This window comes from Kribbella pratensis, from assembly GCF_004366075.1.
Classification (GTDB): domain Bacteria; phylum Actinomycetota; class Actinomycetes; order Propionibacteriales; family Kribbellaceae; genus Kribbella; species Kribbella pratensis.
On record NZ_SODU01000002.1, the window covers coordinates 1693599 to 1750814 of the forward strand.

A 57216-nucleotide genomic window follows, 5' to 3' on the forward strand; every position below is an offset into this window, starting at 1 on the left:
TGCGGTCGACGACGTCTTCACCGGCCACGAAGCTCTTGGTCGCCACGATCCGCGGTGCCAGGTCCGGGTGTCCCAGGTCCACACCGGAGTCCAGCACCGCGACCCGCACGCCCGTGCCGGTCACGCCCGCCGCCCACGCCGCGGGCGCGCCGATCTGTGCGGTGGTGTCGGCGAGCATCGTCCGCGCCTTGCTGTCGAGCCAGACCTTGGCGATCCCCGTCGCGAACGAGGGCGCCGCGGCGGTGCTCGCTTTCGCCCGCGCGCCGCTCTGCCCGGTCAGCGCCGACCAGAGCGCGGCCGCTTGCGTCTTCTCGGCCTTGACGGCCGCGCCGTCGACCGACGGGAGGTCGACCGTGGTGGTTGTGCCCGGCAGCGCCGAGCGGCGCGCGGACTTGGCGGCCACGCCCGGCGAGCCCGTGACGATCAGCGGGAGGTCCTTGCTCCGGGCGTTGTCGTATCCCTCGGCCACCAGCTCGCTGACGTTGAACAGCTGCTTGTCGAGCTGCCCGGTCGCCAGGTACGGCATCGCGGCGCCGGGGTAGACGAACGTGTCGCCGTTCTCGACGCTGATCCGTACCGGTCCGGTCGACCGGGGAGCACGTACGACGGCCTGCACCGACACGGCGCGGCCGGGCCCGGGTGCGATCGTGACCTTATCTCCGGTGATGAGCGTGAGGTCGAGGGGTGTTCCCCCTGGCGCGGCCGCGCCGCCGGCGGTGGGGAGCGGTGGGGGTGGTTCGGCGCCGGCCGTCGTCGGAGTGGCAAGACCGACGACCAGGAGAAGCGCAGCGGCCGGCACGAGTAGCCGACGGGCAGAAGAACGCATGGTGTCCTCTCGGTGGTCAGGAGTGACCGAATCTGATCAGCACCGAGGACAGGTGTAAACGAATTGCCCGTTTTCGCCAGCAACACCGGGATTTGGCAAGAATGGGCACCCAGTCAGCGTGGAGGTCTTGCTGGTCAGCCGCCGTTCAACGGGTCGTAGGCCGGGGCGAAGCGGAAGTGGTCGAAGTCGCCCCAGTTGATGGTGAGCTCACCGAGGTTTCTGATCGCGGTCTTGGCGCCGTTCGCGTGGCCGACGACATACAGGTACTTCTTGCCGGTGTCGTAGTCCATCGCGAGGACGATGGAGCCGGTGCCGCACGGCGCCGCGATCATCTTCTCGAAAACTTGCCAGCTCGACGTGCGGACCGGGGTCGCCACCGGCTTGAGCGGGCTGGTGGTCGGGATCTTCAGCGTGTACAGCCCGCCGGCCCGGTTGTTGACCAGGAACAGGTCGTACGTCGCGGTCGTGGCGATCAGCGCGAACGCCTTCATCGTGCTGAGTCCGGCGACATAGCCGGTGTTGCGGAAACCCGTGCCGAGATCGGTCCAGCGCCCGAACCTGCCGGAGGTGTCCTGGGCGTACAGCGTCGTACGGGACGGCTTGCTCGCCGCTGACGCCTTGTACCGCGCCTGGACGAGGAAGCGCTTCCCGCCCCAGCCACCGCCGTACCTCTTCAGCACGTTCGATCCCCGCACCAGCGAGCCGTCGGAGCGGACGATGGCCGAGCTGTCGTACAGGTACCCACCCATGACGATCTTCCCGACCCGGGCCGTGCGGCCGCCGGTCATCGGAGTCTCGGTGAACGTGGTGGGCGTGACACCGACGCCGAACGGCGACTGGTAGATGTTCGAGGTGTTCAGCACCGGCCCGACCGTCGGTGGTGCGGTGGCAGTGACGATCTGCTTGTTCTGACCCCACTGCGCGTTGAACGACCCGAGCGCCAGGACACAGGCCGCCGTCTGACTCGTCTGGACCGCCTGGGCCGGTTGGATTGCCGTGCCGAGGGTCAGTGCCAGACCGGCGGCGCCGGTGAGGCCGATGGCCTTGCGGAACATCTCGTGGTCCTTTCGATCAGTCGCCGTTGGCGATGTCGTAGACGGGAATCGGAACCCAGCGGAAGTACACCGGGTCGTCGAACGTCCCGGCGACCTTGCCCAGGGACCGGATCAGGGTGGACAGGCCGTTCGCGTGACCGACGGCGTACAGGTAGCCGGACTTCGTGTCCTTGTCGATGCCGAGCAGGAGCGTACTGTTCCGGCCGCACGCCATCGCCGACAGCACCTCGAAGCCCTGCCAGGTGCGGCTCCGGACCGGCTTGACGATCGGCTGCATCGGCACCGACGACGGGATCCGGATCGTGTAGAGCGCTCCACCACGGGTGTTCGCGAGGAACGTGTCGTACGTCGGGGACTTGCTGATCAGGGTCATCGACTTGACCGCGGCGAACCCGGCGTACGAACCGTTGCTCTGCCACGTCCCGTTGACGATCTTCCACCGGTACAGCACGCCGTTCTCGCGCATCCCGTAGGCGACCGAGCGACTGAAGTCGCCGTCGATGGTCTCGTACGTCGAGGTCTCCAGCATCGTGAACGGAGTCCAACCACCGCCGACCCGCCGCAGCAGGTGCTGCTCGTCGGGGTCGATCTGGCCGGTTGCCGCGTTGATCGCGTAGTTGCTCCAGTAGAGGGCGTCACCGATGACGACGTAGCCGTACCGGTCCGGGCCGGCGACGTTCGGTTCGCTGGTGGTCCGGGCGCTGAGCCGGATCTGCCCGGGCTGGAACGCCCCTTCCGTGATCCGCTGGTCCAGAACCGACGGCGGGGTGGTCGCGGCCACCTCCGACGACGTGTGCTGCCCGGACGCAGTGACCGACCCCTGCCAGATCTCACAGACCGCGGCGGCACGCTGCCCGGTCGTCCCCGCCCTCCCTGATGTCTCAGCGCCCTGGGCCGCGGCCGGCGTGAGCGCGGCGGCCGCGAGCGCGGCGCCCCCAGCCCAAACCACCATGCGTCGCTTCATGTCCGCCAGTCCTCCCCGCGCCCCGGGGACGCTCTACCCGCTAGATGCCGGGCAGGCACGGAAAGTTGCTACCCCGTCGGACAGCACCGCAGGGACAGCCGCCCAGAACCCGATCCGGCGCATGTCCCGCGTTACGTTCTCAGCGTGGGGCGAGAAGCTGGTGTTGGCAGGCGTCGGCGAACCAGGTTTCCCATTCCTCGGGCGTCCAGCCCCGACCATCTACCAGCAGAAGCCAGACGTCTGGATGATTGAGCGTCCACAGCAGGTCGGTGGCATGGTCGATGTCGAGGCCCGGCCGTAGGGCCCCCTTGGTGTCCAGGCTTTCGATGATCGCGTGTTGATTGGCCCAGAAGTCCGTCTGGATCAGCTCCCACAGCGCCGCCAGGTCCTCGTCGACCGGGGCGGCGTCTCGGATCACCTTGAGCATCGGCCCGATGCGCGTCTTGACGACTCGTGACGCCGCAGCCGTCATCGCCACCTGCCGCTGTGGGTCAGGCTCGGACATGAGCGAGGTGTACCAGGGCCGCTCAGCGACCGGGGCTTCGTCGAGGTCGCCCTTGAGCGACATGTCCCACACCGCCCTGAGCAGACCGGACTTGCTCGCGTAGGCGTTGTAGACGGTCTTGAGCGAGACGTTTGCGCGCGACGCGACCGCGTCCATGGTCGTGGCCGGATAGCCCAGCTCGACAAAGAGATCCTTCGCGGCCGAGGCGAGCGCCAGGCGCCGATCCGCGGCCTGCCGCGCGCGGAGGGAGGAGTCATACGTACGCGGGGTCTTGACTTCGTCCGGCACAGGCCTCATGTTAGCAATATTCGTTACACGCCGCGTGTAACGAATCGCCGAGGAGGCGAGCAGCATGTCAACAGAGACTGCCCAGGTGCCGACGCCCCAGCAGATCCGCAAGCACGTCCATCGGATGTGGGGTGCGGTCGCCGAGTCATGGGGCGTACACGCCGATCATGTCGAGCAACGCTCCGAGCTCGTCACCCGCCTGATGATCAAGGCTGTCGGGCCGGCTCCGGGCGACGAAGTGCTCGAGCTTGCCTGCGGTGCCGGTGGGCTGGGCCTGGCCATCGCCGACAGCGTCGCTCCCGGAGGCCGCGTCGTACTCTCCGACGCGGCGCCGCAGATGGTGGAGATCGCGGCCGCTCGCGCCTCGCGACGAGCAGGCAAGGGTGGAACCACCGCAGCGGTCAGCGCGCGTGTCATCGACCTGGAGCAGATTGATCTGCCAGACGCCTCCTTCGACATCGTCGTCTGTCGCGAGGGACTCATGTTCGCGCTGGACCCCGTCAAGGCGGCGAGCGAGATCGCCCGCGTACTGCGCCCCGGCGGGCGAGTCGCCGTCACCGTGTGGGGTCCGCGCGACCGCAATCCGTGGCTCGGAGTGCTCGCAGACGCCGTGCAGGAGCACACCGGCTCGCCGGTTCCGCCTGCCGGCTTCCCAGGTCCCTTCGCGCTGGGCGCGGACGGCGCTCTCGCCCAAGTGTTGGCCTCGGCCGCACTCGAGAACGTACGCGTCAAGGAGGTGCCCGTGCCCACGCATGACGCGTCCTTCGAGGACTACTGGGACCTGCGCACAGATCTAGCCGGCCCGCTGAAGCGGATCCTCGGAACTCTGCCTCCGGAAGACCTCGCCGCCATCAGGGAGAAGGTCCGCAGCAGGCTGGCGAGATACCAGACAACCGACGGCCTCAGGATCCCAGGCGTTGCCTACGTCAGCTCCGCCCGCCGCCCGGATGACGCACACCCGAGCCGGACCCCCGCCGACTGACTGACCTCCAGGCGCTGGGTCCGGCCAAGGAGAGCACCACTCAGGGAGGGTGCGCGTCGGGCAGCATGCGTCGGTGGAGTGGGTGCCCCAACTCACGGCGTACTCACTCCGTTGCCATCGCGCCGTCTCGAGTAGTTCGTCCGACGGAGGCGGGTGGCTCGAGAGGGGTGCGCAGGTTGCTCACCTTGGTGGTGGTTCGGTGTCGGTGGTGGCGCGGATCAGGCGGTTGCCGTCGGGGGTGCGGTAGTAGAGGACGGAGCGTCCGGCGCGGCGCCGGCTGGATGGGCGGTACGTCGGTGGTCAGAGGGTGCTGACCATGCCGCCGTCGATCAGGACGTCGCTTCCGGTCAGGTTGCTGACCGTGCTGGAGGCGAGGAGCAGCACGAGTTGGGCGACCTCGTCGGGCCGGGTGAACCGTCGAGTGGGTGTGCCGGCAACCGCGGCGTCGCGGACGGTGGCAGGGTCGACGCCTTGGGCTCGGCTGAGCGTGTCGGCCACCCCACCGGGGCCGAGCCAGAGTGCTGTCTCGACTGGTCCGGGACTGACGGTGTTGACGCTGACGCCCAACGGTCCGACCTCCTTGGAGAGGGACTTGCTGAAGCTGCGGAGGGCCGATTTTGCTGCGCTGTAGTCGATCACGCCCGGGTCGGGCAGGGTGGCGTTGACTGAGCAGATCGTCACGATGGCCGATGGCGCTGATTCGATCAGGTGCGGCAGCGCTGCGCGGGTCGCGCGGACGGCGGAGAACAGATTCAACTCCAGCGCCCATTGCCAGTCGGCGTCGGTGACTTCGAGGAAACCGCCTGTGCGCGGTCGCACCCCGCCGACGTTGTTGATGAGCAGGTCGACGCCGCCGAAGCGGTCGACGGCCAGGTCCACGAGTGCCTGGCAGCCCGGCATGGTGGTGAGGTCGCCGAGCACCGTGGCGACACCGGCCTCGGCCAGGGCTGTCAGTTCCTCCGAACCGTTGAGAGCCCCTGCAGCTACCTGCGCGCCTTCGGCGACCAGAGCGCGAGTCACAGCTAAGCCGATGCCCTTGCTGGCGCCCGTTACGACTGCGGTCCGGCCTGCGAGGTCGAGCTTCACAGGGACTGCTTCCGCAGCCAGGTCAGGCAGGTCTCGGCGACCTCGGGCCACCCGGAGTCGATCGTCAACGAGTGACCGCGGTCCGGAAAGGTCGTCAGGTCCGTGATGGCGTCGGAATGCCGGTACTGCTTGAGTGTCGCGAGCGTCACCGACTCGGGGACGGTGTTGTCCTTCCCGCTGGCGATCAGCAGGAGCGGTCCACGGGTCTGGTTGTCGGTGTCGACCTTGGCGGGGGAGTGCGGGTTGAAGTTGGCCGACGCCGCCTCGAACAGTGGCTTACCGGGTGCCGGGATGGTCCAGCGCTCGAACAGTTGGTCGGACTCCTCCTGGGAGACGGCGTTGCCGAAGGCGAAGCGGAACTGGTCAGCGGTCAGCGAGACAGCTCGGTGCTTGTTCGCGGGGTTCTTGAACACCGGCAGGGTGGCGCGCAGCGCCGACAGCGGGACAGGGAGGACGCCCTTGATCTGGGCGGCGTCGATCGCGACGGCGGCCTTCGCGCGGTTCTGGCCGAGGAGCTTCTGGGCGATCATCCCGCCGAACGAGTGCCCGACCAGGATCGGCAGTTCGGGAAGCTCGTCGATGATCGCGGCGAAGTGGGCCACGACGTCGTCGATGCCGTGGTCGCCGATCGCCTCCGGGGCTCGTCGCGAGGACTCCACCGTCTCGCCGTCACCGGGCCAGTTCGGCGCCTGCGGCTCATAACCCTCGTCCCGGAACCGTGCCAGCCACGGCTCCCACGAACTTGCATGCAGCCACAGCCCGTGAACGAACAGCACTGGTGTTCTCACAGTCGCCTCCTTGGTCGATCTCGGGTGCTGGAGCGCACCAGAGCGTCTTCGGAGACTAGGACGACCGGGCTCTCGCCAGCTTCAGTCGGATGACTGAGTCTGCTTCAGCACAGTTGAGCCGACGGCCAGCACGCCTGCGAGTTGCTGGCGGCTGGTCACGCCGAGCTTCGGGAAGATCCGGTAGAGGTGGGAGCCGATTGTCCGGTGTGAGAGGAAGAGCCGTTGGCCGATCTCTCGGTTGGACAGGCCCTGAGCGACCAGCTCGGCGATCTGGGCCTCCTGGGGCGACAGCTGCTCACGGGCGTTGTCGGTCGGTCGCCAGCCGCGCTCACCGGTCGCCCGCAGCTCCTGGTCGGCCCGGAGTGCCCACGGCTTGGCACCGAGTGCGCCGAATGCCGTCCGAGCAGCCCGGAGCGGATCACGGGACTCGGTCACCCGTCGCTGGCGACGCAGCCACGACCCGTACGCATGCTGAATCCGTGCCTGGTGCCACGGATACCGGCGGGCGGGCCCGGCGAGCGCACGCTGGAACAGGTCCTCGGCTGTCGCGTCGTCGGCCAGCACGGCCCGCGAGTACTCGAGTGCGATCGTCGTACCGACCGCGGAGGAGCCGTTCGCCCGCTCCTCGACCGACCCGACCAGGTCTCTGGCGGCATCTCGATGACCCGTCCGGATGGCGGCTTCGGCGAGGTAGCTGATTGTCCAGATCTGCTGGACCCGCTGACACGCGGGGTCGGTGGGTTCGAACACGCGAAGGAGCTCGCCGTACGCCTGCTCGGGTCTGTCCGCACCAAGCTCACCGAGGCCGCGGACAAGCTGTGCCCCGGCCAGCAGCGACGAGCTCGCATTCGGAAGCTGGAGCGCGGTCTGCTCGGCCTGAGCGACCAGCCGATGATGCGGGTCCCAGTTCCCGCCGACCGCGTCGATCAGGGCCAACGCGATGCGTGCGGTCCCGGCCCAAACACGCTGACCGGTCTCGTCGGACAGACGCATGCCCTCGTCCGCCGACCGGGCCGGGTCGAAGACGCCGAGGTTGATCTCCGCCCACGCACGGATGGCGAGCGCCTCGGCGAGCAGGCTCAGCCGGCCTTCGGCGCGCAGGTCGCGGATGGCCGTCGAGAGCGACGACTCCGCGCGCACGAAATCGCCCGCGCAGAAGGCCGCGATACCCAGCAACGCCGCCGTGTCGGCGTGTCCGCCACCATTTGCCGCGGACCGGTTCAGCTGCTCGATGACCGGCGCGCTCAACTCGAGTGACTCCGCCAGGCCGAGCACGGCCAGCACCCTGGCGTCCTCGGCAGGCAGCGGAACCTCGCGGGCGGCACGGACGATCTCTCGCCGAACCGCCTCACCGGGGTCTCGCCACCAGACCCTGCGGGCCGCGCCGAACAGCAACTGCATCGCCAGGTCGATGTCCGCCTCGCCGGTGGCGTGCCGCGCAAGGTCTACCAGATGGCTGACAGCCGCAGGCTCGCTGGTGGCACCATCGTGGAACGCTCCCGTCAACCACGTGAGCCGTGAGCGGTCCCTAGGTCGCAGCGTCATCCGGGTGACCTGGTGCTTGATCTTCTCCACCTGGGCGAACTTGCCGAGTTCGTATCCCACCTCAGCGGCGCTGAGCAGACGAGCAGCCTGGTCGCGCGGATCCGGGCTCAGCGCCGCCGCCCGTTCGAGCCAGGACAGTGCGGTGGCATGCGCGCCGCGCCGGCGAGCCTCGGAAGCTGCCAGTTCGAGTTCGGCCGCGACAGGCTCGTCGTGTCCAGGCACCGAGCCGGCCCGGTGCCAGACCGCGCGTTCCGGTTCGACGGAGAGGACGGTTGCCAGAGAACCATGTCCCTGCTCACGCCGTTCGCGCGACATCGCCTGTCGCAGCGCCGAACCGATCAGGGGATGGGTGATGGTGTACGTCGCGCCCGCGATCGTGAGCAGCCCTAGTTCGGCCGCGGGCTGCGCGTCCTGCCGATCCACGACGGCGCCGTACAAGATGGCCGCGGCGGCGAGGACCTGGTCGAAGTCGTCGCCGTCGTCGAGGGCCGCTACATCGACGATCGCGCGGGCCGCCGGATCGAGTTCGTCGGCCCGCGCCGCGAATGCCCGCTCCAGGCGTGCGGTCATCGGAAGCGCATCGTCCAGCTCGCTCCAGCCGTACGTCGTGGTGCTCAACGCTTTGGCGAACTCGACAAGTGCGAGCGGGTTGCCGCCCGCCTGTGCGATCACGCGATCGTGCAAGCCAGGGCTGAGGTCGGGGGCACGAGACCGCAGCAGTGCGTGCGCAGCCTCGTCCGGAAGCCCCTGCAGCTCGATCCAGGTGACCGCCTGGTCGTCGCCGAGGAGCTGCGGGTCAGGTCGCCGCGACGTGGACAACAGCACCACCCGCTCGGTCGCGATGCGGCGGGCAACGAACGCCATCGCGTCGACGGAGGGCCGGTCCATCCATTGCAGGTCGTCGAGGCACACGAGAAGTGGCGCCTCACTGGCCGACTCGGCCAGGAGTTCCAGGACCGCAAGTGAGGTGAAGAAACGGTTGGCGTCGGTGTTCTCGACCATGCCGAAGCAGGCGAGCAGCGATTGACGTTGCTGAACTGGCAGCAGGTTGACGTGCGCAAGGACCGGTCGCAGCAGTTGATGCAGGCCGGCGTACGGCAGATGCGACTCGGACTCGCTGCCGCTCGCACTCAGGACCGCGAACCCTGCGGTCGCCGCATGCTCCATGACGCGGGCCAGCAGCGCACTCTTACCCACTCCGGGCTCACCGTTGAGCCCGACCGCGAATCCTCCATTCTCAACGTCGTCCAGACTGTCAAGCAGTCGGCGAAGCACGTCGTCACGGCCGAACAGCGGTACCTCATCGGCCGCAGTCATGGTCCGAGCATGAGCCACCACCTGGGGTTCCGTCCACCTCGACTGAGCCGCCGGTCAGTCGCGCGTTCGCCGTTCTGCACCAGTCGAACAAGCAGCCCATGGTGTTGTCCTGCCTGGCGAACCGAGGACCGGTCCGGGGGAGTTCCTGGGGCGAGACCGGCGAATCGCAGCCGCCGGCTGATACATGCCGTCCGTTGGTGGCGGGTACTGAATTTTGGTGGCGCGTGTAGAGGATCGACTGGTGGCGGGGCGATACAGGCTGCATGACGTCCTCGGTCGGGGCGGGATGGGGGAGGTGTATCGGGCGACAGACGAAGTACTCGGTCGGTCGGTGGCGGTGAAGGTGATGCGGCCGGCTACCGAGACGCTCGCGTGCCCTGAACGGTTCCTCCGGGAAGCGCGCGCATCGGCGCAGATCGTGAGCCCCCATGTCGTCGCGACGTACGACTTCGGCAGTGACGGGGACCTGTACTTCCTCGCGATGGAACTCGTGGAGGGCGGGTCCGTCGCCGACGAACTCAGAACCAGCGGTCCGTTCTCGTCCGAGAGGGCGCTGGATGTCGTCCGGCAGGCCGCGGCCGGCCTGGCCGCTGCCCACGCCCTGGGGATGGTGCATCGCGACGTCAAGGCGAGCAACCTTGCCCTGTCCGACGACGGGACGGTGAAGCTTGCCGACTTCGGCATCGTCAGATTTCTGAACGACGCCCCGACAACGATGACGTCCAACGGCCACATCGTCGGGACGAGTCTCTACCTCTCGCCTGAGTGCGCGATGGGCCAGCCCGCTGAACCTGCCGGGGATGTCTATGCATTGGGGTGCTTGCTGTACCAGCTCGTAGCAGGGCATCCACCGTTCATGGGTGACTCACCGTCATCGATCATGTACCAGCATGTGCATGCCGAGCCGGTGCCCCCGAGCGGGCTCAGGCCCCAACTCACGAGTGAAGTCGAAGCTCTGATCTTCTGGATGCTCGAGAAGGATCCGAGCAGGCGTCCTACGGCAGCTCAAGTCGCCGAGGGTGCGCAGCCTCCATGTCTTGCGGGTGACCCCGACACAACCGTCGAGCTCTCTCCTGTACGTCGACGTATGTCGACGTACAGGAGAGAGCTGGCGGGTGCGGTGGCCGCCGTCGTATTGGTGGTTGTGGTGGCTGTGGGAATTGCGTTGGATACGCGAGGTGTAGAGCTGCCCGCGACGACCGAGCTAGGGCCGACGCAGGGCCGGTCCGTTGCGCCTCAGGTCAAGCCTCGTGTCACACCGACTCCGACACGGACCAGCACTCCGACGGTCACGTCTCGGCCGCAGCACAGGTCGACCCCAGACGTCGGAGCGACGAAGCGGGCGCCGAAGTCCAAGGTCTCTCCTGGGCATGGCCAAGGTGCGCCGAAGTCGAAGCACGACAAGTCAGAGTCCGGGAAACCGAAGAAGCCCAAGGTGTAGCCGGGCTCGTCGAACCAGGCAATTGAAATAGTCGTTTATTTGAACCGACGCGTAATGCATTCGTTTCGGCGCGCAAAGTAGGCGGTGCCGTAGCAGTTTTGTTGCAATTTGTGTTGGGTACCGCAGGCCTAATCCGAAATTCGGAACGGGGCGTGCCGTTAGGAGGATCCATGGGAATCGGTATGTCCGTATTCCTGCTGGCTGTAGGCGGAATTCTGTCGTTCGGTGTGTCGGACCGGATCAGCGGCGTCGATCTGACCGCCGTCGGATACGTGCTGATGGCCGCCGGGGCGATCGGTCTCGCCGTGGCCCTGATGTTCGCCAACCAGCGGAGCCGGACCACGCACACGTCCGTCCATGAACGCCGCGACATCCACGACGACTGATACGCCGGGAGTGAGGATGCCTGAAGCGCACACGCGGCCCGGGCCGCGGGAGTTGATGCTGAACCTGTTGCTCGACAAGGTGGCGGAGCAGCGCTTTCCGTCGCTGGCGATGCTGGACCTGGTCGAATCCCTGCTCCAGCCGGACGAGGTGGAGATCTACGTACGGCTTCTGGTGCGCAGGATGCGTGAGGAGAACTATCCGAGCCTTCCGATCATGCGCCGGATCGCCGAACTCACGCAGTAATCCATCCAACCGTTGCCTTAGGCCACATCGAGATATCGCCGAGGGCGTATCACTGTAGGGAGAACCCATGAATACCACCGCCAAGGTGGCCGCTGCCGTCGCGAGCGGCTACCTGCTCGGCCGTACCAAGAAACTCAAGCTGGCGATCACGGTCGGCGGACTGCTGGCCGGCAAGCGGATCGCAACCGATCCGCGTGCCATCGTGCAACAGTTGGCGGAGGTGGTCGAGCAGAACCCCGAGTTGTCGAAGCTGTCCGATCAGGTGCGCGGCAAGCTCGTCACCGCGGGCCGGGAGGCAGCCGTGGCGGCGGCGAGCAATCGCCTGAACCGGGTCAGCGACTCCATCCGGGATCGTACGGATCGCATGCTGTCGACGGGCAGTCGGCAGGCCGAGGACAAGGCCGATGACGAGGCCGAGGACGAGGAACGGCCGAGGCGGCGCATGAGGCCGGGCCGACGTGCTGAGGGCGCGCGCGGGCATCGCCGGAGCCGCGAGGAGGACGGTGCCGAGGCCGGTGACGACCGCGGATCCGACCGCCCTGCGAGGCGCCCCCGCTCCGCGGACGGCAGAGCACGTCGGAGCGCGGCGGACGAGCGGTCGAGCGGCTCCACGTCCAGCGAGCGGTCGAGCCGGCGCTCGTCCGACGATCGATCGAGCGGGCGCTCGGACGACGACGGATCGAGCCGTAGCTCGTCCGACGAGCGGTCGAGTCGCAGTTCGGCCGGCGAAGGGTCACGCCGTACCGGCAAACGGACGGCCGCGCGGGCCGAGAGCAACAATGACTCGGGACCGAGCGCACGGAAGTCGGCCCCGGCGAAGCAGACGGCCGGCAAGAGCACGTCTCCGGCGAAGAAGACCGCCAGCAAGAGCACGTCTCCGGCGAAGAAGACCGCCAGCAAGAGTACCTCTCCGGCGAAGAAGACGGCCGCGAAGAAGGCGACGGCGAAGAAGAGTACGGCTCCGGCGAAGAAGACCGCGGCGAAGAAGACCGCCGCCAAGAAATCCGCGGCCAAGAAGAGCGCGAGCAGGTCGACGGCCGGCTCGTCGGCTCGGAAGCGGGGGTGATCGGCGATGGCCGAACGATCGCGCGGCGAGGAACAGAACGGCCTCCGGTCGATCCTCGACGAGCTCCCGGTCGACCGGTTGAAGGGCGAGCTCCAAGATGCGCTCTCGGTTGCCGCGGAGCGCACCGCCGAGGCCGCGACCGGCAAGATCTCCAGCCTCACCGATCGGCTGATCGACATGGCGGCCGGCGGAGGTGTCACTGGTAAGGCGATGGCCGAGGGAGGAAAGGCGGCGGCCAGGGGAGGTTCACCGCTGCTCGGCGCGTTGAAGGGCGGACTCATGGGAGCCAAGGACAAGGCGTCAGGCCTGCTGAGCGGTGGATCCGGTGGCTCCGGTGGCTCCGGTGGCAAGGAGAACCCGCTCAAGGCGACGACGATCATCGAGTCGATCGACGTCGGTCTACCGATCGATGTCGTGTACAACCAGTGGACGCAGTTCCAGGACTTCTCCGGCTTCATGAAGAAGGTCGAGCGGGTCGAGCAGAAGACCGACGAGCAACTCGACTTCAAGGCGAAGATCCTGTGGTCGCACCGGACCTGGGAAGCGACCATCATGGAGCAGGTTCCGGACGAGAAGATCGTCTGGCATTCGAAGGGTGAGAAGGGCCATGTCAACGGGACCGTCACCTTCCACGAGTTGGCATCGAACCTGACGCGTGTGCTCGTCGTGCTCGAGTACTACCCGCAGGGCTTGTTCGAGCGGGTCGGAAACATCTGGCGTGCCCAGGGACGTCGGGCACGCGTCGAGCTGAAGCACTTCCAGCGTCACGTGATGACGAACGTCATTCTGCACCCCGACGAGGTCGACGGATGGCGCGGCGAGATCCACGAGTCGCGGGTCGAGAGTGACGCGGACGAGGACGCCGAGGAAGAGGACGTCGACGAGGAAGCCGACGAAGACGAGTACGACGAGGACGAAGAGCCGTCCGCTGAGGACGAGTACGACGAGGACGAAGAAGAGGAAGAGCCCGTCGACGAGTACGACGAAGAGGACGACGAGTACGACGAAGAGGACGAGGACGAGGGCGAGCCCGTCGACGAGGCTGAGGACGAGGACGAGGACGAAGAGGACCTGGCTGAGGACGAGTACGAAGAGCCCGAGGACGAGGACGAGGAAGAGCCCGTCGACGAGGCTGAGGACGAGAACGAAGCCGAAGAGGACCTGGCTGAGGACGAGTACGAAGAGCCCGAGGACGAGGACGAGGAAGAGCCCGTCGACGAGGACGAGGACGAGGACGAAGCCGAAGAGGACCTGGCTGAGGACGAGTACGAAGAGCCCGAGGACGAGGACGAGGAAGAGCCCGTCGACGAGGACGAGGACGAGAACGAAGCCGAAGAGGACCTGGCTGAGGACGAGTACGAAGAGCCCGAGGACGAAGAGCCCGAGGACGAAGACGAGGAAGAGTACGAAGACGAGGACGAATACGACGAGGGCGACGAGTACGACGAGGAAGACCAGCCCGAGGACGAGTACGAAGAAGAGCCCGAGCAGCGGCCTCGCCGCCGGGCGAGCTGATCGAGTCGACTGGAAGGAAGAGCCATGACCGTCGCGGCCACCGGCCAACGCCGATCCGGAGGGTATCTGGACAGGCCGGCCCCGAGCAGTCTCGCGGACGTCATCGACAGCATCCTGGACAAGGGGCTCGTCATCGATGCCTACATCCGGGTGTCGCTGGTGGGTATCGAACTGCTGACCATCGACGCACGCATCGTCGTCGCCAGCGTGGACACCTACCTGCACTTCGCGGAAGCCACGAACCGGCTGGATCTGGCCGAGAAGAGCAAAGATCTCCCCGAGGTGATCCAGGACATGACCGAAAGCGGCGCGCAGGGCAAGACGCGTGGTCTGCTCTCGGGGGCGAAGGAGGCTCTGTTCGGCTCCGACGAGGACCAGCAGCGCGACCGGGAGCTGGAGCAGCGCGACCGGGGGCGCGACCAGCGCGACCGGGAGATGGAGCAGATTGGCGAGCGCGAAGAGCCGGAGTACGAGGAGGAAGCACCTCCGCGTCGCCGGCGGCCGGCCAAGAAGGCTGCAGCCCGTCGCAGGAGGACTGAGGAGTGACCGTGACAACGCCGAGCGACATCGGCCTGGGGTGCTACGTGTACGGCATCGTGGCCGCGGACCTCGTCGTACCGCCGGACCTCAGAGGTGTCGGTGATCAGCTCGTCTGCTTGGCCCCGAGCGGCGACGTCGCCGCTGTCATGAGCCTCGTGGACAGCAACGTCGCGCTCGCCGGGCGCGCGGACCTCCTGGCGCACGGCCAGGTGCTCGACAAGATCGCCGAACTGGGGCCGGTGATCCCGGTCCGGTTCGGATCCGTGCTGGAGAACCGGGAAGCCGTTGCCGGCGATCTGCTGGAACCCGGCCGCGAACGCTTCCGGGCGATGCTTCGAGATCTCGCCGGTCACGCGCAGTTCGTTGTCCGGGCGCGATACGACGAGAAGCAGGTGCTGACCGAGGTCGTGGCGGAGAATCCCGAGATCGCCCAGCTTCGCAAGCTCACCCGTGAACAGCCCGAGGATTCGTCGTACGGCGAACGCGTCAGGCTGGGCGAGTTGGTCGCGAAGGCGCTGGAGACGAAGAGCGCCGCGGACGGGCGCGCCATGCTGCTCGAGATCGAGCGGCACGTGACCGCGCTGAACGTCCGGGAGACCGCCGGAATCAACGGCCTGCTCGATGTCGCCGTACTGGTCGAGGACAGCCGCCGTGCGGAGTTCGAGCAGGCGGTCGAGGGCCTGGCGGAGAGGTTCGCCGGTCGAGCCCGGCTGAAGCTGATCGGGCCGACCGCGCCGTACGACTTCGTGGATACGGAGGAGTGATGGGCCTGATGACGAACCTGCTGACCCTGCCGCTCGCGCCGGTGCGGGCCACGATCGCACTGGCCGAGCAGATCCGGCAGCAGGCCGAGGCCGAGTACTACGACCCGGCCCGGATCCGTCTGCAGCTCGAGCAGATCGACACGCTCAGGGAGAACGGTGAGATCGATCCGGACGTGGCCGCGGCCTGGGAGGACGAACTGGTCAGCCGGCTCTACCAACCGCGCGAGGAGACCTGAGCACTGATGGCAACCCCGAGGAAGTCCACCCAGAGCCGTACGACGAGGCAGCCGGAAAAGGGACGTACGACGGCCAAGCGGGCGACCTCGCCCGGTGCGTCGCAGAACGGGCAGCGCCCGTCACCGCCGCAGTCGTTGCGGAACGTCGCGCTCATGGCCGCCAGAGAACTGGCGCAGCTGATCGGACATGATCCGGAAGGAATCGTGGCTGTCGAGAAGCGCGACGAGGGCTGGCTCGTCCAGGTCGAGGTGGTCGAGGCGCACCGGATCCCGGCAACGACCGACATCCTCGCCGTGTACGAGGTCGAGGTCGACGCCGACGGCGGCGTGACCGGGTACCGGCGCAAGGACCGTTATGTCCGCGGGCGAGTCCAGGAGTAGCGCGATGAGCGAACCTACGATCTCTTCTCGCCGTGGCGCGTTCGACCGCTACGGATCCACGTCGCCGGCATCGCGTCCGGATGGCCTCGCCGACATCCTCGAGCGGGTCCTCGACAAGGGCATCATCATCGCCGGTGACATCAGGGTGAACCTGCTCGACATCGAACTCCTGACCATCAAGATCCGCCTGTTGATCGTCTCTGTCGACAAAGCGATGGAGATGGGCATCGACTGGTGGCGGCACGATCCGATGCTGTCCACCGACGCTCAGGCGCTGGCCGACGAGAACCGGAAACTGCGCGAACGTGTCGAGGAGCTGGAGCGCGATGGTGAGTGAATCCGGCACCTATGTGTACGCCGTGGGGCGGAACCTCGACGAGGAGGTGCTGTCCGGGCTGGAGGGCGTCGGCGGCTCCTCGGTCCGGATGATCAGTCACCGCGAGCTGACCGCCGTCGTGAGCACCGTCGACCTCGAGGAGTTCGGCGAGGCCGCCTTGCGCCGCAACCTCGAGGTTCTGGCCTGGGTGGAGGAGACCGCCCGCAGACACGACGAGGTCGTTCGGCGGGCGGCGGCGATCACCACCGCGCTCGCGCCGTTCCGGTTGGTCACGATCTATCGTTCGGACGACGCGGCGTGCGACCGCATCGAGGAGTTGTACGACGACCTCGTCCTGGTGCTGGACCGGGTCGACCGGCGCAGCGAGTGGAGTGTCAAGGTGTTCTGCCGCGCCCGGTCGGTGCCGTCGGCAACTGTCGAGGCAGCGAGTTCGGGTGTTGCCTACCTGGAGCGGCGCAGGGCCGAGATCCGTGATCGGCAACAAGCGGCCGGCGAGCAGCAGATGCTGGCCGACCAGCTCTTCTGGGACCTGGTGCCCGGTGCGGCCGCGACCAGGCGGCTTCCTCCTCAGGACCAGAAGCTGACCGGTCGCCGGGAGCCGATGGCGCTGAACGCTTCGTTCCTCGTCGACGACGAGCACAGCACCGACTTCTTCGAGCTGGTGAACGAGACGCGAGCCAGGTACCCGTCGCTCGACATCGAGGTGAACGGACCTTGGCCGCCGTACTCCTTCGCAGTACTGGACAAGCCATGACCGTTCAGACCCATACGGCGGTGACGACGGAGCCCAGCCTGGTCGACCTGCTCGACCGGTTGCTCGGCAAAGGCGTCGTGGTCACCGGTGATGTCGTCGTCTCGCTGGCCGGGGTCGACCTGGTCCGCATCCAGCTGTCAGCCGTCATCGGCTCGGTGCGCAAGGAGATGGGGAACCTATGACTGAACCTCTGCTGCCGCTGACCGATCGGATCGAGGCCAACGCCGACACCGTCGAACGCGAGCTGCTCAAGCTCGTGCTGACGATCGTCGAGCTGGTCCGCCAGTTGATGGAACGGCAGGCGATCCGCCGGATGGACGAAGGTGACCTCAGTACGGCGCAGGTCGAGGAGCTCGGGCTCGGCCTGATGCGACTCGAAGATGCGATGACCGCTCTGCGTGAGCAGTTCGGTCTGAGCGCGTCCGATCTCAACATCGATCTCGGTCCGCTCGGTTCTCTCCTGCCTGAATAGGTCTGGACGTGGTGATGATGAAAGTACTTCGAGGACTCGGCGCGGCGCTGGTGTGGCTGCTCGCGACGGTCGTGATGATCCTGGCGGCGGTGCTCTGCGTCACCGTGGTTCTGCTACCGCTCGGACTACCCCTGATGGCGCTCGGGCTCCGCCTCTACGGGTACGGCGTACAGATCCTGGTTCCGGGGGCGCCGGAGGTGAAACGCGGGATGCGCAAGCGGCTCGGCCTGCGTGCGCACGGGGACGTCCGCGGTGACGTCAAGCGTGCGGGCAAGCGGGGCAAGAAGTCCGGCCGGAAATTGCGGAAGAAGGCCGGCGATGCGGTTGACGACGCCGGCAAGGCCGGCCATCGCGGCCGCAAGCGTCTCGCCGGTGTGTTCGGAGGCTGATGATGAAGCTCTTGATGAGACTGGTCGTGAACGCCGTCGCGCTGGCTGTCGCGGCGTGGCTACTGAAGGGCATCGCGTTCAGCGGTTCGAGCACCACGAGCAAGGTGATCACGCTGGTCGTGGTCGCGGCGATCTTCGGGCTGGTCAACGCGCTCATCAAACCGCTGGCCACGATCCTGTCGCTGCCGTTCATCGTGCTGACGCTCGGCTTGCTGATCTTCGTGATCAACGCGCTGATGCTGCTGCTCACGTCCTGGATCAGTGACGGCCTCGACATCCCGTTCACGGTGGACGGCTTCGGAACGGCGCTGATCGGCGCGCTGATCGTCACCGTCGTCAGTTGGCTGATGAACGTCGTACTGCCGGACAAGCTCGAGACGGACTGATCGGAAGGAACCGGAAGAATGAACCTGACCCAATCATGGAACGACGCGGTAGGTGCGATCATCACGTTCCTGCCGAAGTTCGTACTGTTCCTCGTCATCCTCTTCATCGGATGGCTCATCGCCACGGCGCTGCGCAAGGTCGTCAACGTAGTGCTCGGTCGAGTGGGCTTCGACCGCGCTGTCGAGCGCGGCGGTGTCGGACGGGCGCTCGCGCAGTCGAAGTACGACGCCAGCGGCCTGATCGCAGCACTCGTCTACTACGCCGTACTGCTGATCGCGCTGCAGTTCGCCTTCGGCGTCTTCGGTCCGAACCCGGTCAGCGACCTGCTGGCGGCGATCGTCGCGTGGCTGCCGAGAGCGGTGGTGGCCATCGTCATCGTGGTCGTGGCGGCCGCGATCGCGAACGCGCTGCGCGACCTCGTCGGGAGCGCGTTGTCGGGACTCAGCTACGGCCAGTTGATCGCCAAGGTGGTGCAGATCTTTGTCATCGCCCTCGGCGTCATCGCGGCGCTGAACCAGATCGGGGTCGCGACGGCGGTGACCACTCCGGTGCTGATCGCGGTCCTCGCGACGGTCGGCGGCGTCATCGTCGTCGGTATGGGCGGCGGGATGATCCGGCCGATGCAACGCCGCTGGGAGCGCTGGCTGGATCGCGCCGAGCAGGACTTCCCGAACGCGCGAGCCCGCGAGGAGGCCTACCAGCGAGGCCGGGAGGATGCTGAGCGCAGCCAGTGGCAGACGGAGCCCGGAGAGTCGTCGACCATGGGGCTGACGGGCGACCCCCTTGGCGGTACTCGCCGGTCCACGCCGCCGCCGCGAAGCGACGGCACCACCTGATCGAGGGGCCAGGTGCATCTGTGGGAAGCGTCCCTGAGCGCCATGCTCGACTGTGCGCCCAGGGACGCTTCGTGCTCAGAGCCGGGGGAGATCCTGGAGTCCGGAGCGAAGGTCGGACGCCGCCAGACTCGCGGTGGCCAGCAACCGGACCGTCACCCAGTCGTCGCTCCCCGCGATGCGTTCGAATCGCCAACCACGTTCAGCTGCCGAGTCCTGCACACCCCGTGCGTACGCCGCCAGCTCGACCGGGCCCGCTGATCCGACCGTCAGACCGAGGATGTCGCGAACAGCGGCGGCATGCTGATCGATCGCTGCCTGCAGGCCCGGACGGCGGACGTTCAGCCTCTCGAGAAGACGACCGCGTAACGTCGTCAGCTCTCGTTTGGCAGATGCCTCTCGAATGATCCTCAGCCACGCCATGACTCAATAGATTAAGGCATGGTGGCCGATGTCCGCGGGTACCGGCTAAACACCGCTGCTGCGGAAGGAGTCATCATGCCTGACGATTCACTGGGCGACAAGCTCGGACGACAGGTCAAGAACATCAAAGGTGGACTGAAGGACGTCGCGCACGCGTTCACGGACGCGGATCCGGAACGCCGCACCGACGCGATGGCCGGGCGGGTCACCGGCATGAGGTCACGCACTTCCTCCAACGCCCGGGAAGGCATGTCGAAGGACGAGCTGTACGCCGAAGCCAAGCGCCTGGGCATCAAGGGACGCTCGAAAATGACGAAGGAAGAGCTTCTGCGCGCCGTTCGACGCGCCTGACCCGTCCTGTGTCTCGCCGGCCACGTCGAGTGAAGAAGTACCGAGTTGTGTGGCAGAGCAGTTGCGGCATCTGCCTTGGTGCCGGAGTCGCGGCTGCGGTTGTAGTGCTGCCCCTCGCGTTGTGGATTCTGGTGGGCGTCGTGTGGGCTGCGATGGCGTCGACGGTCGCGTACGCCGCCAGAACCAGCGAGCCGGCCACAGTAGGCCCACCTGGACGGTGGGTGTGGATCATCACGCTTGGGTGCGCTGCGTACCTGGCGACATCGGCATTTGCGACGTCTGTAGGTGCCGCTGCATTCCTCCCGGTGTTGGCGGCGGGAGCATCGGCGCCGTCTGCGGTGCGCTGGTACCTACGTCTGCTGAGTCAGGCAGGCTTTTCACAGCCGCTCAGGGCGATGGGTATGGACGAGCTGTGTCGGCGGTGGCTGGACAGTGACGGCGCGCTGACCCATGCAGGATCGGACCGAGCCCGACTTCGAATCATCAACTCCAGACAGCAGTGCCTCGACGAACTGGAGCGGCGTGATCCCGAAGCCTTCCAGGCCTGGCTCGATTCCCCGCCCGGTACTGGCATAGATCCGCGCCGGTTCTTCACGGACCACGGCAGTCGGGGATGACTCAGGAGGTCTGGAACCGCGGACTGTGATCGTGCTTGCAGCAGATCAGTTCCTCGACGAGGTCGCCGGCACCAGAGACCCCCAGCGGACGCGAGTGCGTGGCGCTACGGACGCATCCAGGATGCACGCAGTACGCCGTACTGTCGGGGACACAGGCCGCATGCCTGGACCAAGGGAGCCTCAACCTTGTCATCGGTGCCACATCCTTCATCACTCAGGCCCGCTCCTCCTGTCGGTACCCGTTGGCGATAGAGCGAATCCCTGCTCTGGAACGCGTTACGGCGTTTGCGTGCGGGTACCTGAGGGCGTGGTCCACAACACGGAAGCACTGGGGAGCGGCTTACTTCCGGACGGTCAAGAAGCGGCCTGGAATTGTGACCTTGCAGCAGGAGGTTGTCGATGTACCAGGAGCGGACAGTCAAGTCCTCACAGGAAGAGCCCGTCATCGATGTGGAGTGGTTCCGTCGGGAGCTGCATCAGGAGCGCCAGTTTCGGCTCGAGCAACTGACCCAACTGTCCTACGAGACGGCAGCGCCGTGCCCACATGCGGTGGCGGAGGTGCAAGCCGCGCTGAAGGCCGGTGCGAGGCGGGCCCTGGCGGAAATCGAGGCGGCGCTCATCCGCCTCTCCCGAGGCACCTTCGGCGCCTGCGAGGTCTGCGGAGAAGTGATGGCCATGCACCGGCTAGAGGCAATACCCACCACCAGGCTCTGCCTACGCTGCGAACACCGCCGGCGTTCCAGGTGAACTGATCGTTTGATCGTCGATCCGCGGAATACAACGGTTCGGATCGTGGTCGGTGGTGCGGAATCGGGCCCGAGGTGGGTACCGAAGCTGCACCGTTCTGTCTGGAGGCTTGTCATGAGTGAGGATGCAGAGCTGGTTCCGCTGTCGGACGAGGAACTGAATGCTCAGGTCGGCAGTGTGTTGCCCGACAAGGAGGTCGTTTCGATCCTCGACCTCAACGTCGACCTCGCGCTCGCCATCGACGCCGCGGCACCGATCGAGTTGGCTGTGGCCGCGAACGCGAACGTCGCCGCGCCGATCGACGCCGCGGTCGGCACGAACATCCTGTCCAGTGGCTCCGAGGCCCAGGCACTGGCCGATCAAGGTGTGCTGATCACGCAGGGCATCGATGCGGACGCGACCGCGCACGCGGTCCAGGTCAGCGGGATCGATCAGTCCGACGACGTGGTCGATGCCGGGTCCTCGACCCCGGTGGAGAGCGGCGCGCCAGATGACGTGTCCAGTGGAGGTTCTGAGCCTGCGGGTGGCCCGACCGCCGCTGGAACCGAAACGCCGACGGAGTCGAGCACCGGATCAGCTGATGAGCCGAGTACCACCGCCGAAACAGCCGGCGAGGAGCAGGCCGCAGTTGTGCCGGGAACCGGGTTGGAGACGCCTGACACCAGCCAACTGCTGAACGGCAGCCTCCTCGATGTCAACGTGAACGTCGATGCCGATGTCGACCTGGCCGCTCCGATCGCCGGCGCAGTCGCGGCGAACGCGAACGTGGCGGCGCCGATCGACGCTGCAGTGGCGGCGAACGTGGGCTCTGTCGACAGCCAGGCGGTGGCAGTCGCGCAGCAGGACGCCATCATCAATCAGGACATCACCGGCTCGGCGACCGCCGACGCCGAGCAGACCTCCGACATCGAGCAGTAGCCCGGACCAGTGTCCGCCGTACAGGATTCGCCGGTGCGGACCGGGCTGGCTCCGGGTGTGCCCGTCCGGGCGGCCGGCGTTGTGCTGTTGGGTGAGATGGCCGGATCGGGCTATCGCACACCGCCGGCGCTGGTGCGTCGCGCGGACGGGCAGATGATCCAGCTGACCAGGCTGTTGTATCTGGTGCTGAAGGCGATCGACGGGCGACGTGACCACACGCAGATCGCGGAGCTGGTCAGCGCGAGTTACGGCCGGTCCGTCTCGGTGGCCAATGTAGAGGCCTTGGTCGAAAAGCTCCGGCCTCTCGGTCTGGTGCGCGGTGTGGACGGGTCCGAGCCGCAGGTGCGGAGGTCGAATCCGCTGCTTGCGCTGCGATTCAGGTACGTCGTCACGGACAGGCGCCGCACCGAGCGGATCACGCGGCCGTTTGCGGGGCTGTTCGGCCGGCTGCCCGTCGTGGGCTTCGTCGCGGCGTTCGTGTACGTGTGCTGGTGGCTGCTGTTCGACAAGGGGCTGGCGTCGGCTGCCTATGAGGCGTTCCACAAGCCCGGCTTCTTGTTGCTGGTCTTCGCGGTGACCGTGCTGTCCGCGGGGTTCCACGAGTTCGGTCACGCGGCGGCCGCACGGTACGGCGGATCGACGCCAAGCGCCATGGGGATGGGCTTCTACCTGTTCTGGCCGGCCTTCTACACCGATGTCACAGACTCCTACCGGCTCGGGCGCGGCGGTCGCATCCGCACCGACCTCGGCGGCCTGTACTTCAACGCCATCGTTGCAGTCGCAACGGTCGTGATTGCCGAGCTGACCGGGTACGACGCACTTCTGCTGGTCGTTGCGACGCAGATCCTGCAGATGGTCCGGCAACTGCTGCCCACGATCCGCTTCGACGGCTACCACGTATTGGCGGATCTGACCGGTGTCCCCGACCTGTACCACCACATCAAGCCGACCCTGATAGGTCTCCTGCCCTGGCACTGGAAGGATCGCAAACGGGCGCTCAAGCCGTGGGCCCAGGCCGTCATCACCGTATGGTGCCTCACGGTTGTGCCGCTGATGCTGGTCATGCTGACCATGACAGTGGTGACGCTGCCGCGGGTGCTGGCCACTGCCAGGGCCAGCGCCGACGAGCAGTGGCGCATGCTTGTCGGTGGCTGGCACGACGCGGACCTGGTCGAGGTGCTGGCCCGCGGGCTGGCCATGATCGCGCTCGCGCTGCCGCTGCTCGGTCTGGGACTGCTGCTGTGGCGCCTGGTCGGCAGGATCGTGAGGTCGGTGTGGCGGCGTACGGCGGGTAAGCCCGCGCAGCGTTCAGTCGCTGCAGTCGTCGCGTTGCTGATCATCGCCGCTCTCGGTTGGGCTTGGTGGCCCGACGATGAGCGGTACCGGCCGATCACCCCGAACGAGCGGGGGACGATCACCGAATTCGTCCAGCGGGCAAAGCACACGACAAGACAGCCGCCCACCGGAAGCCGACAGTTGCATGAGGGTCAGATGCATCAGACCCGAGTTCTGTGGCCGGCCGGCGTGAACCGACCTACCCGTCAACGCCCGACGCTGGCTCTCGTCATGGTGCCTCGTCCGCCGACCACTACTCGCACGGTCGCACCGGCGACCCCGTCACCGAGCGCCGTCGTACCCACACCCGCTCCGACCGCCGTATCCCCGACCTACCGGACCGATGCTCCGGTGTGGGTGTTTCCCTTCGACAGGCCGCTTCCCGCGGAGCCGGGCGGCAACCAAGCGCTCGCCGTCAACACCACAAACAACACCGTCACTTATGACATCGCCTTCGCCTTGGTGTGGGCCGAAGATCGCGTCACGAACACCAACGAGGCCTATGCCTTCGCAAGCTGCTCGAACTGCGCGGCAGTGGCGATCGCCTTCCAGGTAGTGCTGGTAATCGGCGACGCGGACGTCATCGTCCCCCAGAACCTCGCCGGCGCGCTGAGCTACGACTGCGTGCAGTGCCTGACCTACGCCCTCGCAACCCAACTCGTCGTCACGCTGGACCGCCCCTTGTCGGCCACTGGCATAACAGCGCTCAACCAGGTCTGGGCGCAGCTCGCGGACCTGGCCCGCTCGATCAAGCAATACCCGCTCTCCGAACTACGCGCCCGGCTCACCTCCTTCGAGCAGCAAATCCTCAACGTCATCGCCGCCGACGGCGCCCTGACCACCCCCGCCGTACCCCAAACGGCAACCCCGGCAACCCAACCCGCACAATCCCCGACCGCCTCCACCACCGAGGCTCCCACCTCCTCGTTGACTCCAAGCGATCCCTCGCAGATCGCTCCCACCACTGACCCTCCGACAACGCCCAACCCGTCGCCGACACCAACCCCCTCCGAGCCCGCCTCGCCAGATCAGACCACCCCAACTCAAACTCCACCGGCTCCATCCCCCTCGCCAACCCCAACCGAAACCCCCGCCGCCACCCCGACGCCCACAGAACCCCAAACCACGACCCCAACGTCGCCTTAACCGCCCGTTCGCAGCACTGGCAAGAGGCTGTCCAGCGGAGGCCGCCGGGAAAGGAGCGGTCGTCAATTCCTGGTGAAGCCGAGCATCCAGCTGTAGATGTCCTGGCCCTGGCTTCCGCTGTAGGCGTGGTCCCATGAGTTGTGGTCGACCTGTGGGTAGATCGTCAGGCGTAGGTCCTTGGCGGGCGGAGCTGGGCAGGTGCGCAGGCTGTTGATTGTGTCGATGCTGCCGGCAGGATTGACCACGTCGTCCGCGTCACCGTGGAAGGCCCAGATCGGTGTAGACGCCAGGGCGCACCCCGACGATCCGAGCGCTGGACGCCCCTCGCCGGCGATCGGGACCGCGGCCGCGACCGTGGCCGCACCGGACTGGCCCAGCGACTCCCAGACGCCGTAGCCGCCGCAGCTGAGACCGGTCAGGTAGACCCGCGCCGGGTCGACGTCGTAGTGCGTCAGCGCGTAGCCCAGAAAGGCCTGAACCTCGGAGGGAGCCCAGCACGGCGAGCCTGCCGGCAAGGGGTTGCCGTAGCCGTGCTGCAGCTGCATCACACACGACCCGCCAAAGGGGACGTCGCACGGGTAGGGGTATGCCGGGCTCGGGACGTCGTTGTGCTGGGGCGCGAGTACGACGAACGGACGATCAGTGGCCCAGCCGTTGTTGGCGATGTACAACGGGATGCCTGCATCGTTGATCACGTTGGGCAATTGCGCCGGACTGCCGTCCCCGGTGCCGCCGTAGCCGTGCAGGAAGACCAGCAGCGGCTTCTTGGTGCCTTGCCCGTAAGTCGGTGGGAGGTACTCGTAGTACCCGAGCGGCGATGAGGTCGATCCGAGCGGGTGCCCGGTCAGCCGGCTCGCCGAGCCGGTCCCGATCAGCGATCCGGCCGCCGAACACAGGGACACCTGCGGATCGTGACCCGAGACGGTCGCGCCGAGGAATTCGACGTCCTGGCCGCCGGGGACGTTGTCGCCGCCTGTGTCGAACAAATACCGGAAGGTCACCACGCCGGCGAACCGGAACGCGACCTTGCCCGTCGAATCCTCGACGACGAAGGACTGCCCGACGTTCATGGCCTTGACCTCGAAGACGTTGCCGCCGACCGGCTTCGCCTGGACATCCTTGAACAGGCCGTTACCACGGACGACGAACCATCGCCCGGTGGCCGGGTCGGTGTGAACCTCCCGGAAGGAGTAGTTGTCGGTAAAGAAGAAGAACGAGGTCGCCGGCCCGGTTCCCGTTCGAACGCTCGTCCTCCCACTGAACGTCGCCGCGACATCGGTCCGATAGCCGCAGCTGTCGTCCATCCAGGTGTCAGTTCCCGAGTACGGCGTTCCTTCGACTACGGCTGCATCCGCCTGCGTGGACAACCCGATCGCGCCGAGCGTGACCACAGTGAGCAGGCAGATCCACTGACGGGAGCGGTTTCGTGCGAAGACAGACATGGCGCGGGTCCTTCCAGGGCGCGCAGAACACGGATCGACTGAGGATTCCGCGATCGACGGAATCGTGCGGCGGCAACTGCCGCCGGCCGTGACGTCGGCCCGCATCCCCATCTGACGCGCCAACACAAGACAGATTGGTTCCCCGTGATGTCCCCCTCCCCAACCCCTGCATACCGGTATAGAACCCGGTCGGACCCTGGTCAACCGCCAAGGCCGGTATGAAGCGGCGAGCTTGCGGGCGATCAGTCCCAGAGGGTCAAGCGCTCGCAGGTGTGTTTGGCAATGAAGTGGCGGCGGTTCTCGGCCCACTGGGACAGCGCTTCCACGACATCGCCGAGATCGACGCCCTGGACCTGGTAGTGCTGCTGCGGTGAGCCGTCGCGGTACTCGAGAGTGAGTGTTCCGTTGTCGTTGCGTGCTGTCCTCCGTCGACTGATGCGCGACACTCGTCCGCCAGGTGATCTGCGACAGTCGAGCGCGCGGATCGGGGCAGTTCCGGACGTTCGAGGATGCCGCGAGTACCGGGGTCGTTCTTAGCAAGCCCTTAGGATCATGCCGGACGGCGGGCTCTGTCAGAGGAACGTCGAGCAGTCCACATCTCCAACAGAGAGTGCGCGATCAACCGTCACAGTGCCACTCGGATCGACGACGAAGGTGGCCGTGGTCAGCAAGCCCTTGAACGGCCCCTCGAAGGACGTATGCCGTTCCAGGACGACTTGTCGGTCACCAGAGATGTCAGCGTTGAAGACGGATACCTCCACGTTCCTGTCTTGCCATGTGACTCCACGGAGGGACGCGGGGACCTCAGTGCTATCACTGAAGGTCAGGCTGCCGTGAAGGATGTCCCGGTAGTTCACATGCAAGGTCCCAGCCGTGGTCTCCTGCACGATCAGTTGATACTGACCGCTGTCGCTGAAGGTCGCGGGCCACCCGCAGATGTTTGGATGCTGGTCGGTGTCTGTCAGCGGACCGCGCTCTCGGTAGTCGATCGTGGCTGAGGCGACTCCAGCGGACGCGAATAAGGCGGCGGCGGAAACAACTCCGACGACGAGGCATCTCAGGATCGAACGGTTCGTCATGGCGCACGCTCCTGCCCTAGACATGGCCAGCGGGAGTCGCGTGCCTATCATCGACAGTCCTCCGCGCCTCGAGGATTGGCAAGAGCTATCGCGTCGGTCGAACTTCAGTCGGGCGAGCTGTCTGGATTAGCCGAGATGTCGACCGATGACCAGGCTGGCGATGAACTCGCGACCACCTGGGCGACCTTCGAGCACAATCCGCTCATCGGCATGACAGCGCGGATCGCGGCAGATCCGGACATCATGCGGCGGGCTCAGCTTGGAGCCGCAGGCTCGAGAGTGGCTCCCACAGCACTGGCATCTTTCGCATGATCAGGGCGTCGTCGAGTTCGGCGGTTCCGGCCGGGAAGATCCCGGCGTCGTCGAAGAACGACGAGCGCGCATGAGTTACCGACGTGGGTTCAACCTTCCACGCGGAGGTCTTCAATCCCAGCCCGTCGAACCGGTCGGGCCGGCGTGTGGCCGAGTATCCGACTGAGCCGGTCTCGAAGAAGGCTGAGGCCTCCTCAATGCCCCCGAAGAGGCGACTGTCGCCAAACTCGTCGCTGATGTTCACCGAGACGTCGACCCAGGCGGCGCCGTCCAGAGAGGTGTAGGCCACCCGGATAGCTTCGTCGGTCTCGTCCACGCGGAACCGCGCCCGGTGGTGCTCGCCGGGATAGACGCGGCCACCGAGCACGACGTTGGCCCACGAGTCGCTGTCGCGCCTAGGGATGTAGACGCCTGTCTGCGGGCCGTTCGCCGTGTCCCACTCGACCGCCACGCGGTGCGCGGCGTTCTCGCTACGCAGCCCGACCCATCGCGGCGCGTGTCTCGGGCGCATCTGGCCCAGGCGGATGAGGCAGATGCCGGCAACCGCGGCGCCACCGACCAACTGCGGCCGGAACGGGTGGGGAAGCACGCGGGCTATCACCTCAGGGTCCACCCGGTAGTTCACCAGTAGCCGGCGCTCGATCTGACCGTGGATCCCAGGAAGCAGCACGTTCTCCTCCGATCGGTGGTCTCCATTGTCCCCTCGGAATACCGACCGCCTGAGGAGAACCGGGCTGACAGCAGACTCTCGCACACGCGCGGACAGCAGCATGACCGGACCTGCGCTGACAGCCCACGCGGAACCGATGTTACGTTCAGCGGTGCTTGTCCGGCGGCACGATCTGAGTCTTGCTCTTGTCCTCTGCCTTCGCGTGCTTCTCGGCGCGTTTCTCCTTGAGAGACTTGCCCGCCTTCTTGGACATGTGTTGCCGAGGCGATTTGTCGGCCATGACTGCTCCTTGAGCGGAAGCCTGGCTGGCTTCCTGAATCCACCGTACGCCGGGATTGGCGCGTCCGCTCATCGGCATAACAGCGCGGAATGCGGCATGTCCGGATGGCCGCAGCACTCGCTATCTGCGTCAGGCGAGTGCGCTCGAATCAGTCGGTAGCACGCTCGGCTCGGCTGCCGATGAGGACGTCTGCCGCAGTGACGCCGACCACAGATATGGCCCGCAAGTCACGGTCTGTAAAGGACGTGAGGGGAAACTGCGCGACGGTCGAACGCACAGTCCGGCCGCCTGAAACGGGCACAAGCAACGTATCGCCGACAGCGAGTGAGTCCCCGTCGTAATCGACGCGAACCCCAGCCAGCGTGACGTCACCTTCATACCCGTCCAGCGGGTCGAACGCGTCCCGGATCTCGAATATGAACTTCCCCATGCTGGTCATCGTAGGGCTCGACCGTCGACCGCTCATCGGCACGACAGGAAGACCTGCTTTCAAGTGGCGGAGGCCATGTACGCGGCGAGGATGTAGTTGGGATGGCGGTCGAGGTTCTTGCGGGCGCGGTCATAGCGCATGGTGGTGCGTGGGTCGGCGTGGCGGGCGGCGATTTGTACATCGCGCAGGTCAACGCCGGCGTCGAGCATCGTGGTGACGAAGGTATGCCTGAGCATGTGCGGGTGCATCCGCGGCAGCTTGATACCTGCTTGTTCGGCGAGCCGGCGCAGTCGGCGGGTTGCGCAGTGCCGGTCCATCCGCGTGCCCCGAGAGGTCAGCAGGATCGGTCCGGCGGTCCGGTCGTCGATGGCCCGCTCAATGGCGCGGCCTACGGCTGGGGGAAGCGGTACAAGCACGATCTTGTCGCCCTTGCCATGTACGCGGAGAACCCGATGGCCGTGCTCCTCGCCGAGGTCCTCGATGTCGCTGCCGGTAGCCTCGAAGATCCGCAGCCCGAGCAGCCCCAACATCGAGACGAGGGCGAAGTCGCAGCGGTTGGGCGACTGCCTCCCGGCGGTCAACACGGCCTCGAACTGCAGATGTGTCAGCCCGAGCGTTGGGGATTCGGCCGGCACATGCGGGCGGCGCACATACTCGGCCGGGGAGTGCTCAAGGACACCGTCTATCACGCACGTCCGGTAGAAGCCCGCGACGACCGACATACGTCGGGACACCGTCGATGGCCGGTACCGGCGCACTTCTTGTAGCCAGCGGATGTAGAGCTCAACGTGTGGCCGGCTCACTGCGAGAGGATCCAGGCCGCGCTGATCGCACCACACGAGATACCCCCGCAAATTCGACTCGGTGTGGATCCGGGACTGACCTTTGAACCGAGCCAGGTAGGCGGCGACGGCTATCCGCGGGATGCGAGACGTCGTGACGACGACACCGGAGACGGCCGGGCCCGGTTGTGAGATGTCCATTCCCTCAGTGCTCAGGGCCGCGGCAGGTCGCGTCAACCGCCTCACAAGTTCACCATTGCGGCATGTCCGCGCATCAGGCGAATGGCCCTGTTCCTCGCTCGGCAGAGCGGCTACACCTCACCGTTGTCGCGGTACGCATCGCCCGTCGGGGTGAAGGTGAACGTATCTGCGAAGGCGCCCCCGCCGTACCGGACCGCCACGAGCGCGGGCTGGGTTTCCGGCTGCGAATCGGGGGCGGTCCAGTCGTAGGTGCCCGCGAAGTGCAGGCAGACCAAGCCGCTGTCTCGGCTCGTAGGGGCATAGGCCAGAGTCTTGCCGTAACGCGGGTTGTGGCCACCAAACAACACCGAAGGCGGCCCGAGTTCGGCTTGGATCTCATCAAGCTGGAAGTCCCGCGCACCCCACCGACCGCTGTCGGCGCTCAGCTGCCGGTGTTCCTGGTCTGGCAGGGTTCGATCAACGGTCAGCCAACCGTGTCGCCAAGCGATCTCCGCGTAAACCGAGGCCACCGCTGCATCCGTGTCCGCGTACCTGGGCAGGATCGCCGCAAATGCACCGCGAACACCAACGGAGGTGAACGCAGCTCGGGCCCGAAGGTCGTCATGTTCCCGCCCCCACTCTTCGTGCCTTCCCTCGACGAACGCGACAGCATCCAGGAACAAGCGGATGGCGACCTCTCCACCCCACATTCCGGGACGCCGCAACGCTTGGTTGAGCCGGTCCAGGTTGTACCGCCGAATCTCCTCCCGGCCCGGCAAAGGAGGGGTGTCAGCTTCCACGCCTAAGATCATCCCAGGTCGTCATCAGAGGCACTGACCCGCGTCGAATCGGTCCTTCTGGGCGACTTCGACCGCGACGTCTGGGACGAGGGCGGACTGCGTCCCGACTTCCCTCGAAGAGTCGAGGGCGTCTTGACCGACCTGCTGCCTCCAGCTGACATGGCCAGTTTCGTGAGAGCCCTGACCTGAACGGTAGGACGGAGGCTCTCCGCGCGACTGTCGATCTGCGACGTCCCCACATCGGCAGATCCGTGCGTTGGCCGGCTCCCAAGGTTGGTCGCCAGACGTCTAGCCTGTCGCGCATCAACTGGCGGACATGTGTCGCGGATCTATTGGCGGATCACACGTTGTCGTTGCGTGCCTGGGCGAAGCTATGGTCACGGCCGCTGTCGACGACCACGTAGCCGTCGAAGTTGCGCAGTTCTTGCGACAGGAAGAAGGCCCAGCGGTCGGGTAGAGCTACTCTTCCCCGCGAGGTGGTGACGGCCACCTCACCGCCGTTGACCGGTGCCCTTGGTGCCTTCTGCGGGTCGAAGAAGACGAGGTCGTGTTCTTGAGCGAGTCGCTCCGCGACTACTCCGACCTGGTCGGCCTGGCTGTAGCTGACCGCGACGTACAGGATCGGCCCCGAACAACTGCTGCTCGGGCCGCCAGCTGCCCAGGGAGTGTCCTCGCTCTCGCCGTTCGGGAACCTCGCGGCCAGGGCTTCGGCGTACGCCTGGATCCTCGCGGTCGGTGCCACCAGGTCGGCATCGAGGTACCGGGTGAACAGCTCTTCGAAGGTGGCCGCCGTACTGCGCTCGCCAGTGGAAGCGTCGCCCTCCCAGATCGCGAAGTCATAGCTCACTCGGCGGAGTATGCCATTCCGACGTGGCCTAGCGCCCCTGGTCATTGGTGGCTTCAGTTCCCGCCGCAACGGGAACCTGTAGGTCATGCGGTACGTCGAGCTGCGACGGCACACCGACAACGATGGCGATCGCCTCACGTTGCGGGGCATGGCGGATGCGCACGTCATCAGCGGCCGGCTGCATCCGCCGTACGACGTGTTCGTCTCGACAGGCGCTGCCAGATGCACGCAGATGCTGGAGATCCTGCGGAGCGCGGCGGGCCAGGACGATGTGCCGGTTACTGACGCCCCCGGGCTGCGGTCCTCGGTCGAGGACCGTTGGCGAGAGGCCTCCAGGGCTGCTGGGAAGGGCGCGGATGTCGAGGCGATGCGGGTGGTCGATCCGGATCTGGTCGAGAGGGAGTCGTGGCTACTGGGCGAGACGCTGCGCCAGGTGGTGAACCAACTGCCCGACGGCGGACGGGCTCTGGTTGTTGGGCACAGCCCGACGAACGAGGCCGCCGTACTCGGTCTGACGGGACGGCCCGTTCCGCCGCTCGGCAAGGGCGAAGGCGTCCTGCTGGTCGAGGACCACGGGGCCTACCGCGTCGAGCGACTGGACTGACAATCGTTTGAGCGGTGTCGTGTCGGGCACGCGCACGACAGCGTCGGGTCGAGGAGGTGGACCGATGTGGCATGTGCTGAGTCAGATTCGGCACTGAGCACGGCAGCGTGCTTGCCGCTGGCGGGTGGGGCCGAGGATCCGCAGGTCAGGCCCGAGCTGCCGCGCGGCTATGAGCAGCTGTTCCATCAGGTCGAGCCGGCTGCCTTTCTGTTGGCTCGACGAGACCAGCGCGATCACCCAGGTGTCCTCGACCACCGGCAAACCCGCGGATCCGCGGCATCCGTTCGCAACCCTCGACACCTGACGGTCCCGGGCTGATTCTCTCGTACTACTTCAACGCCGCAGCGATCCGTACGACGCGCTCGGCCTGGACTGCCGCGGCGATGCGGGCTGTGTTGTCCACGGCACCGTGTGCGGACACATGTGAGGTCCCGTAGGGATTGCCGTCCTCGAACTTCGACGGGTCGGTGTACCCGGGCGGGACGACGATGCCGCCCCAGTGGTAGATCGTGTTGTACAGCGCGAGCAGGGTCGACTCCTGGCCGCCGTGCTCGGTTTGCGACGAGGTGAATCCGCTGTAGACCTTGTCGGCCAGCTGACCCTGTTCCCATTGCGGGCCGAGCGTGTCGATGTATTGCTTGAGTTGTGCTGCCACGTTTCCGAAGCGCGTGGGGGAGCCGAAGATGACGGCGTCCGCCCAGACGATGTCGTCCGGGACGGCTTCCTCGATGGCGGCTGTGTCTTCGAGATTGGCTCGCCAGTCGGGGTTCGAATCGATGGCCGCGTCCGGTGCCAGTTCGTGCACCTTGCGCAGCCGGACGGTGGCGCCTGCCTTCTCGGCGTACTCCGCGATCGTTCGAGCGAGGTCCGCGATCGTCCCGGTGGACGAGTAGTAGATGACGCTGACGTTGACATTCGGCTGATCGGCCATCACGTGCTGTCCTCCTTCTCGTGGATCCCTGTTGAGTTGCCCGTGCCCAACTGCCCGGAGTCCATTCGGGATCGCATGAGATCCGGCACTTGGGGTACGCGATGCAGAAGAGCCATCGGGTTCGCTCAGGACAAGCGCGGGCCGCCAAGATCTGTGCCCTCTTGGCGGCCGGGCGCGACAACCCGTGGCCGATTGCCCTCCCGCCGGGGCGGAGGCGGTTGGGCACCGCCGCGGGGAATCCCGGCGGCCGGCGACACCCCGTCGCCGGCCGCCGGCCGCCGGTTGAGTGGTTTTGCTCAGGCGGAACTCCTGCATCGAGCCGAAGATGCTGGCATGACGAAAAGTGTTCAGCCTTCGCAGACCGGAGCGTTCTACGCGCAGGCAGTGGCGTCGTTCGGCATCTCGGTGACAGCGATGGTGGTGGCGCTGATCTACATGCCGGCCGCGAGCTGGGTACGAGCGTTCCTCGCATTGGGCTTGCTGTACGTCGTAACCTCAACAGTCGTCCTGTGCAAAGTAGTACGCGACCGCCAAGAAATTTCAGAAGTCACAAACCGAGTAGACCAAGCCAGACTCGACAAACTCCTAACACAACACGACCCCTTCAACCTCAACCCCTAGCCCCGGACACGGCTCGACGGACTCGCGTGCTACCGCCACTTCAACGCCGCTGATCTCCCGCCGGGCCGGCCCTGACTCGGACCTTCTCGGCGAGGACGCGACTCACGGCAATGCACGCGCGTGAGATGGTGATTCGGTGAGCCTCCCTGACATCATTCGATCCGCGCGACTGAAGGCGGAGCATGCGGGCTCCAGGCGTGTCACCCTCGAACATCTGACTCCCGAACAGGTCGAGGAGCTTGCGGCTGCGACACTCGAGTGGCTGCGTGGCCGGCCCGGCAAGCCGTCGGCTGATCACCAGGGCTGGATCCAGGTGTCGGCTAGTCAGGCCGCGGTTCTGTCCATGTGGGTCGCAGACCAGAACCTCTCCGACGGAGAACAGAAGACCCTGCGCCCACTACGCCAACAGGTATACGACCTGTTGCATGCACGCGGATTAATCGAGAAGCCGCCCGGTCAGGGCTCGTCGGTGCAGGTGACGCCAGGAGGTCTGTGGCAGGCGAACGCGCGCACGGTGACCCGGGAGAACCTCGGCGCCTGGATGATCAAGTGCAACCCGAAAGTCTGGGACCTGCAGGGCTTCCTGGACGACGACGGCGATCTGATCGAGGATTGGGCAGTCCAGGGAAACTATCGCTCCGGCCTGATGGCGCCAGGTGACCTGATCTTCTTCTGGGTAACCGGTACCGATCGTCAGTCTGTTCCACCGGGAGTGTGGGGTGTCGGCCACGTCGTTGCACCGTGCGATTGGGACGTGTATCAAGGCGATGAGGGTAAGTCGGCAGCCGATGGCTACTGGCTCGATCGAAAACGCCGAACTGCGAGCGAACTGTTTTGCGTACGTCGACATTCCGCTGTTCGACGAGCCAGTGCCGAGGGCGGTCATCGCCGCGGACCCGCGCTTCGCAAACCTGGAAGTGCTGAGAAGCCCGCAGATGGGTAATCCGCAGTACGTATCGCAGGCCGAGGCTCACGCGCTCGTGGAACTCGTCGGCGATGTTCCCGCGGTGCCCCAATAGTTGCCGGACAAGATTGTCGTCGACAGCTCCGGTGCCGGCTTCGGGGATCCGGTCAAGAATCTTGTTGTGGAGAGACGTGCCATGGACGCCGCAAGCGGTTATTTGCAGGCCGACGGCTGGCGATGCGAGGTCGTCAGCGCCTAGAAGTGTGGCTGGGACATCACTGCCAGCCGTGGTGGGGGCGAGCGCCATGTCGAAGTGAAAGGCGTGAGTGGTGCGAGCCCCGCCGTCCTTCTGACTCGCAACGAGATAGCGACCGCTAAGGACGATCCCGACTGGTGCCTGATCGTGGTGACCCAGGCGCTGTCCAGGCCGCATGTACAGGAATACTCCGCCGCGGAGGCGGTTGCCGCCTCGAAGCCCTACCTCTATCGAGCAGATCTGCCGTCAATCGGTCGCGTTATGCGATGAACTCGCTGGGTGCGCCGTGCCAGGAGACGTAGAGGTGCTCGCGCGCTCTCGTACATGCCACGAACAGTAGACAGCGCTCGCGCTGAACATCCTGCAGGTGTGTGGCCCGATCGTCTTCGACCGGCGTGATCGCGGTTGCTGGCGGCACTTGCTGAGCTGTCGCGCCCGCGACCGCGACGCACCGGAACTCCAGGCCCTTCATCTTGTGCATCGTTCCGATAGCGACAGCGTCCGCAGGCGGGTTCGACCGGTCGAGCGCGTGGGCAGGGATGCCGGCTCTCGCCAGTTCGTTCACGATGGCATCGACGACGCCGTTGGACCGGGCCGCAACGCCGATTTCGCCGAGCTGCACACCGGCCGAGGTCCAGGACTGGATCTGCTCACACAAGCCTCGCAACTCATCAGCTCGGGTCCGAAACGACCTAAGTTCCGGCGGCAGCCCGTGGGTCTCGCACCGATAGCCCGCCACTGTGTCGAGATCGCCGTCCATGTCGTCGATCGCTTCCCCGCGTAGGAGCTGGAAGCTCCAGGCCAGGATCTCCGCGGTGGTCCGATAGTTCACGGTCAGCCGCGTGGATCGCCCGGACACTCGGACGCCGACCTCGCGGAGACTGATGCGGTGTTGATAGATCCGTTGGTGCGCGTCTCCAGCGATGAAGATGTCGTCGGGACCTTCAGAGGTTGCGGCGCGGAGGAGTCGCCACTGTTCGGGGCTGAGATCCTGCGCTTCGTCGACGACGATGTGCCGGAATGGCTTGTCCTTCTGCCTGCTCAGTATGTCTGTCGCTTCCGCACGGACAGTCTCGTGAGTCCACAGTCGCTCGTCGTGCAGCCGCTGCTGGAACGCCTCGATGGCCTGCCAAACCTGTCCTCGCTGCCGTGCGTTGAGTGGCCGACCGCGGCCACTCCGCTTGGCTCTCAGATATGACTCAGCGTCCTGAACCCGGTGGGCCAGGACAACCTGTCGCCATTCCTCGAAGAGGAAAGTCTCGGTGAAGGGCAGGTCGAGCCGGTGCCGGATGTCGTGCCACACAGACGTTTCGTCTGAGAGCATTCTCGGCTTGCCGTGCTGTTGCCGGAAGACCTGGTGGGCGAACTGGTCGATGTGCTGAACGGCGATCCGGCGGCGCACCTCCAGATCATCCACCAACAGGTCGAGGCCAGCTTGCAAACTCGCGGCCAGGTTCGAGGTGAACGTCGTTACGAGGACCTTGCCGTCAGCGCGTTCGCCGAGGTGGCGTGCCCGGTGGATCGCAACGACGGTCTTTCCGGTGCCTGGACCTCCGGTGACTCGAGCGGGACCTTTGTACGACGCATGCGCCACCTGATGCTGCACAGGGTGCAGGTAGATACGCCAGAGGTCGAGCGGCTGGCGGAACACCTCGAGGAGTTCCTCGGAGCCATCGACCAGCAGCACACGTTCGGTCGTACGCTGCACAGCGGCGCCGACATCGTCCGGATCGATCGGCTCGTCGGTCGGCGCGCCTAGTGCAGCCCACACGTCTTCTGCAGATAGCCCAGCGGCGAGGCCGTAGAGAGCTTCCCACTGGTTCTGCGGTAGGAACGCGCGTGCGGCCTCGAGCTGGAGCTCACTGGTAAGCACCCTGGCGAACTGCAATGTCTGGTCGTCGACCCCGAGACGTCGCAGGTCCTTGTCGCTGATGTTGTCGAAGAGACGACTGGTTCGGCCCTCCGCGAACCGGTCCAGCTCAGGAAGCGTGGCGTCGATGGCTGCGACGTCTCTGATTTCGATCTGTCCGGTTGCAGCGTTGACAGACACCTGACGACGCTGCGCCCAGGTGTACGCAGCGTCGTGCGGCAGCACCTTGAGGAGGGTGAAGCTGTCGCCGGACTCCGGCGCCAGCACGATCCCACGCCAGAACTGGTCGACGCGGATCGACCGGAACCGGTCGTCGCGGGCGTTGGTGATCTTCTCGAGATGGATGCCCGCGTGCGTGGCTGCATCGAACTTCGCGAACACCTCCTGGACGCGGTCCTGGAGCTTGCGATCCATCCGGGCATACTCGCGCAGGAAGTCTCGGTCGATTCCGAGTTTGGGCATCTCATGCCTCCCGTTGCCGGACGCCGTCGAGAAGTCCCTGAATCTTTGCGGTCAAGGGGTGATCGTGGCCGTGGAGCTGTTCGAGGTCCGCCGACAGCGCGGCGAAGACCCCAGTCGCCTCGGGAACCCGGCCGGAGCCGAGGAGTAATAGACCGATCTGCTGGCGCAGGTCGAGGCTGCCGGCGTCCGTAGCGCCGTGGACGCGAGTCATGTCCTCGAGCAAAGCCTTCAGCTGGGCGATCGCCTCGTTGGTCTCTCCGATCAACGCGCGACAAGTAGCCTCCTGAAGCCGACAGCGGAACACCAGCTCGGAGTCGTGGCCGTTGTGCTCGGCAATATCCATCGCCAGCCTGCGGTACACCGGAGCGGCATTCCGATAGTCGCCCCCTTCGAACAGCACGTTCGCCAGTTCGTGGCGGAGGCTCAGGACGGCCGGGTCAGCCGCTCCCAACGCCTGGGTCGCCGGCCCCGCCACGGCATCGAGGACCTGGGCTGCCTGACTGAAGCGAGACTGGTCGATGAGCTCGGTGGCTTCCTGACGGGCTCGATCCAGGCGCCCACGGCTGAACTGGACGCCGTGGGGCTCGATTCGTGCCTCAGGACCCTTCGCGGCCCGTGGACGAACCCCTGGAGTCACCTGCGCAAGGACAGCGGCGTACATGCGTACGGCGTCGTAGCCGTCCGTCGTGCGCAGCACCGGTGTCAGCGGTCCCAGGTCCTTCACGAAAGGCCGCAGCCGCTCGAATACGACCTCGGCGCTGTCCGGGCGGTCATCTGGCTGCTTCTCCAGCAGCTCAAGCACGAGGCTGTCGAGTTCTGCCGGCACATCGGATCGCGTGTGGCGAGTGGCCACCGGTCGCTCACTCACCTGCTTGTTCATCACGGAGTACGGCGTCGGTCCGCCGAAGGTCTGTCTCCCCGTCAGCATCTCGTGCAGACAGCAGCCGAGTGCGTATAGGTCGCTGCGCGGCCCGCTCAGCGCGGCCATCACCTGCTCGGGGGCCATGTACGCCGGTGTGCCGATCGTCTGGCCCGTGCGAGTGATGTGTGAGATGTCGGCGAGATCGAGCGCTACTGCCAGACCGAAATCCAGCACCTTCACCGTGCCGTCCGGAGAGAACATCAGATTGCCAGGCTTGAGATCGCGGTGCACCAGAGATGCTCGATGTGCAGCGGTCAGTACGGCGCACACCTGGGCCGCGATCGCGGCGGCCCAGTCGATCGGCAACGGACCGTTCTCGGCTATGACGTCTGCGACCGTGCTGCCGTGGACTCGTTGCATCACGAGATATGGCCGGTCGTCGTCGGTGCCGACGTCGTACACCGCCGGGATTCCCGGATGCTCGAGCCTCGCCGTGATGCGTGACTCGCGGACGAAGCGCCGGACGAGTTCTTCGTCCGGTGCGCCGTCGGGGAGGCGGAGGAACTTGACGGCCACCTCGCGCTCCAGCCTCACATCGCGACCCACCCAGACCTCACCCATACCGCCGCGTGCCAAGGGCAAGGCCTCGAGTTCGTAGCGTCCACCGATAACACGCCTGCTCATGAATCCTCCGGCTCGCGGGGACGCAGATCGCCGTGAATGAGCCCTCGGCGAGCGGAGCGGATGAGCTGCCGCCCGACATCTCCTAGTTCGCGGAGCCTAACTTCGGTCGCTGCCAGGGAGGTGAAGACCATGCCCCATCGGCGCTGTTCGTCTATGCCGAGCCGTGGCATACCAACGCGCCTGACATCAAACCGCGCCGAGGCCGTCGACGACCGCGTCGCTGACTCGTGTGCCGCCGAGCGAACGCACCCGGCCAAGAAATTGGGATCGAGCCGCTCCGGGTCCGGTCGCAACAGAACGAGATTCGGTCCGAGCAGTGCACCGGACTCCTCCACGACCCGCACCTGGCCATCGCGCAGGACTGGCACGACGACATCGCCGCGCGCGAGTTCGATTGCCCCGGGCAGGGGCTCGGCGCGACCCGACGGTCCACTCCCATGCCGTACGTCGTGTGCGGTCAGGACCGGCTGGGAACCGGTGTCGGAGCTCATTTTCAGTGGCGCCAGCTGAATGCTGATCAGACCGGCTTTCGCCAATTCGCCGACAGTCGTGTGGCTGGCAGCGGAACCACTTGTGTTTGTGTTCAGTTCGGGCAGGCCTTCCCCAAGCCCCGCCACGAGCAGCGTCCATCGGCCTGCGAGCTCGGAGTACGCACCGTCCGACCCGTTGTCGGCACTGACATGTCGTGCGGGACTGAGATCGATCTCGTCGTCGAGTACGTCGATGACTCGTACGGCGTTGGCTGCGGGCGGCAGCGCCTCGGACTTCAAAAACGCCCGCCAGGCCGACCGGATCTCTCCGACGTCGAGAGAATGATCGGTCAGCAGTACATGCTGGGGTACGTCGCCTCCATCGCTCCGCGTGAGGACCCAGAGATCTCGCGGTCCGGATAGACCCGTGCTCTGGGGAAGACCGATGACGGCCCGTACCAAGCCGGCACGCAACAGGTTGCCCCGAATTCGCCTGCCCGCTCGTCGTCCGGCGACCGCTGACGGCAGGATGACAGCCGCCGCCCCACCAGGCCGGAGATGCACGAGGCACTGCTGTAACCAGGCCAGCTCTGGCTCGGTCCGGGGTGGGAGCCCGTACGCCCACCGTGGATCCGCGACCAGCTCGTCGTATCCCCAGGACCGCTCGACGGTCGGATCGCAGACAACGAGGTCTGCTGTCTCGTCATTGAACGCGTCCGCGCGGACGGCGTCGCCAAGGTGGATCCGAACGTCTGCGTCCGAGCCGCCGCCGAGCAGGAGTCGTGCGGCGGATATCCGAGCTGCGGCCTCGTTGGCGTTTTGGCCAAGCGTTGGTCTGAGGCCACGTGCGCGCGCCGCCACCAGGAGATCTCCTGTGCCGCACGACGGGTCGAGGACGGACGATCCGGTCGGTACGAGGTCGGCGGTCAGATCGAGAACGAGGCTCGCGACGTCACCTGATGCGGAGGTCCCGCGACGCGAGGTGATCTCGAAATACTGCTCGCACAAACCTTCGTAGATGTGCGCCGCCGTCTCGGTCGAGGCCAGTTCGGCCGCGTCGGCAAAGATCGCGAGCCAGCTGTCGGGAAAGGTCGTCGGGAAGTTGCCGGGGATCGCTGCGGCATCCTCGCGCTGTGCGACCGCCAACTTCGCTGGCGACATTTGAGCAAGATTCACCAGGGCGTTGGGCCGGCGATGCACGAGCACGAGGAAGGTGCCGAGGTGACCCATGAACTCGCCGAGCTGCAGATCATCCACAGTGGCGCGCAGAAGCTGCCAGAGACGATCGACATCGCTCATGCGGAACGTCTTTCCGTGTTCTCCGAGCCAGTTCTCGATATCGCCCAGGGAGAACAGCGGACTGCTCGCCGATCCTCCGACCGGTTGCGGGAAGTCCGGATGCCGGCGGCGCCAGTTGCTGACGGCGGCGCGACCCACGCCGGCGATCCGGGCAATATCCAGCGCAGCGACCGTGACGTCGGACCTGGTCATCGACCCACCGTCCCGGGCTCGCCGACCTGCAGCCGACGCAGTACCCCGCTCGCTCTGAGCTCTCGAATGTGCTCGACCGCGCGCTTCGGGGCGGACCCACCATGGATCAGGACGCCGGCTTCGATGTTCTTGGCAACGCCCGACTGCGTCAGGTTCGCACTGGAGACGAACAGCATCCGACCGTCGGCGACTGCCAACTTGGCGTGCATCTTCGAGCCAGAATCGGCCCGCCGGGCGGTCGGCCAGTGCCACAATTCGACGCCTGGTACATCGAGGAATGCTGTTGCCGGCTCCGAACCGACGATGGCGCCGGCGGCGCCCTGAATTGTTTCGACGATCACAGCGACTGCAACGCCTCGTCCCCGAGCCGCGGTCAGGGCCGCGAGCAACGGTGGATAGGGCTTGGCGGAGTACGTCATGAGCAACACATCGTGCTCGGCTGTTTCAACGACGTCGATCAGAACCTGCGCAGTCGAGCGCACAGGGACACGATGGGTACTCGGTCCGCTCCACACCAGCTCTGCGCGCACGGAACTCGCGCCGCGTGTGTAGCCGGTGGCGATGCCCTCCAACAACGCCAGGGCCTCCATGAACGCTCGGCCGGACTGCTCGATCGCGGACCGCAGCGCGTCGATCCACTCGGCGTACTCAGTGCTGTGGGCCGTTGACCGCAAAACCTCGGGGGAGACGCCGGCACCCACCTTCTCGAGTGTGCTGCGGAGTCGGGCCGGGCCCCATCGTTCCGCAAAGGCAACGCCGCTCAACCCGAGCTGGTCGATCGGACCCTCGACGGCGACGTCGTTCACGGCAGGTCCCGGAACAGCGCCAGTTCCGGATCGTCGATCGGAACGACGAACCTCCGGTCGAGGAATCGGTTGCCTCGCTCGCAGGTCGTCTCGGACAGGAACAGGCAGACGTGGCAAGCGGCACCGTGCAGGAAGTCCGCCGGGGCGTGCGGAAGCCGCTCCGCACACAACGGATCCGACGAGCAACGCATCGCTTCGTGCAAAGCATGCCTGACGAGCCGTTCCAAGGTGCGTGGTTCGGCTTGTGAAACCAAGCCGCCGAGTGTGCCCTCGGCGTCCGGAACCGCTGTGTAGATGAGGATTCCGGCGCGCGGCTCCCCGTCGCGTGATGTGGTGTAGATCCGCTCCGACAGGCTCGCGGCATTGTAACCGCAATCGAGGGCGATCGTTCGGATCAGCAGATGCGACAGCGTGTGCAGCGCGATGTACCGCTCGCCGGGCCACCCGTCGAACGGATCGAATCCTCCCTTGATTCGGTCGGAGTATCGGTTTGCTCGGAAACGCCCGTACGCCTCGAAGTGCTGGCGCATCTCGGGAGAGGGCTCGACGCGTGTCTCCCAGTCCCGCATCAGCTCCTCGGGCAGGCGCAGGAAGATCCCCTCGCCGCGCACCTCCGCACCGGGAAGCCAGCTTGGATCGCTTCGCGACAGCTTCACCCGCGCGACGAGGTCCGGGTCCTCAGGGTCGGGTGCGTCCAGTCGCGTGAACCCCGCCAGGGCACGGACCTCCCGCAGGCGCTCGACCTGCACCACATCGTCGAATAGGTTCTTCAGCAAGGCAGGTACGCCGTCTGCCGACCGGGATATCGTGAAGTCGTCGGATGGATCCGGAGCCCGATCAGCAGTGAAGACTTCCCACTCCGGGGCGAGCAAATCGGGAAGAGCGTCGTCTTCGTCACCCGGTTCTCCCGCGGTTCGCCTGGCCTGTACGGCGTCCCAGAGCTGCTCGTCGCTCCACTTCTCGAACTCGCGTAGCGCAGGGACAACGGTCCGCAGGTAAGGGATCATCTCCAGACCGGGCAGTGCCTCCAGGGCCGCCCAGTGGGTTTCAACCTTGAGCTGTAGCTCATCGGCGGCCGGCTTAGGAACTGCCAAGGCGCTGAGAGTCTGCGCGAACCATTGGTTGGATGCGCCAACGATTAGTAGTTTCGCCTCGTTGCCGCACTCCTCGAAGTGGTTACCCAGATGTGGATGCCGGCCGCGACAGAACGGCAGATTCTCCCGGCCGCGTTCGCCCAGCGCCTGTCGGATGTTGCGGCGGGAATTGCAGGCCAAGCAGGTGATCTGGACGTTCGCACCGAGCATGCCACCGTGGTCCTCCATCCGCAGCCGCGGATTCTCCAGTCCCTCAGGGCAGCTGCCCCCGCCGTGCACGAACAGTACGTAAGGGAAGTCGTCGAGGTGACCCGCCTGGCAGGCGAGCACGAACCGGGCCGCGACCGCGAGGGGCGCCCGGCCGCGCTTGCGCCCGCAGTTCGCGTGGAAGAAGCGGGCATCGTGCGGGCGTCGTACGCGACTGTTCTCGAAGCCGAATGCCTTCGACGCGATCGGCGCGAGCTCGTCGCACGCCGTGCAGCGAAGCCAGCCCGGGAACGGCACGGCGGGCGCGCCGACGCGTAGTGCGGGATCGTTGCCGCCGAGCTGGTCGGCCTCCGGCAGCCAGGGCGCCGGGCGAAGTTCCTTGATCGACCTTCCGGCGAGTTTCCGGACCGCCCGCATGAGGTGCGGTGGAACGTCGACGATCGTCTGCAGCTCAGCCGGCACGGCGCCGTACTGCCACTCGTCGAGGCCTTGCACGAGCACGGAGAAGTTGGGCAGGTCTACGAGCGCACCAACTCCGCTGGTGAACATTAGATGGCTGGGCCGGGCTGACCCGACGCGGCGGTAGTGCTTGCCGTTCATTCGTTCTCCCCGTCCTCGTCAGCTCCTGCGACGCCATCGGAGTCCTGGGCCCGGAACGACCATGCCGGTGCGTTGAACAGAGGCGCGAACAGCTGGTCGCCTCCCGGCACGAGCAGATTGACGTCCGGTTCGGTTTCGCGCATCGAAAGCCCGACGGTGAGCACATCCCACTTGTTGCTGCCAGCACGTTCCAGAAGTGGTTGCAGCTGCTCCTTGTCTCGTCGGGACGCCTCGTACGCCAGTCGAGCCGGGCGTGACTTCTTGTCCTGCCAGCGATCGACGATCGCGCGGACCTTCTCCTCGAAGTGCCGTCGTCCGCGCGGGCCATCGACATGCTCCGCGCGCCGTGCGAGACGCTCGACGATCTCCTGCACCAGCGGTGCATCCAGCGGTACGTCGTGTGCGTCGACGTCTCGGGAGTACGCCGTACTCGCGTGGCGGACCGCTGTGACGAAGGTGGCGGCCGCTCCGCGGTCGAGTGAGCGCCGGGTGTACGGCGTGACTGAGAGCGCCTCCACCTGCTGGTAGAACGTCGCGTGATAGTGAGCGAAGTCCTCGAAATGGGCGAGGTCCCGCGGGCGTGCCCAGTTGTAGAGCGTGACGACCAGACCTGGCCGCTTCGCATCACGGCCGACGCGCGACGTCGCCTGGATGTATTCGGCCGTGTTCTTCGGTTGACCGTTGACCATCATCAGACCGAAGCGGGATACGTCGACGCCGACCTGCAGCATCGACGTTGCCAGCACGACGTCGACCGGATCTCTGCCGCTGCGCCGGCGCTCGCTCGAGCGGTTCGCGAGTTCGTGGGGCTCACGCCGGGCGCGGCTGCTGCCGCTCAGCGCTTCGCGAAAGTCGTCCGCGATCGCGCGCCGCCGGGCGCTGGTGTCGAGTTCGTCGTCGAACCCGAACTCGAGCCGGGCCAGGACATCGCTGATGTCCCCTGAGGAGATCCGGGAGGTGAGCTCCTGGGTGGCGAGCATGCCGGTCCGGGTGATGATCCGGTTCGAGATCCCGCGCAGTCGGCGGCCGTCTCGGCGTACACGGGTCGTGACGTCGTCATCGACGTACCGCCGCATTCCGGCCAGCTCCCGGACTGCGTTGAAGTAGCCGACCAGAGTCATGTACGGATCGGCCGCGGCGCCGTGCCGGTCGAAGACGGTCTGACCGGCGAGCAGCAGAATCTCCGCCAGACGGATCTCCGCCGCCTTCATGCGGACGCCGTGCGCACAGATGCCGAGGTAGCGACGTCCGGGCTGGTCGGGCGTGATCTCGACCTGCTGGGAGAAGAACGTGTCGCGGACGTCCGAGACTTGCGGCGGGAACACCGCGAGTTCGCGTGCGAACAGGCCGAGCACCTGGGCCCGCGCTCGCTTTGTCGTGGCTGTCGAGGCAACGATCTTTGGTCCGACCTGATGATCGTCTACCGACCACGTGCAGAGCTGATCCACGGCGGCCTCGAACAAGCCGACCGTGGTTCCGAGCGCGCCAGAGATGAGGTGCAGCTCGTCCTGGATGATCAGGTCCGGAGGCCGGAGTGTTCGGACCGGGTGGCTGACGACCGCGTCGAGACCGCCTTTGCTCTTGTTGTGTCGGCTCCCGCACTTGACCCGCGGATCGAGGTCGGGGTGTCGGTATCCGTGCCGCGGGCACATCTCGGTGACGTGACCGAACAGGTGGCCGGCGAAGCCCCGCCAGGGGAGCTGCGCGAGCTTGTCGACGGTGGCTATAACGAGGCTCGGCGCGTAACGGTAAATCTCTTCGTCGACGGTGATGATGGGCAGACCGTCAGGCGTACGACGACGCGAGAACGGGCACGCGTCAACGCCCTCATCGTTCGGGCAGTGGAGCAACACCCGTCGCTGCTCGTCGTTGAACTCGAGGTCCCGCTCGGTGCGCAACGGCGTACCGCACCAGGGACAAGCGAGCACCTGGAGAACGTTGGTATGGCGCCCATCGCCGGAGGCGCGCGCCTCGGAGATCTGCATCGCCGCGTCGTCGTACCAGTTCGGGGAAACTCCCGATCCGACCCACAAGCCAATCCTGAACGGCTCGGTCCCCCAACGGCTCTCGTCCGCCTGGCGGAGCACCTCGGCCGCGCAGATCAGCGCGGACGCGCGCTGGAACTGCTGGGCGGTGAGGAGACGCAGCGTGTAGCGCATCAGCACGGCGGTGCCGGCGAGGCCGTCGCGTGCGTCGTGCCCGGTGCCCACGATCCGCTGAAGGCGGCGGATGCCGAGCGTGTACGCCGTGAGACCGAGGTAAGCCTCGGTCTTGCCACCCCCGGTCGGGAAGAATAGGAGGTCGACGATCGCGTCCGGCGTGGCCGCACGCTCGTGATGTGTCGGATCCGTCAGTGACGGCAGGTTCAGCAACACGAACGCGAGCTGGAACGGACGCCACGACGCGGCCTTCGCGCCGTCGGCCTCGACCTTTGCCGCGGCCTCGCGATAGTCGAGTCCTTCGTCCTGGCGGATCCGGGCGATCGATGTGTGGCGGCGCTGCAGGGCCATTGTCTCGTTGGCAAAGTGGAACGCGTCCAGCGCCTCCGCGTGGCGGTCGGCCGTCGGGTCCGCGAGAAGCCTTACACCGGCCTCGATCCGGTCCGCCGCCTTTCGTGCCTCGATGACAGCCACACGGGCAGACGGCTGCAGCCTGGTCGGCAGGCTGTCGATTTCGCGTTCCCGCGTCTCGATCCAGTCGCGGTACTTCGCAACGAGCGGCTGTAGCCCTGTGGCGAGTGTCTCCGGTGTCGCCTTTGCGAGTACGTCCATAGAGAGCTCGACGTCGGCGAGCGGAGATTCGCTGCCAGTCGGCGCGACCGTCGCCGGCACCTCGTACGAGGGCAGCCAGTTGGTCTGGAGCTGGTACGCCGAGCCGTCGCCATCACGAACGAGAGCATCGACCGCGACGTTGCGGCCGCTTGCGTAGCTGTGCTGGTGGCGGTAGAGCAGTTGAAGGTGAACGTCCTCCGGGTCGTCCACTGACGAACCGGTTGCCTCAACTGGCAGGAAGACTGCTTTGGTGTCTGCGGCCGTCACCGTCAGTTTGGTTTGGAAGAGCCAGGCGGGGTCTTTGTCGCCGCTGAGTGGCTCAACCTGAGCGTTGATCAACGCGAGCTCGACCACCAGTCGCCCATCGCGCGGCCTTACAGTTGCAGCGAGCTGTACACCAGGCTCGTGCTCGGTGGTTGCCGTGAGAGGCAGCCGCTCCTGCTTCGCGCCACCATCGACTCGGATCTGACGCTCGCCGGCGAACGGTTCGCGTTCCCAGGCCCTGGTGATCTTGCCCTTCTCGTCCGTCGCCTGTCGCCGCTCGTACCGCGCCCACTCGTACTGGACTGTGAGTACGTCGACATCTTCTGGCACCGCGAACGCCATCCCCATGGATGACGCCCAGATCCGTCCGAGGCTCTGCGGCGTCAAGATCTCCGGCAGCTCGGGGTCACTCGCATCGGCCTCGATCCCGATCTGCGTGTCCGGGACGTCACTCGCATCGGCGACCACCGACTTGGCGTCGTGCCGAGGCCCCAGCATGCCGATCAGGTACCGCTCGCGCGGCCGTTCGCCTGACGGCAACCGCTCATCCTCGTCACCCCACGGACCGAGCAGATCCCGCCGCAGAAGCTCTTCGATCTCGTCCCGAATCTCGTACGACGTCCCGCCGTCAAACTCCTGCACTGTGTCAAGCGAATCCGCAGTGCTCTGCGCCGTCTCACCTCGCCTCGCAGCGCGTTCAGCCGCCGGTCCTTGCGCCTCCGTCATTGCCTGCCCCCGTCCTCGGTGGCTGAACCTGGCTCATCGCTTGCTGACAGATCAAACAGCCCGTCCTGCAGCGAATCGACCGCGGGCTTCGCGGCGCGGGCCTTCTTCGGCTTCTTCTTATCGTGCAGTCCCGCGGCCACTTCTTCGGCGTACCGCGCGTGATTCAACTCCAGCAATCGATCAAGAATCTCCTGCCGCACGGCGGGCCCGATCGTGTATCGCACATAAGCCCCCGCCTGATGGAACCCGTGATCCAACCCCTGCTCGAGTAAGTCATCCCACCCATACGCCCGAACCGTAGCCTCATCAATCTCCCGATGAATCCGCCGCAACTCATCAATCTCGGGATCGCGCACATTCTCGTCAAAAACCAGGTTGTACAGGTTGGTAAGGCCGAGTTCTCGCGCCAACATCACCTCACGTCGATACACGTCAAGCCTGTCCCCAAGTGTCCGCATCTCGTCAGTAAACTCCGGCAGCGCGAGCGTCTCGAATACGTCCGACGGTGCGTAATTGACCCGGGTTTCCAAGGTAGAGGTCTTGCTGAGAGTCCACCAGAGGTGGTTCGAGCTCGACAATAAGGCGAGCATCGCCAGATCGTCGGTTGCGAAGACTGCCAGCCTGTGAGCGAACACTTGTCCGGTCGGCACCATGGCCGGCATCACTGCTTTACTCACGAGTGTGAGGGCAACGACTCGCTCGAGCCCGCCAATGGCCGCGTACAGGCTTGGCTTGTAGTCGCCATAGCGCCACCAGCGTACGCGGTGGGCTTCTCGTCGAACCTTTGCCCGCTCTGGTTTCACTAGGCGTTGAAGTCGTTCGTAACACAAAGGATATGCCTTGGCTCGCGATTCTGGCCAGTCGCGAAAGTTGATAATTTTCCGACGTGCCGAGCAGTCCGGGGTTGTATTCAGGTCCTCCCCGTTGAGGTATGGAAACAAAACCTCGGAATTGCGCCGATCTGCACTTATTAGATCACCTGCCTCTGCGGGCGTAAGTATAAACCCGAGGCCGACGACAATGGATCCTTGGAACGCAATGCCTTGACTGCCTCGCAGTCGCATGGGATTGCCAATGGCGCGCGAACTTGGATCGAGGGAGGGTGTAATACCCTCTACCGGCGCGCCGTCAGAACGTCTCGCCAACCCCTCCGGCAATTGTGTCAAGGTCGTCCAAACAGCGCAATATTCCAAGGCGGCAGACATTGACGGCCATCTCTCGCTCTTGATGGACTGTCGAATTGTTGCTCCCCCGGCGACGATCCTGTCGAGTCCAACCTCGCGTGTGTCACCCTGCGCGAAGGTGTTCGTTGCGATCAGTCCAGTCTGCCCGTGAGGGTTGAGCAAGCGGTGTGCACGCAGCGCGAAGTAGGCGACCAGGTCCGCATTGCCCTTTGCGCTGGAAGCAACTGCTGTGACCATGAACTCGCGATACGCCGACCCGAGCAAACCGCTTATCTTCTTGCCTCCCAGGAACGGGGGATTACCGATGATGGCGTCGAAGCCGCCCGTCTCGAAGACTTCGGGGAACTCAAGTGGCCAATGGAGCGGGCAGCGATCAAAGCTGCCGTCGACTTGCTCGGTCGCTAGCCAGCGCCGGCGTTGTTCGCGGGCTTCCACCTTCACGACGCGAGACGACACATTGGTGGTGAGTTTGGATGACGCAACCGAGGCGGTGTTTAGGCCGGTCTCGCCGCGTCTGGCATTGGCGAGGGATGCGCCGACGAGGAGGTCAGCGAACAGGCGCAGCTGGCCGGTGCGGGCCTTGATGTCTTGGAGGATTTTGCGTTTAGCGTTCAGGGCCGCGAGTGGGTCAGAGCCGGTATCGATCTCGGTCAGTTTGCGGCGTCCGTCGGCTGCCTCTCCGATGAGTGACCGGACGCCGGAGGTCCAATCCAGCACTGCTCCCTCGTGGAGTTTGCGTCCGGCCGCCGGATCGAGATGCATGTATTCGAGTTGCTCCAGCGACGTGATTCCGAGAAGCGAGTCCCCGTCAACCAAGCGGTCGTCGAGGAAGGTAAAGGGGCGTTCTGGGTCCATCGACACCAGCCAGAGCGAGAGCTTCGCCATCTCGACGGCCATCGGGTTGATGTCGACGCCGTACAGGCAATGCTCGATGATCTGGCGGCGTGCCGCGATGACCAGTGGATCCTCGTCGGCGTCGGCGCCACCGTCGGTGCCGCGCGCAACATATTCGACCGCGCGGGGATCACCCTCGCGTGACCATGCTCCGATCAGGTGCGCACCGAGGTAGCGGGCAGCGGCGACGAGGAACGCCGCTGAACCCATCGCGATATCGGCGACCTTGAGTGAGAGGATCTCGGCGCTGGACTTCGGCACCCACTGCTTGGTGTCCGCGGTGTCCAGTGGGCCTGGCGAGTAGACCAGTGGCTCCAACGCGCCTTCGACGACCTGCTCTGCCAGTTCGCGAGGTGTGTAATGCGTTCCGGTGGTCTTCCGCAGCGACGATTCGGTGATGTACAGACCACCGGACAAGATGACCACCGGCAGCCCGCGCAGATCGTGCCGGACGACCCCGTAGAACCGCAGCAGTCGCTCGGCCAGCGGATAATCACCGCTGACAACAGCCAGCAAGCGCTTGCGAGCCTCTTCGCGCTCCACGCCGTCGAGTGGTGCCAGCTTCTTCGTGAGCGCCGCAGTCGAGCCGATCTTGGACTCCTTGTAGCGCTCGGCCAGCGCCGCCGCGAGCGAAGGCACATCGGCAGCCGTAGCAGCCAGGGACTCGAGTTCGCGGAGGCGGACCTCTTCCTCGAGACCTTCCTTTCCGACTAGACCGACCACGATTTCGTCGGCGTGATAGCCGTTGAACGACAGGAGGCCCTCGTACACATAGCCGATCTGCTCGACGTCCAGCGAGCGGAAGCTCAGCGCTCGCCGTTCACGCGACTTGCCGGTGCCGATCTCGACGTACTGCACCGAGCGCAGCATGTGCAGGACCGTGCGGTCGTCGATCGTAAGTGGCAGCCACGGGTACGCCTTCGGGTCGAACAAGGAGCCGTCGTGCCCATGCATTACCAACCGTGGGTGCTCGAACCCGTGGTACACGGCCGCGAACAGCGCGAGCAGCCGATGCCATGCACCGTACGTGTTCGCCAGCTCGTCCTCGCTCCCCTCCAGCGCCCGCTCTTCCAACTCGGCGCACAGCCGGCCGGCCGAGTAGGAGTTCGCGTAGAGGTCGTTGTCGGACGGCAGCAGCTTCCGTTCCTCGGCGAACAGCAGGAAGACGATCCGCATCATCACCGACACCGCGCCGCGATAGACGTCGTGCGCGGACACGCCGGTCAGGCCAGGCTCATCGCGTTCGCGTGCCTGCAAGTCGGATCGGCCGATCGCGGCAACGAGCAGCTCGACCGCCTGCCGGACCTGCACGCCGAGCCGCTCGGTAATCTCCTCACCTGCGGCCTCACTGTTATGAAACAGGGCGGCCAACGTCTCGTCGTCCGGTACGCCAAAGAACCGCTGCCGACGAAGCAGCGAGTAGAACGCCCGGAGAACGACCCGCTCCGCGGACTCCGGCCATGCGACAGCGTCGAACACCGCCGTCCCGGTCGCTTTACCCTTCGGCGCGTAGACGAGCGCCCACCACCGGCCGTCCGTGACCAGACCGAGCTCCACACCGTGCCGCCTGCACAGCAAGGCGAGCCGGTCGACCGGAGTCGCCGCCCATTCGGACCCAGGGATCCGGGCAGTCGGGTGTTGTCCGGACTCCACGACCATGCCCAGCAGCCGGGCGTTGTCCGGCTTGGGCTCCTCGCCGGGGTTCGGCAGTACGAACGACGGCACCACCTGACTGTCGTGCTCACCGACCTCGACCGCGAACTCGTCAAGGCCATCGCTTTGCAGATCGTCACGCCACTCGAGGAGGTCGCGGAGGACATAGTCGATCCACGCCGACTGTCCGGTGGCGACATCGTCCTGCCAAGCTGCATGCTCGACACGGAGACGATCGCGCTGCTTGGCGTCGATCGCGTCAAGGCTCGGCCACGCGCGGCGCAGTACCGGAATGCTAAGGAACGGACCGGAGGTCTCAACCAGCGCGAGCCAGTCCCGGTGCTCCTGTGCGCTGTCCGGCGCGTGACCACGACGACCGCGTGCCGGGCTCATCGGATTGCCTCCTGCCGCGGTACGACGAACACGACGGCCACCGGGAACTGGTGCCACTGTGTGTCGCGGTATCGATCCGCGACCAAGGCGAGCTCGCGCTCGCGGGTCTCGTTGATGCCGGCGAGCTTCGTCTCCCACGAGGCGCGGTCACGCCGATACTGCGCCAGCTCCTCGGGGCTCTTCAGATCCATCGCGGTGATCAGCATGCCGTCGTCGTCCTCCTCAGCGAGCTTGTCGCGCAATGTCGCGGCGAACTGATCCAAGCTCGCGGTGATCCGGGCTTCCTCGGCCTCCTGACGCTGCGCAAGCTGGCGATCCAGCGACTCCTGCCGTGTGCGCGCCCGCCAGTCGATCGCCGCCAGCAGACCGTCGCTGACACTTGGCCAGCGTTCGGCGATCCGAGCCTGCACGACGTCAGATGCTTCGACACCTTCCGACAAAGCGCGGTCCAGCAGACCGCCCAGTGTGGTGAGGTTCTCGAGTCGGCGGAACCGCCCGGCCTGAGGGATCCACCCACCGGCGTACAGGACTTCCTCATGCAGCCGGACACCGTCCGCGCCGACAAGGACGAACCTCGAGTAGGCGCCGACCAACACGTCCTCGAGCGCCGGATCGTCGCTGACCACAGCCGTCACACGGTGCAGACCGACTTCCGGGCTGGAGACTGCGGCCCGGAGCAGCCTTGTCGACATGGCGACCAGCGGGTGGTTGAGGTGTGCCAGTACAACGTCGTCGCGTCCGCGGGCCACTTCGCCGTCGAAGGTGATCGGGAGCTGCCGCGGCTCTTCGCCGGGGCGGTCGAGCTTCTCGGTAAGGCCGGTCGTTGCCCGCTGCCACGATCCTGTCAGTGGCGGCACGTCGTACATGCCCTCGGCGAGCGCCTTTTCGTCGAGGTGCCACTTCAGCGGCTGCTGCCGTGCCAGGCCGAGCGCGGTGTCGACGACCCGCTTGACGCTGTTCGCCGTGATGTTGAGCGCCTGCGTGGTCTGGTCGATGTTGTCCCGCAGACGACGTACCTGCTCGCGAACACCGGAGGTCGCTTCCGCCGGCAGGTCACGTTCGGTCGGCTTGTGAACCTTCTCGACGTCGACATCGACCCGCTGTCCAAGCATCCGCCGCTGCACCGCGTCGGCGAGCACGCTGTTGACTGCGCCGAGGTCTTCTTCCATGCGGGCTACCTTGTTCGCCACTCGGGACAGAAATTCCAGGTCCGCTTCGTAAGAATCGACGGCACGATCCCAGCCGGTACCGACGAAGTGCCGGATGTCGGGTGCCTCGGTCTGGCCGTACCGGTCGACACGACCGATCCGCTGCTCGAGCTTGTTCGGGTTGAAGGGGATGTCGTAGTTCACGAGCCGGTGGCAGTGGTTCTGCAGGTCGATGCCCTCGCTGGCGGCATCGGTCGCGAGCAGGATGCGCACCGGGTGCTCACTCGGGTCCCGCTGGAACGCAAGGCGGAGGCGCTCACGATCTTCGGTGCGCAGACCGCCGTGCAGGAGCTCGAGCCGGTCACCGCCGAGCCCCTCCTGGCGGAGGATGTCTGCCAGCCAACGCTGGGTGTCGCGGTACTCCGTGAACACGACGACGCGCTCGTTCGTCCAGTTCTCGCCGTCCGGACGACAGACCGCCCTGAGGTATTTGACGAGCTCGCGGGCCTTCGCGTCCGGGCGGGCCTCCTGAGCCAGCGCCCAGGACTCGATCCGCCTCAGCAGGCTCGTTTCGTTGTTGTCCGCTGTGGGCTGTAGCGACTGGGAACGACCGATCGCGTCGTCTTCGGCGTAGGCGAGTTCCTCGTCGTCGTACGTCGCGGTGACCTCGAAGAACTCGTCCAGCCACTCCGGCACGTCGTCGTCTGCGACAACCCTACGGGTGCCACGCTTGGTCTCGAGCGTCTCGATGTAGACGCCGACTGTGTGTGCGAGCGCCGCCGGGCTGGAGAACATCCGCTTCTTCAACAGCAAAGTGACGAGGTCCGTCGCCTTGCGCCCGCCACGTGTCGCGATCCGCTGCCGCCGTACGCGGGCGAAATCGGACAGCAGCCCATGAATCTCTCGCTCGCTGTCCGGGTACTCCACCGGAATCGCCGTCGCGAGCCGCTCGACGAATCGTGGCTGCCCGTCGGCATTCACGATGTCGCGCTTGAGCCGTCGCACGACGGACTCGCGGATCGCGCGCCGGTCGGGCTCGACACCACGGGCGAAGCGCTGATCGTCAAGGATCTCCAGGAGTGCGGTGAACGACTCTTGGTATCCGTTGTGCGGCGTGGCCGACAGGAACAACCTGTGCGTGAAGTGCGGGGCGAGCCAACGGATCAGCTTCGTCTGCTGCGAGTCCACGGCGTACCGCTGCTTCGGCGCGGCGGGGGCGACGTGGTGCGCTTCGTCCAGTACGAGCAGGTCGAAGGTCCGCGGGTACGACGGACCTTCCGCAGGAACCACTTCGCGAAGCAGCCGTTGCGCCTTCGGGCCCCGCAGCCATGGCAGGCTGACGATCGTCAGTGGGTAGATGTGGAACGGGTTTGCCGCACTGCCATAGGTCCGGCGTACGTCAGCACAGCGGTCGGAGTCCACGATGGTGAAGTCGAGGCCGAACTTCTCGGACAGCTCGTCGCGCCACTTCAGCGTCAGGCCGGCCGGGCAGATGATCATCACGCGCCGGGCACGGTGGCGGAGCATAAGCTCCTGGGCGACCAGACCCGCCTCGATCGTCTTGCCGAGGCCGACATCGTCGGCCAGGAGAAGGTTGACACGTGGCGCGTCGACCGCCCGGGCGACCGGCTCGAGTTGGTAGTCCTCGATTGCCACGCCGGATCGGAACGGCGCCTGCAGCAGCCGGCTGTCGGCCGATGTCACAGCCGACCACCGCACCGCGTCGAGGAACGCCGCCAGCCGCTCGGGCGGGTCCATGCGGCGCGCGGTGATCTCGGGCAGCGATCCGGTGGGCAACACGCGACGCCCCGGCTCCACTTCCCACACGACTTCGAGAGTGTCGCCGTACCGGCCGTCCTCGGTGCTCTGCAGCGTCACCAGCGTGCAGGAGTCACCACTGTCGACGTCGCCGACGATCCATCGCTGCCCGCGAACCTCAACCAGTGCGCCGATCGCCAGCCCGTCAGGCATGTTCGCAACCTGCGCGGATGCTGTGCCGTTCCCCATCTCATCCCCTCCGTGTCGCCCCACCCCGAGACGTCAACTGCCCGCAGTCTTCCAGGCGATCGTCACGCTGTGCACCCGGGTGCGCTCTGGTGTGCTCCGGTTGTTACAAGGGCGATCATACGTGTAGAAGCTGTGCGAGAAAACTCTTGTGAACTCAGTTCACATATGTCAGACTTGTGACCGCTTGGGGGGAGGCGGGGCAGGTCGGCGTACGGGGAGGCGTCGGCCTGGCCCCGAAATCGGCTCTTCGTCATGACGGCATTCGCCGTACATCACAAACCTGTTGGGGGATAGCTATGTCTGAGGAGTATTCGGCCCAGAAGTACCCGGGTCAGCCGGTGGTAAGGAAGCGCAGGAAATGGCCGATGGTTCTCGGCGTTCTCGGCGTGCTGTTCGTCGTCGTCGCGGGCGGATGTGCCGCTCTCCTCGGTTCGGTCGACACCGAGGTCGACAAGAGCGTCAAGGAGCAGGAGGCCCGCAACGCGCCGCGACCGGTCACTGTCGGCAAGGCGTTCTCGATCGGCAAGCACGAGACCCTGGCCGGCTGGGCGATCGTGAACAACGCTGGAATGTTCAGCGTCACTGGCAAGGTCCGCAACATCAGCGAGTCGACGTCGACCGCCTTCGTGCACGTGAAGATCCTCGCGGCTAACGGCGAGGTGCTCGGCAACATCCAGTGCAACAGCAGCGACCTCGAGCCGGGCCAAACCCAAGCCCTGAACTGCATCCCCGACGGGAAGTTCGGCGCGTTCCAGAAGGTCACGGCCGAAGCAACCTTCTGAGTAGACATCAACAGGCGTGGCCGGTTTGGCCGACGCAGGAGGAACCATGAACGGCAACAGTCATCGAGTCCGAGTTCAACTGCAGTGCCGTGACCACTCGCACGAGTTGTGCGTCACTGTCGGTCGCGGCGTGCCACCCTCTCTGCGGTGCGAGGCGGGACAAGAGCCCGGCTATCGGAACGGCGGCGGGGGAGGGTGCAGCGTCCCCCGAGACCTCGTCGAGCAGGTGAGCCGCCAGCTGCGAGATTCATTGCAGGAATGCGTCCGGCGCGGCTACGTCCTGATCAGGAACTGACCAGCGCGACCGCGCTCGGTGTAACGGTGCACGCGTTACAGCGATGATGAGTGCATGGCGCGCGGATCGGGCAGCACGGTTGGCGCGTGAGTGTCAGGCCGGTGACGGCTGGCGAATGCTCGGAACCGTGACGCATCGGTGACGTGGCCAGGGGGCTGGGGACTTTGCTGCTGTCGGGCGGGAGTGTTTGGGGGATGTTGTGGGAATGGAGATGCCGCGGACTGTAACCCGCACGGAGTTGTTGGATATCCGCGAAGGTGATTGGCGCCGGCGCGTCGAAGTCGTGTCCCTAGCTGCTGAGGTTTTCGACCAGATCGATCGCGCCTATCGCGAGCAAGCGCTGGTTGCCCTCGGTCATCTGTACAGACGCCAAGCTGGTACCGCCGAGAGGGTGCGGCTACTTCGCCGGTGGCCGTCCGTCTTTGTGCTGACGATGGCTGGCGTCGCAGCCGATCACTACGAGCGCGGCACCTTCTGGCCGAAGTTGGCGTCCCTTCTGGGAGTCGGCAACGAGCAGGTGTTCCACAGCGAGTGGGGGGAGGCGTTCCTCGCCAATCTGCGGCGTCTGCGGCTGCCAACCTTCGATGAGGGCGACGGTGAGGCTGGGTCCAAGTACGTCGGCCGCATCCTGATCCATGCCGGGATGCCTACGTACTGCCTCGGCGACTTCTTCAAGATCCTGACCTACAAGCGTAGCGTCGTCGCGGGCCTGACTGCCGAAGCCTTCGTGTCCTGGGCGGCTACTAGAGCCGCAGGTGTTGGTTTTCAGAACGTCGATGTGCCGGTTCAGCGGTTCCTTCGCTACGGCCGAGAGTTCGCAGTCGATGTCGCCGACCGGGCATTTGACCTCGTCGACGCCGTTGCGGCGGGCGGTGCGGGTGAGGACGTTCCGCTGCCGCAGAGATACCGCGTCGCTGCCCGCAGATTCCACCAGGAGCGTGGGATCACACCTCTTCGGAGCAGTGGCGCGGTGCCGGTCAACGGTGATGTTCAGCCGCGGCTGGTCGTGGACCCGTTCGACCAGGGTGTCCTGTTGCGCCTTCCGCCGGTCGGTGACGCTCCGGACGGACAGGCCGTGTGGCTGGTAGACCTGGATAACGAGACCAGGAGAGTTCCGACGCAAGCGCTGTGGCCAGGCTCGAGCGAGCTGGCGCCAGCGACGGACGTCGCTATCGATTCACCTGTGCGGTCGGCGTCTGTCGCGCTCGCCGGGCATGACGATCTGCGGGTCGTTCTCCCCGTGGTCGATGACAACGACCCGATGCTTGCGTTCGGGGAAGACGGAGTGCTTCTCCCGCCAGGGCTTCCAGTGCCTGCCCGGCCGACGTGGCTGCTCTTTCCTGGCGAGCCAAGTTCGCTCGAGGTCGCCGGGGAAGCGGTCCAGCTCTCGGAGAGTCCACTGCCGCCCGGCTGGGTCGGTTGGTGCCTCCTGCAGCTGGATCTCCGGCTCGTGAGCAGACTGTCCGTGGGAAGCAGCAACCGCGTTGTCCGTGATCGGGCATCGGCCCGTATCGAGACAGCAGCACCATTGCGCGGGGTGCGAACCTCTACCGGTCAGGCGATCGTGCCGTCGATTCCTCTTATTCAGCTCCCTGAACAGCTCGAAGGCGCCGAATGGGAGGTTGAGCTCCTGGATGCGACCGGACGTCATGTCGCGCGCTGGAAATCCACGGACGGTGGCGCTGCCGGTCCCGACTCCATCTGGGACGTCATGCCACGACCTGTCGTCGGGACGTTCACTGTCCGAGTCCGCGGACCATGGGGACGTGGAGCCACA

At 66.0% G+C, this 57216-nt stretch carries 53 protein-coding genes and 1 pseudogene (2 of these 54 running past the window's edge); 27 read left to right on the forward strand and 27 right to left on the reverse strand.

Annotation, left to right across the window (positions count from 1 at the left end):
* From EV137_RS23105 to EV137_RS23120, 4 genes are all read right to left on the reverse strand, one after another.
* Positions 1 to 826, reverse strand: the 5' end (the start) of a protein-coding gene (locus EV137_RS23105) for a S8 family serine peptidase (protein WP_134130694.1). Its footprint begins 2933 nt before the window's first position; only the first 826 of its 3759 coding nucleotides appear in the window; it begins with the start codon at positions 824 to 826; the stop codon falls past the left edge of the window.
* A 134-nt stretch (positions 827 to 960) separates the two neighbouring features.
* On the reverse strand, positions 961 to 1881 hold the full coding sequence (locus EV137_RS23110) for a hypothetical protein (RefSeq protein WP_134130695.1): 921 nt from the start codon (positions 1879 to 1881) through the stop codon (positions 961 to 963).
* Positions 1882 to 1897: 16 nt separating this feature from the next.
* Positions 1898 to 2845 carry a hypothetical protein gene (locus tag EV137_RS23115; protein ID WP_238175498.1) on the reverse strand — a complete coding sequence of 316 codons (948 nt, stop codon included), beginning with the start codon at positions 2843 to 2845 and terminating at the stop codon, positions 1898 to 1900.
* 139 nt (positions 2846 to 2984) lie between these two features.
* Complete coding sequence (locus EV137_RS23120) at positions 2985 to 3638, reverse strand: TetR/AcrR family transcriptional regulator (protein WP_166679980.1); 654 nt, start codon at positions 3636 to 3638, stop codon at positions 2985 to 2987.
* A 64-nt stretch (positions 3639 to 3702) separates the two neighbouring features.
* Here EV137_RS23120 and EV137_RS23125 point away from each other — a divergent pair, with 64 nt between their 5' ends.
* Positions 3703 to 4620, forward strand: coding sequence for a class I SAM-dependent methyltransferase (locus EV137_RS23125; protein ID WP_134130697.1), 918 nt, complete (start codon positions 3703 to 3705; stop codon positions 4618 to 4620).
* A gap of 300 nt (positions 4621 to 4920) precedes the next feature.
* On the opposite strand, the gene EV137_RS23130 is transcribed toward EV137_RS23125, so the two are convergent.
* The 3 genes from EV137_RS23130 to EV137_RS23140 form a co-directional block, all read right to left on the reverse strand.
* Positions 4921 to 5706, reverse strand: coding sequence for an SDR family NAD(P)-dependent oxidoreductase (locus tag EV137_RS23130; protein WP_134003566.1), 786 nt, complete (start codon positions 5704 to 5706; stop codon positions 4921 to 4923).
* Complete coding sequence (locus EV137_RS23135; protein WP_134130698.1) at positions 5703 to 6494, reverse strand: alpha/beta hydrolase; 792 nt, start codon at positions 6492 to 6494, stop codon at positions 5703 to 5705. The genes EV137_RS23130 and EV137_RS23135 overlap by 4 nt, the downstream gene beginning before the upstream one ends.
* A gap of 81 nt (positions 6495 to 6575) precedes the next feature.
* A complete protein-coding gene (locus EV137_RS23140) occupies positions 6576 to 9356 on the reverse strand; it encodes an ATP-binding protein (protein WP_134130699.1) in 2781 nt (926 codons plus the stop codon).
* Between the two features lie 241 nt (positions 9357 to 9597).
* On the opposite strand from EV137_RS23140, the gene EV137_RS23145 reads away from it, so the two are divergent.
* From EV137_RS23145 to EV137_RS23220, 16 genes are all read left to right on the forward strand, one after another.
* Positions 9598 to 10797, forward strand: coding sequence for a serine/threonine-protein kinase (locus EV137_RS23145; protein WP_134130700.1), 1200 nt, complete (start codon positions 9598 to 9600; stop codon positions 10795 to 10797).
* A 182-nt stretch (positions 10798 to 10979) separates the two neighbouring features.
* Positions 10980 to 11183: a DUF6458 family protein gene (locus EV137_RS23150; RefSeq protein WP_238175499.1), complete on the forward strand. Its 204-nt coding sequence runs from the start codon at positions 10980 to 10982 to the stop codon at positions 11181 to 11183.
* Between the two features lie 16 nt (positions 11184 to 11199).
* Positions 11200 to 11427: a hypothetical protein gene (locus EV137_RS23155; protein ID WP_134003576.1), complete on the forward strand. Its 228-nt coding sequence runs from the start codon at positions 11200 to 11202 to the stop codon at positions 11425 to 11427.
* Between the two features lie 67 nt (positions 11428 to 11494).
* Complete coding sequence (locus tag EV137_RS40705) at positions 11495 to 12493, forward strand: hypothetical protein (protein WP_166679981.1); 999 nt, start codon at positions 11495 to 11497, stop codon at positions 12491 to 12493.
* 6 nt (positions 12494 to 12499) lie between these two features.
* Positions 12500 to 14008, forward strand: coding sequence for an SRPBCC family protein (locus tag EV137_RS23165; RefSeq protein WP_134130702.1), 1509 nt, complete (start codon positions 12500 to 12502; stop codon positions 14006 to 14008).
* Between the two features lie 24 nt (positions 14009 to 14032).
* Positions 14033 to 14554 (forward strand): gas vesicle protein GvpJ, encoded by a 522-nt coding sequence (gene gvpJ, locus EV137_RS23170; RefSeq protein WP_134130703.1) that lies wholly within the window; start codon positions 14033 to 14035, stop codon positions 14552 to 14554.
* Positions 14555 to 14556: 2 nt separating this feature from the next.
* Positions 14557 to 15312 (forward strand): GvpL/GvpF family gas vesicle protein, encoded by a 756-nt coding sequence (locus EV137_RS23175; protein ID WP_166679982.1) that lies wholly within the window; start codon positions 14557 to 14559, stop codon positions 15310 to 15312.
* Between the two features lie 8 nt (positions 15313 to 15320).
* On the forward strand, positions 15321 to 15548 hold the full coding sequence (locus EV137_RS23180) for a gas vesicle protein GvpG (protein WP_202871079.1): 228 nt from the start codon (positions 15321 to 15323) through the stop codon (positions 15546 to 15548).
* Between the two features lie 6 nt (positions 15549 to 15554).
* Complete coding sequence (locus EV137_RS23185; protein ID WP_134130705.1) at positions 15555 to 15929, forward strand: gas vesicle protein GvpO; 375 nt, start codon at positions 15555 to 15557, stop codon at positions 15927 to 15929.
* A 4-nt stretch (positions 15930 to 15933) separates the two neighbouring features.
* Complete coding sequence (locus EV137_RS23190) at positions 15934 to 16266, forward strand: gas vesicle protein (protein ID WP_134003588.1); 333 nt, start codon at positions 15934 to 15936, stop codon at positions 16264 to 16266.
* Positions 16256 to 17020: a GvpL/GvpF family gas vesicle protein gene (locus tag EV137_RS23195; protein ID WP_134003590.1), complete on the forward strand. Its 765-nt coding sequence runs from the start codon at positions 16256 to 16258 to the stop codon at positions 17018 to 17020. The genes EV137_RS23190 and EV137_RS23195 overlap by 11 nt, the downstream gene beginning before the upstream one ends.
* A complete protein-coding gene (gene gvpJ / locus EV137_RS23200) occupies positions 17017 to 17202 on the forward strand; it encodes a gas vesicle protein GvpJ (RefSeq protein WP_134130706.1) in 186 nt (61 codons plus the stop codon). The genes EV137_RS23195 and gvpJ (EV137_RS23200) overlap by 4 nt, the downstream gene beginning before the upstream one ends.
* Positions 17199 to 17492: a gas vesicle protein K gene (locus EV137_RS23205; protein WP_134003594.1), complete on the forward strand. Its 294-nt coding sequence runs from the start codon at positions 17199 to 17201 to the stop codon at positions 17490 to 17492. The genes gvpJ (EV137_RS23200) and EV137_RS23205 overlap by 4 nt, the downstream gene beginning before the upstream one ends.
* Before the next feature lie 17 nt (positions 17493 to 17509).
* The gene (locus tag EV137_RS23210) at positions 17510 to 17881 is read left to right on the forward strand and encodes a hypothetical protein (protein ID WP_166679893.1); all 372 of its coding nucleotides are present in this window, start codon (positions 17510 to 17512) and stop codon (positions 17879 to 17881) included.
* A 14-nt stretch (positions 17882 to 17895) separates the two neighbouring features.
* Positions 17896 to 18267 (forward strand): phage holin family protein, encoded by a 372-nt coding sequence (locus EV137_RS23215; RefSeq protein ID WP_238175500.1) that lies wholly within the window; start codon positions 17896 to 17898, stop codon positions 18265 to 18267.
* A gap of 18 nt (positions 18268 to 18285) precedes the next feature.
* Positions 18286 to 19104 (forward strand): mechanosensitive ion channel family protein, encoded by an 819-nt coding sequence (locus EV137_RS23220; protein ID WP_134003600.1) that lies wholly within the window; start codon positions 18286 to 18288, stop codon positions 19102 to 19104.
* A 75-nt stretch (positions 19105 to 19179) separates the two neighbouring features.
* Here the strand turns inward: EV137_RS23220 and EV137_RS23225 are convergent, their stop codons facing one another.
* Positions 19180 to 19524, reverse strand: a complete 345-nt coding sequence (locus EV137_RS23225) for a DUF6401 family natural product biosynthesis protein (protein ID WP_134003602.1) — start codon at positions 19522 to 19524, stop codon at positions 19180 to 19182.
* Between the two features lie 75 nt (positions 19525 to 19599).
* Between EV137_RS23225 and EV137_RS23230 the strand changes: the two genes are divergently transcribed.
* The 4 genes from EV137_RS23230 to EV137_RS23245 all read left to right on the forward strand — a co-directional run bounded on the left by EV137_RS23230 (position 19600) and on the right by EV137_RS23245 (position 24638).
* Complete coding sequence (locus EV137_RS23230) at positions 19600 to 19875, forward strand: Rho termination factor N-terminal domain-containing protein (RefSeq protein WP_134003604.1); 276 nt, start codon at positions 19600 to 19602, stop codon at positions 19873 to 19875.
* A 1016-nt stretch (positions 19876 to 20891) separates the two neighbouring features.
* Entirely contained in the window at positions 20892 to 21239 is a 348-nt protein-coding gene (locus EV137_RS23235; RefSeq protein ID WP_134003606.1) for a TraR/DksA family transcriptional regulator, read from the forward strand.
* Between the two features lie 114 nt (positions 21240 to 21353).
* Entirely contained in the window at positions 21354 to 22157 is an 804-nt protein-coding gene (locus tag EV137_RS23240; RefSeq protein WP_134003608.1) for a peptidoglycan-binding protein, read from the forward strand.
* 33 nt (positions 22158 to 22190) lie between these two features.
* A complete protein-coding gene (locus EV137_RS23245; protein WP_134130707.1) occupies positions 22191 to 24638 on the forward strand; it encodes a hypothetical protein in 2448 nt (815 codons plus the stop codon).
* Between the two features lie 62 nt (positions 24639 to 24700).
* Here the strand turns inward: EV137_RS23245 and EV137_RS23250 are convergent, their stop codons facing one another.
* From EV137_RS23250 to EV137_RS23285, 9 genes are all read right to left on the reverse strand, one after another.
* Complete coding sequence (locus EV137_RS23250; RefSeq protein WP_134130708.1) at positions 24701 to 26080, reverse strand: carboxylesterase family protein; 1380 nt, start codon at positions 26078 to 26080, stop codon at positions 24701 to 24703.
* Positions 26081 to 26322: 242 nt separating this feature from the next.
* Positions 26323 to 26526, reverse strand: a complete 204-nt coding sequence (locus EV137_RS23255) for a hypothetical protein (RefSeq protein WP_134130709.1) — start codon at positions 26524 to 26526, stop codon at positions 26323 to 26325.
* A gap of 126 nt (positions 26527 to 26652) precedes the next feature.
* Positions 26653 to 27159 (reverse strand): hypothetical protein, encoded by a 507-nt coding sequence (locus tag EV137_RS23260; RefSeq protein ID WP_134003616.1) that lies wholly within the window; start codon positions 27157 to 27159, stop codon positions 26653 to 26655.
* Between the two features lie 241 nt (positions 27160 to 27400).
* Positions 27401 to 28243, reverse strand: coding sequence for a DUF2071 domain-containing protein (locus EV137_RS23265; RefSeq protein WP_238175501.1), 843 nt, complete (start codon positions 28241 to 28243; stop codon positions 27401 to 27403).
* 43 nt (positions 28244 to 28286) lie between these two features.
* Complete coding sequence (locus tag EV137_RS41795) at positions 28287 to 28421, reverse strand: hypothetical protein (protein ID WP_255517830.1); 135 nt, start codon at positions 28419 to 28421, stop codon at positions 28287 to 28289.
* Positions 28422 to 28569: 148 nt separating this feature from the next.
* On the reverse strand, positions 28570 to 28851 hold the full coding sequence (locus tag EV137_RS23270; RefSeq protein ID WP_134004184.1) for a hypothetical protein: 282 nt from the start codon (positions 28849 to 28851) through the stop codon (positions 28570 to 28572).
* A gap of 59 nt (positions 28852 to 28910) precedes the next feature.
* The gene (locus EV137_RS23275) at positions 28911 to 29573 is read right to left on the reverse strand and encodes a tyrosine-type recombinase/integrase (protein WP_238175502.1); all 663 of its coding nucleotides are present in this window, start codon (positions 29571 to 29573) and stop codon (positions 28911 to 28913) included.
* Between the two features lie 371 nt (positions 29574 to 29944).
* Complete coding sequence (locus tag EV137_RS23280) at positions 29945 to 30613, reverse strand: hypothetical protein (RefSeq protein ID WP_134012324.1); 669 nt, start codon at positions 30611 to 30613, stop codon at positions 29945 to 29947.
* 340 nt (positions 30614 to 30953) lie between these two features.
* Positions 30954 to 31460 (reverse strand): hypothetical protein, encoded by a 507-nt coding sequence (locus EV137_RS23285; protein ID WP_134130711.1) that lies wholly within the window; start codon positions 31458 to 31460, stop codon positions 30954 to 30956.
* 85 nt (positions 31461 to 31545) lie between these two features.
* On the opposite strand from EV137_RS23285, the gene EV137_RS23290 reads away from it, so the two are divergent.
* Complete coding sequence (locus EV137_RS23290; RefSeq protein ID WP_134130712.1) at positions 31546 to 32064, forward strand: hypothetical protein; 519 nt, start codon at positions 31546 to 31548, stop codon at positions 32062 to 32064.
* Between the two features lie 81 nt (positions 32065 to 32145).
* Here EV137_RS23290 and EV137_RS40710 read toward each other — a convergent pair whose 3' ends face one another.
* Together EV137_RS40710 and wrbA are read right to left on the reverse strand one after the other, a co-directional pair.
* The gene (locus EV137_RS40710; RefSeq protein ID WP_166679983.1) at positions 32146 to 32319 is read right to left on the reverse strand and encodes a hypothetical protein; all 174 of its coding nucleotides are present in this window, start codon (positions 32317 to 32319) and stop codon (positions 32146 to 32148) included.
* A gap of 73 nt (positions 32320 to 32392) precedes the next feature.
* The gene (wrbA, locus tag EV137_RS23295; RefSeq protein WP_134130713.1) at positions 32393 to 32995 is read right to left on the reverse strand and encodes an NAD(P)H:quinone oxidoreductase; all 603 of its coding nucleotides are present in this window, start codon (positions 32993 to 32995) and stop codon (positions 32393 to 32395) included.
* 333 nt (positions 32996 to 33328) lie between these two features.
* Between wrbA and EV137_RS23300 the strand changes: the two genes are divergently transcribed.
* The 3 genes and pseudogenes from EV137_RS23300 to EV137_RS42045 form a co-directional block, all read left to right on the forward strand.
* Positions 33329 to 33616, forward strand: a complete 288-nt coding sequence (locus EV137_RS23300) for a YiaA/YiaB family inner membrane protein (protein WP_134130714.1) — start codon at positions 33329 to 33331, stop codon at positions 33614 to 33616.
* Between the two features lie 136 nt (positions 33617 to 33752).
* The gene (locus EV137_RS23305; protein ID WP_134130715.1) at positions 33753 to 34559 is read left to right on the forward strand and encodes an EVE domain-containing protein; all 807 of its coding nucleotides are present in this window, start codon (positions 33753 to 33755) and stop codon (positions 34557 to 34559) included.
* 232 nt (positions 34560 to 34791) lie between these two features.
* A pseudogene (locus EV137_RS42045) lies at positions 34792 to 35046 on the forward strand (protein NO VEIN domain-containing protein); the annotation flags it as partial.
* Here the strand turns inward: EV137_RS42045 and EV137_RS23315 are convergent.
* The 8 genes from EV137_RS23315 to drmD all read right to left on the reverse strand — a co-directional run bounded on the left by EV137_RS23315 (position 35036) and on the right by drmD (position 54326).
* A complete protein-coding gene (locus tag EV137_RS23315) occupies positions 35036 to 36913 on the reverse strand; it encodes a UvrD-helicase domain-containing protein (RefSeq protein ID WP_202871081.1) in 1878 nt (625 codons plus the stop codon). The pseudogene EV137_RS42045 and the gene EV137_RS23315 sit on opposite strands and share 11 nt — an antisense overlap.
* A 196-nt stretch (positions 36914 to 37109) precedes the next feature.
* The gene (locus EV137_RS23320; protein WP_134130717.1) at positions 37110 to 38654 is read right to left on the reverse strand and encodes a serine/threonine-protein kinase; all 1545 of its coding nucleotides are present in this window, start codon (positions 38652 to 38654) and stop codon (positions 37110 to 37112) included.
* Entirely contained in the window at positions 38651 to 40615 is a 1965-nt protein-coding gene (locus tag EV137_RS23325) for an N-6 DNA methylase (RefSeq protein ID WP_134130718.1), read from the reverse strand. The genes EV137_RS23320 and EV137_RS23325 overlap by 4 nt, the downstream gene beginning before the upstream one ends.
* A complete protein-coding gene (gene drmC / locus EV137_RS23330; RefSeq protein ID WP_202871082.1) occupies positions 40612 to 41421 on the reverse strand; it encodes a DISARM system phospholipase D-like protein DrmC in 810 nt (269 codons plus the stop codon). Before drmC ends, EV137_RS23325 begins: the two co-directional genes overlap by 4 nt.
* Positions 41418 to 43322 (reverse strand): MrfA Zn-binding domain-containing protein, encoded by a 1905-nt coding sequence (gene drmB, locus EV137_RS23335; protein ID WP_134130719.1) that lies wholly within the window; start codon positions 43320 to 43322, stop codon positions 41418 to 41420. Before drmB ends, drmC begins: the two co-directional genes overlap by 4 nt.
* A complete protein-coding gene (gene drmA, locus EV137_RS23340) occupies positions 43319 to 46999 on the reverse strand; it encodes a DISARM system helicase DrmA (RefSeq protein ID WP_166679984.1) in 3681 nt (1226 codons plus the stop codon). The genes drmB and drmA overlap by 4 nt, the downstream gene beginning before the upstream one ends.
* A gap of 80 nt (positions 47000 to 47079) precedes the next feature.
* Positions 47080 to 51207 carry an Eco57I restriction-modification methylase domain-containing protein gene (locus tag EV137_RS23345; protein ID WP_202871083.1) on the reverse strand — a complete coding sequence of 1376 codons (4128 nt, stop codon included), beginning with the start codon at positions 51205 to 51207 and terminating at the stop codon, positions 47080 to 47082.
* Positions 51204 to 54326 carry a DISARM system SNF2-like helicase DrmD gene (drmD, locus tag EV137_RS23350; protein ID WP_134130721.1) on the reverse strand — a complete coding sequence of 1041 codons (3123 nt, stop codon included), beginning with the start codon at positions 54324 to 54326 and terminating at the stop codon, positions 51204 to 51206. Before drmD ends, EV137_RS23345 begins: the two co-directional genes overlap by 4 nt.
* Before the next feature lie 332 nt (positions 54327 to 54658).
* On the opposite strand from drmD, the gene EV137_RS23355 reads away from it, so the two are divergent.
* Together EV137_RS23355 and EV137_RS23360 are read left to right on the forward strand one after the other, a co-directional pair.
* A complete protein-coding gene (locus EV137_RS23355; RefSeq protein ID WP_134130722.1) occupies positions 54659 to 55144 on the forward strand; it encodes an FxLYD domain-containing protein in 486 nt (161 codons plus the stop codon).
* Positions 55145 to 55644: 500 nt separating this feature from the next.
* Positions 55645 to 57216, forward strand: the beginning of a protein-coding gene (locus EV137_RS23360; protein ID WP_134130723.1) for a hypothetical protein. The gene runs 1752 nt beyond the window's last position; only the first 1572 of its 3324 coding nucleotides appear in the window; its start codon is at positions 55645 to 55647; its stop codon lies beyond the right edge, outside the window.

Excerpts from the sequence above, each read along its gene's own strand:
- EV137_RS23110 (WP_134130695.1), bottom strand. The coding sequence starts at position 1,881 with ATGTTCCGCAAGGCCATCGGCCTCACCGGCGCCGCCGGTCTGGCACTG.
- EV137_RS23115 (WP_238175498.1), bottom strand. The coding sequence starts at position 2,845 with ATGAAGCGACGCATGGTGGTTTGGGCTGGGGGCGCCGCGCTCGCGGCC.
- EV137_RS23125 (WP_134130697.1), top strand. The coding sequence starts at position 3,703 with ATGTCAACAGAGACTGCCCAGGTGCCGACGCCCCAGCAGATCCGCAAG.
- EV137_RS23140 (WP_134130699.1), bottom strand. The coding sequence starts at position 9,356 with ATGACTGCGGCCGATGAGGTACCGCTGTTCGGCCGTGACGACGTGCTT.
- EV137_RS23150 (WP_238175499.1), top strand. The coding sequence starts at position 10,980 with ATGTCCGTATTCCTGCTGGCTGTAGGCGGAATTCTGTCGTTCGGTGTG.
- EV137_RS23155 (WP_134003576.1), top strand. The coding sequence starts at position 11,200 with ATGCCTGAAGCGCACACGCGGCCCGGGCCGCGGGAGTTGATGCTGAAC.
- EV137_RS40705 (WP_166679981.1), top strand. The coding sequence starts at position 11,495 with ATGAATACCACCGCCAAGGTGGCCGCTGCCGTCGCGAGCGGCTACCTG.
- EV137_RS23165 (WP_134130702.1), top strand. The coding sequence starts at position 12,500 with ATGGCCGAACGATCGCGCGGCGAGGAACAGAACGGCCTCCGGTCGATC.
- gvpJ (WP_134130703.1), top strand. The coding sequence starts at position 14,033 with ATGACCGTCGCGGCCACCGGCCAACGCCGATCCGGAGGGTATCTGGAC.
- EV137_RS23180 (WP_202871079.1), top strand. The coding sequence starts at position 15,321 with ATGACGAACCTGCTGACCCTGCCGCTCGCGCCGGTGCGGGCCACGATC.
- EV137_RS23185 (WP_134130705.1), top strand. The coding sequence starts at position 15,555 with ATGGCAACCCCGAGGAAGTCCACCCAGAGCCGTACGACGAGGCAGCCG.
- EV137_RS23190 (WP_134003588.1), top strand. The coding sequence starts at position 15,934 with ATGAGCGAACCTACGATCTCTTCTCGCCGTGGCGCGTTCGACCGCTAC.
- EV137_RS23195 (WP_134003590.1), top strand. The coding sequence starts at position 16,256 with ATGGTGAGTGAATCCGGCACCTATGTGTACGCCGTGGGGCGGAACCTC.
- gvpJ (WP_134130706.1), top strand. The coding sequence starts at position 17,017 with ATGACCGTTCAGACCCATACGGCGGTGACGACGGAGCCCAGCCTGGTC.
- EV137_RS23205 (WP_134003594.1), top strand. The coding sequence starts at position 17,199 with ATGACTGAACCTCTGCTGCCGCTGACCGATCGGATCGAGGCCAACGCC.
- EV137_RS23210 (WP_166679893.1), top strand. The coding sequence starts at position 17,510 with ATGAAAGTACTTCGAGGACTCGGCGCGGCGCTGGTGTGGCTGCTCGCG.
- EV137_RS23215 (WP_238175500.1), top strand. The coding sequence starts at position 17,896 with ATGAGACTGGTCGTGAACGCCGTCGCGCTGGCTGTCGCGGCGTGGCTA.
- EV137_RS23220 (WP_134003600.1), top strand. The coding sequence starts at position 18,286 with ATGAACCTGACCCAATCATGGAACGACGCGGTAGGTGCGATCATCACG.
- EV137_RS23225 (WP_134003602.1), bottom strand. The coding sequence starts at position 19,524 with ATGGCGTGGCTGAGGATCATTCGAGAGGCATCTGCCAAACGAGAGCTG.
- EV137_RS23230 (WP_134003604.1), top strand. The coding sequence starts at position 19,600 with ATGCCTGACGATTCACTGGGCGACAAGCTCGGACGACAGGTCAAGAAC.
- EV137_RS23235 (WP_134003606.1), top strand. The coding sequence starts at position 20,892 with ATGTACCAGGAGCGGACAGTCAAGTCCTCACAGGAAGAGCCCGTCATC.
- EV137_RS23240 (WP_134003608.1), top strand. The coding sequence starts at position 21,354 with ATGAGTGAGGATGCAGAGCTGGTTCCGCTGTCGGACGAGGAACTGAAT.
- EV137_RS23250 (WP_134130708.1), bottom strand. The coding sequence starts at position 26,080 with ATGTCTGTCTTCGCACGAAACCGCTCCCGTCAGTGGATCTGCCTGCTC.
- EV137_RS23260 (WP_134003616.1), bottom strand. The coding sequence starts at position 27,159 with ATGACGAACCGTTCGATCCTGAGATGCCTCGTCGTCGGAGTTGTTTCC.
- EV137_RS23265 (WP_238175501.1), bottom strand. The coding sequence starts at position 28,243 with ATGCTGCTGTCCGCGCGTGTGCGAGAGTCTGCTGTCAGCCCGGTTCTC.
- EV137_RS41795 (WP_255517830.1), bottom strand. The coding sequence starts at position 28,421 with ATGGCCGACAAATCGCCTCGGCAACACATGTCCAAGAAGGCGGGCAAG.
- EV137_RS23270 (WP_134004184.1), bottom strand. The coding sequence starts at position 28,851 with ATGGGGAAGTTCATATTCGAGATCCGGGACGCGTTCGACCCGCTGGAC.
- EV137_RS23275 (WP_238175502.1), bottom strand. The coding sequence starts at position 29,573 with ATGTCGGTCGTCGCGGGCTTCTACCGGACGTGCGTGATAGACGGTGTC.
- EV137_RS23290 (WP_134130712.1), top strand. The coding sequence starts at position 31,546 with ATGCGGTACGTCGAGCTGCGACGGCACACCGACAACGATGGCGATCGC.
- wrbA (WP_134130713.1), bottom strand. The coding sequence starts at position 32,995 with ATGGCCGATCAGCCGAATGTCAACGTCAGCGTCATCTACTACTCGTCC.
- EV137_RS23300 (WP_134130714.1), top strand. The coding sequence starts at position 33,329 with ATGACGAAAAGTGTTCAGCCTTCGCAGACCGGAGCGTTCTACGCGCAG.
- EV137_RS23320 (WP_134130717.1), bottom strand. The coding sequence starts at position 38,654 with ATGAGCAGGCGTGTTATCGGTGGACGCTACGAACTCGAGGCCTTGCCC.
- EV137_RS23325 (WP_134130718.1), bottom strand. The coding sequence starts at position 40,615 with ATGACCAGGTCCGACGTCACGGTCGCTGCGCTGGATATTGCCCGGATC.
- drmB (WP_134130719.1), bottom strand. The coding sequence starts at position 43,322 with ATGAACGGCAAGCACTACCGCCGCGTCGGGTCAGCCCGGCCCAGCCAT.
- EV137_RS23345 (WP_202871083.1), bottom strand. The coding sequence starts at position 51,207 with ATGAGCCCGGCACGCGGTCGTCGTGGTCACGCGCCGGACAGCGCACAG.
- drmD (WP_134130721.1), bottom strand. The coding sequence starts at position 54,326 with ATGCCTGACGGGCTGGCGATCGGCGCACTGGTTGAGGTTCGCGGGCAG.
- EV137_RS23355 (WP_134130722.1), top strand. The coding sequence starts at position 54,659 with ATGTCTGAGGAGTATTCGGCCCAGAAGTACCCGGGTCAGCCGGTGGTA.